At 64.4% G+C, this 56,007-nt stretch carries 56 protein-coding genes (2 of these 56 only partly in view); 32 read left to right on the top strand and 24 right to left on the bottom strand.

Annotated features, from left to right (window positions below):
* The 4 genes in view from NLM32_RS16300 to NLM32_RS16315 are tightly spaced (at most 9 nt apart) and all read left to right on the top strand, a layout consistent with a single transcriptional unit that may run on beyond the window.
* Positions 1–985, top strand: the 3' end of a protein-coding gene (locus NLM32_RS16300; RefSeq protein WP_254129959.1) for an ATP-binding protein. Its footprint begins 1,610 nt before the window's first position; 985 of the gene's 2,595 nt are visible here — the last part of the coding sequence; its start codon lies off the left edge, out of view; the stop codon is at positions 983–985.
* On the top strand, positions 982–1,371 hold the full coding sequence (locus tag NLM32_RS16305) for a response regulator (protein WP_254129960.1): 390 nt from the start codon (positions 982–984) through the stop codon (positions 1,369–1,371). Before NLM32_RS16300 ends, NLM32_RS16305 begins: the two co-directional genes overlap by 4 nt.
* Positions 1,368–2,618 carry an adenylate/guanylate cyclase domain-containing protein gene (locus NLM32_RS16310; protein ID WP_254129961.1) on the top strand — a complete coding sequence of 417 codons (1,251 nt, stop codon included), beginning with the start codon at positions 1,368–1,370 and terminating at the stop codon, positions 2,616–2,618. The genes NLM32_RS16305 and NLM32_RS16310 overlap by 4 nt, the downstream gene beginning before the upstream one ends.
* Positions 2,619–2,627: 9 nt before the next feature.
* Positions 2,628–3,374, top strand: a complete 747-nt coding sequence (locus NLM32_RS16315) for a hypothetical protein (protein WP_254129962.1) — start codon at positions 2,628–2,630, stop codon at positions 3,372–3,374.
* Here the strand turns inward: NLM32_RS16315 and NLM32_RS16320 are convergent.
* From NLM32_RS16320 to NLM32_RS16375, 12 genes are all read right to left on the bottom strand, one after another.
* Positions 3,371–4,255, bottom strand: a complete 885-nt coding sequence (locus tag NLM32_RS16320) for an ABC transporter permease (RefSeq protein ID WP_254129963.1) — start codon at positions 4,253–4,255, stop codon at positions 3,371–3,373. The genes NLM32_RS16315 and NLM32_RS16320 overlap by 4 nt on opposite strands.
* Positions 4,256–4,258: 3 nt before the next feature.
* Complete coding sequence (locus NLM32_RS16325) at positions 4,259–5,200, bottom strand: ABC transporter permease (protein ID WP_254129964.1); 942 nt, start codon at positions 5,198–5,200, stop codon at positions 4,259–4,261.
* A gap of 10 nt (positions 5,201–5,210) precedes the next feature.
* On the bottom strand, positions 5,211–6,719 hold the full coding sequence (locus tag NLM32_RS16330; protein WP_254129965.1) for an ABC transporter substrate-binding protein: 1,509 nt from the start codon (positions 6,717–6,719) through the stop codon (positions 5,211–5,213).
* A 22-nt stretch (positions 6,720–6,741) separates the two neighbouring features.
* Positions 6,742–7,848: an ABC transporter ATP-binding protein gene (locus tag NLM32_RS16335; protein ID WP_254129966.1), complete on the bottom strand. Its 1,107-nt coding sequence runs from the start codon at positions 7,846–7,848 to the stop codon at positions 6,742–6,744.
* Complete coding sequence (locus NLM32_RS16340) at positions 7,848–8,837, bottom strand: ABC transporter ATP-binding protein (protein WP_254129967.1); 990 nt, start codon at positions 8,835–8,837, stop codon at positions 7,848–7,850. The genes NLM32_RS16335 and NLM32_RS16340 overlap by 1 nt, the downstream gene beginning before the upstream one ends.
* Positions 8,834–9,544, bottom strand: coding sequence for a DUF1028 domain-containing protein (locus NLM32_RS16345; RefSeq protein WP_254129968.1), 711 nt, complete (start codon positions 9,542–9,544; stop codon positions 8,834–8,836). Before NLM32_RS16345 ends, NLM32_RS16340 begins: the two co-directional genes overlap by 4 nt.
* A 9-nt stretch (positions 9,545–9,553) precedes the next feature.
* The gene (locus tag NLM32_RS16350) at positions 9,554–11,359 is read right to left on the bottom strand and encodes a gamma-glutamyltransferase family protein (protein ID WP_254129969.1); all 1,806 of its coding nucleotides are present in this window, start codon (positions 11,357–11,359) and stop codon (positions 9,554–9,556) included.
* Between the two features lie 82 nt (positions 11,360–11,441).
* On the bottom strand, positions 11,442–12,431 hold the full coding sequence (locus NLM32_RS16355; RefSeq protein WP_254129970.1) for an ABC transporter ATP-binding protein: 990 nt from the start codon (positions 12,429–12,431) through the stop codon (positions 11,442–11,444).
* The gene (locus NLM32_RS16360) at positions 12,428–13,414 is read right to left on the bottom strand and encodes an ABC transporter ATP-binding protein (RefSeq protein ID WP_254129971.1); all 987 of its coding nucleotides are present in this window, start codon (positions 13,412–13,414) and stop codon (positions 12,428–12,430) included. Before NLM32_RS16360 ends, NLM32_RS16355 begins: the two co-directional genes overlap by 4 nt.
* 13 nt (positions 13,415–13,427) lie before the next feature.
* Entirely contained in the window at positions 13,428–14,387 is a 960-nt protein-coding gene (locus NLM32_RS16365; RefSeq protein WP_254129972.1) for an ABC transporter permease, read from the bottom strand.
* A gap of 1 nt (position 14,388) precedes the next feature.
* Positions 14,389–15,369, bottom strand: coding sequence for an ABC transporter permease (locus NLM32_RS16370; protein WP_212297955.1), 981 nt, complete (start codon positions 15,367–15,369; stop codon positions 14,389–14,391).
* Between the two features lie 101 nt (positions 15,370–15,470).
* Entirely contained in the window at positions 15,471–17,069 is a 1,599-nt protein-coding gene (locus NLM32_RS16375; RefSeq protein WP_254129973.1) for an ABC transporter substrate-binding protein, read from the bottom strand.
* Between the two features lie 376 nt (positions 17,070–17,445).
* Here NLM32_RS16375 and NLM32_RS16380 point away from each other — a divergent pair, with 376 nt between their 5' ends.
* The 6 genes from NLM32_RS16380 to NLM32_RS16405 all read left to right on the top strand — a co-directional run bounded on the left by NLM32_RS16380 (position 17,446) and on the right by NLM32_RS16405 (position 25,186).
* Entirely contained in the window at positions 17,446–17,703 is a 258-nt protein-coding gene (locus NLM32_RS16380) for a DUF6489 family protein (RefSeq protein ID WP_254129974.1), read from the top strand.
* Positions 17,703–18,503, top strand: coding sequence for a triacylglycerol lipase (locus NLM32_RS16385; RefSeq protein ID WP_254129975.1), 801 nt, complete (start codon positions 17,703–17,705; stop codon positions 18,501–18,503). The genes NLM32_RS16380 and NLM32_RS16385 overlap by 1 nt, the downstream gene beginning before the upstream one ends.
* Before the next feature lie 47 nt (positions 18,504–18,550).
* Positions 18,551–20,101 (top strand): wax ester/triacylglycerol synthase family O-acyltransferase, encoded by a 1,551-nt coding sequence (locus tag NLM32_RS16390; protein WP_254129976.1) that lies wholly within the window; start codon positions 18,551–18,553, stop codon positions 20,099–20,101.
* A 22-nt stretch (positions 20,102–20,123) separates the two neighbouring features.
* Positions 20,124–21,119, top strand: coding sequence for an alpha/beta fold hydrolase (locus NLM32_RS16395; RefSeq protein WP_254129977.1), 996 nt, complete (start codon positions 20,124–20,126; stop codon positions 21,117–21,119).
* A gap of 31 nt (positions 21,120–21,150) precedes the next feature.
* Positions 21,151–24,387 (top strand): bifunctional cytochrome P450/NADPH--P450 reductase, encoded by a 3,237-nt coding sequence (locus tag NLM32_RS16400; protein ID WP_254129978.1) that lies wholly within the window; start codon positions 21,151–21,153, stop codon positions 24,385–24,387.
* A 124-nt stretch (positions 24,388–24,511) separates the two neighbouring features.
* Positions 24,512–25,186, top strand: coding sequence for a spermidine synthase (locus tag NLM32_RS16405; RefSeq protein WP_254129979.1), 675 nt, complete (start codon positions 24,512–24,514; stop codon positions 25,184–25,186).
* Here NLM32_RS16405 and NLM32_RS16410 read toward each other — a convergent pair.
* Together NLM32_RS16410 and NLM32_RS16415 are read right to left on the bottom strand one after the other, a co-directional pair.
* Positions 25,183–25,647 carry a nuclear transport factor 2 family protein gene (locus tag NLM32_RS16410; protein WP_254129980.1) on the bottom strand — a complete coding sequence of 155 codons (465 nt, stop codon included), beginning with the start codon at positions 25,645–25,647 and terminating at the stop codon, positions 25,183–25,185. The two genes, NLM32_RS16405 and NLM32_RS16410, sit on opposite strands and share 4 nt — an antisense overlap.
* A gap of 127 nt (positions 25,648–25,774) precedes the next feature.
* Positions 25,775–26,689: an alpha/beta fold hydrolase gene (locus NLM32_RS16415; protein ID WP_254129981.1), complete on the bottom strand. Its 915-nt coding sequence runs from the start codon at positions 26,687–26,689 to the stop codon at positions 25,775–25,777.
* Between the two features lie 178 nt (positions 26,690–26,867).
* Between NLM32_RS16415 and NLM32_RS16420 the strand changes: the two genes are divergently transcribed.
* From NLM32_RS16420 to NLM32_RS16500, 17 genes are all read left to right on the top strand, one after another.
* Positions 26,868–27,248 carry a hypothetical protein gene (locus tag NLM32_RS16420; protein WP_254129982.1) on the top strand — a complete coding sequence of 127 codons (381 nt, stop codon included), beginning with the start codon at positions 26,868–26,870 and terminating at the stop codon, positions 27,246–27,248.
* Positions 27,245–28,327 carry an alpha/beta fold hydrolase gene (locus NLM32_RS16425; RefSeq protein WP_254129983.1) on the top strand — a complete coding sequence of 361 codons (1,083 nt, stop codon included), beginning with the start codon at positions 27,245–27,247 and terminating at the stop codon, positions 28,325–28,327. Before NLM32_RS16420 ends, NLM32_RS16425 begins: the two co-directional genes overlap by 4 nt.
* Complete coding sequence (locus NLM32_RS16430; RefSeq protein WP_254129984.1) at positions 28,324–28,917, top strand: GNAT family N-acetyltransferase; 594 nt, start codon at positions 28,324–28,326, stop codon at positions 28,915–28,917. The genes NLM32_RS16425 and NLM32_RS16430 overlap by 4 nt, the downstream gene beginning before the upstream one ends.
* A 244-nt stretch (positions 28,918–29,161) precedes the next feature.
* Positions 29,162–29,617: a phasin gene (locus tag NLM32_RS16435; RefSeq protein WP_254129985.1), complete on the top strand. Its 456-nt coding sequence runs from the start codon at positions 29,162–29,164 to the stop codon at positions 29,615–29,617.
* A gap of 167 nt (positions 29,618–29,784) precedes the next feature.
* The gene (locus NLM32_RS16440; protein ID WP_254129986.1) at positions 29,785–31,071 is read left to right on the top strand and encodes a DUF445 domain-containing protein; all 1,287 of its coding nucleotides are present in this window, start codon (positions 29,785–29,787) and stop codon (positions 31,069–31,071) included.
* Positions 31,072–31,273: 202 nt separating this feature from the next.
* Positions 31,274–32,044 carry a triacylglycerol lipase gene (locus NLM32_RS16445; RefSeq protein WP_254129987.1) on the top strand — a complete coding sequence of 257 codons (771 nt, stop codon included), beginning with the start codon at positions 31,274–31,276 and terminating at the stop codon, positions 32,042–32,044.
* A 43-nt stretch (positions 32,045–32,087) separates the two neighbouring features.
* Positions 32,088–32,492 carry a DUF4259 domain-containing protein gene (locus NLM32_RS16450; protein WP_254129988.1) on the top strand — a complete coding sequence of 135 codons (405 nt, stop codon included), beginning with the start codon at positions 32,088–32,090 and terminating at the stop codon, positions 32,490–32,492.
* Between the two features lie 80 nt (positions 32,493–32,572).
* The gene (paaX, locus tag NLM32_RS16455) at positions 32,573–33,439 is read left to right on the top strand and encodes a phenylacetic acid degradation operon negative regulatory protein PaaX (RefSeq protein ID WP_254129989.1); all 867 of its coding nucleotides are present in this window, start codon (positions 32,573–32,575) and stop codon (positions 33,437–33,439) included.
* Positions 33,440–33,515: 76 nt separating this feature from the next.
* Positions 33,516–34,508: a 1,2-phenylacetyl-CoA epoxidase subunit PaaA gene (paaA, locus tag NLM32_RS16460; protein WP_254129990.1), complete on the top strand. Its 993-nt coding sequence runs from the start codon at positions 33,516–33,518 to the stop codon at positions 34,506–34,508.
* Between the two features lie 10 nt (positions 34,509–34,518).
* Positions 34,519–34,806 carry a 1,2-phenylacetyl-CoA epoxidase subunit PaaB gene (gene paaB / locus NLM32_RS16465; RefSeq protein ID WP_008136594.1) on the top strand — a complete coding sequence of 96 codons (288 nt, stop codon included), beginning with the start codon at positions 34,519–34,521 and terminating at the stop codon, positions 34,804–34,806.
* Positions 34,806–35,582, top strand: coding sequence for a 1,2-phenylacetyl-CoA epoxidase subunit PaaC (paaC, locus tag NLM32_RS16470; RefSeq protein ID WP_254129991.1), 777 nt, complete (start codon positions 34,806–34,808; stop codon positions 35,580–35,582). Before paaB ends, paaC begins: the two co-directional genes overlap by 1 nt.
* Positions 35,576–36,079, top strand: coding sequence for a 1,2-phenylacetyl-CoA epoxidase subunit PaaD (gene paaD / locus NLM32_RS16475; protein ID WP_254129992.1), 504 nt, complete (start codon positions 35,576–35,578; stop codon positions 36,077–36,079). Before paaC ends, paaD begins: the two co-directional genes overlap by 7 nt.
* Positions 36,080–36,081: 2 nt before the next feature.
* Positions 36,082–37,164 carry a 1,2-phenylacetyl-CoA epoxidase subunit PaaE gene (paaE, locus tag NLM32_RS16480; protein ID WP_254129993.1) on the top strand — a complete coding sequence of 361 codons (1,083 nt, stop codon included), beginning with the start codon at positions 36,082–36,084 and terminating at the stop codon, positions 37,162–37,164.
* 55 nt (positions 37,165–37,219) lie between these two features.
* Positions 37,220–37,669 carry a hydroxyphenylacetyl-CoA thioesterase PaaI gene (gene paaI / locus NLM32_RS16485; protein ID WP_254129994.1) on the top strand — a complete coding sequence of 150 codons (450 nt, stop codon included), beginning with the start codon at positions 37,220–37,222 and terminating at the stop codon, positions 37,667–37,669.
* 32 nt (positions 37,670–37,701) lie between these two features.
* A complete protein-coding gene (gene paaK / locus NLM32_RS16490) occupies positions 37,702–39,033 on the top strand; it encodes a phenylacetate--CoA ligase PaaK (RefSeq protein ID WP_254129995.1) in 1,332 nt (443 codons plus the stop codon).
* A 177-nt stretch (positions 39,034–39,210) separates the two neighbouring features.
* Positions 39,211–40,215: a zinc-binding alcohol dehydrogenase family protein gene (locus NLM32_RS16495; RefSeq protein WP_254135324.1), complete on the top strand. Its 1,005-nt coding sequence runs from the start codon at positions 39,211–39,213 to the stop codon at positions 40,213–40,215.
* 2 nt (positions 40,216–40,217) lie between these two features.
* The gene (locus NLM32_RS16500; RefSeq protein WP_254129996.1) at positions 40,218–41,276 is read left to right on the top strand and encodes a YeeE/YedE family protein; all 1,059 of its coding nucleotides are present in this window, start codon (positions 40,218–40,220) and stop codon (positions 41,274–41,276) included.
* Here the strand turns inward: NLM32_RS16500 and NLM32_RS16505 are convergent.
* Positions 41,255–42,172 (bottom strand): DMT family transporter, encoded by a 918-nt coding sequence (locus tag NLM32_RS16505; protein ID WP_254129997.1) that lies wholly within the window; start codon positions 42,170–42,172, stop codon positions 41,255–41,257. The genes NLM32_RS16500 and NLM32_RS16505 overlap by 22 nt on opposite strands.
* A 100-nt stretch (positions 42,173–42,272) precedes the next feature.
* Here NLM32_RS16505 and NLM32_RS16510 point away from each other — a divergent pair, with 100 nt between their 5' ends.
* Positions 42,273–43,703 carry a PLP-dependent aminotransferase family protein gene (locus tag NLM32_RS16510; protein ID WP_254135325.1) on the top strand — a complete coding sequence of 477 codons (1,431 nt, stop codon included), beginning with the start codon at positions 42,273–42,275 and terminating at the stop codon, positions 43,701–43,703.
* A gap of 4 nt (positions 43,704–43,707) precedes the next feature.
* Here NLM32_RS16510 and NLM32_RS16515 read toward each other — a convergent pair whose 3' ends face one another.
* The 5 genes from NLM32_RS16515 to NLM32_RS16535 all read right to left on the bottom strand — a co-directional run bounded on the left by NLM32_RS16515 (position 43,708) and on the right by NLM32_RS16535 (position 48,493).
* Positions 43,708–44,931, bottom strand: a complete 1,224-nt coding sequence (locus NLM32_RS16515) for a bifunctional alpha/beta hydrolase/OsmC family protein (RefSeq protein ID WP_254129998.1) — start codon at positions 44,929–44,931, stop codon at positions 43,708–43,710.
* A gap of 26 nt (positions 44,932–44,957) precedes the next feature.
* Entirely contained in the window at positions 44,958–45,617 is a 660-nt protein-coding gene (locus NLM32_RS16520; RefSeq protein ID WP_254129999.1) for a sulfite oxidase-like oxidoreductase, read from the bottom strand.
* 18 nt (positions 45,618–45,635) lie between these two features.
* Positions 45,636–46,958 carry an MFS transporter gene (locus tag NLM32_RS16525; protein WP_254130000.1) on the bottom strand — a complete coding sequence of 441 codons (1,323 nt, stop codon included), beginning with the start codon at positions 46,956–46,958 and terminating at the stop codon, positions 45,636–45,638.
* Between the two features lie 33 nt (positions 46,959–46,991).
* On the bottom strand, positions 46,992–48,212 hold the full coding sequence (locus NLM32_RS16530; protein ID WP_254130001.1) for a cytochrome P450: 1,221 nt from the start codon (positions 48,210–48,212) through the stop codon (positions 46,992–46,994).
* A gap of 71 nt (positions 48,213–48,283) precedes the next feature.
* A complete protein-coding gene (locus NLM32_RS16535) occupies positions 48,284–48,493 on the bottom strand; it encodes a ferredoxin (RefSeq protein ID WP_254130002.1) in 210 nt (69 codons plus the stop codon).
* 155 nt (positions 48,494–48,648) lie between these two features.
* On the opposite strand from NLM32_RS16535, the gene NLM32_RS16540 reads away from it, so the two are divergent.
* Positions 48,649–49,296, top strand: coding sequence for a TetR/AcrR family transcriptional regulator (locus NLM32_RS16540; RefSeq protein WP_254130003.1), 648 nt, complete (start codon positions 48,649–48,651; stop codon positions 49,294–49,296).
* Here NLM32_RS16540 and NLM32_RS16545 read toward each other — a convergent pair.
* From NLM32_RS16545 to NLM32_RS16560, 4 genes are all read right to left on the bottom strand, one after another.
* A complete protein-coding gene (locus NLM32_RS16545) occupies positions 49,293–49,931 on the bottom strand; it encodes an aspartate/glutamate racemase family protein (RefSeq protein ID WP_254130004.1) in 639 nt (212 codons plus the stop codon). The two genes, NLM32_RS16540 and NLM32_RS16545, sit on opposite strands and share 4 nt — an antisense overlap.
* 238 nt (positions 49,932–50,169) lie before the next feature.
* A complete protein-coding gene (locus tag NLM32_RS16550) occupies positions 50,170–51,183 on the bottom strand; it encodes an amino acid ABC transporter substrate-binding protein (RefSeq protein ID WP_254130005.1) in 1,014 nt (337 codons plus the stop codon).
* Between the two features lie 12 nt (positions 51,184–51,195).
* Positions 51,196–52,545 (bottom strand): aspartate aminotransferase family protein, encoded by a 1,350-nt coding sequence (locus NLM32_RS16555; protein ID WP_254130006.1) that lies wholly within the window; start codon positions 52,543–52,545, stop codon positions 51,196–51,198.
* A gap of 3 nt (positions 52,546–52,548) precedes the next feature.
* The gene (locus NLM32_RS16560; RefSeq protein ID WP_254130007.1) at positions 52,549–53,421 is read right to left on the bottom strand and encodes a MurR/RpiR family transcriptional regulator; all 873 of its coding nucleotides are present in this window, start codon (positions 53,419–53,421) and stop codon (positions 52,549–52,551) included.
* 87 nt (positions 53,422–53,508) lie between these two features.
* On the opposite strand from NLM32_RS16560, the gene NLM32_RS16565 reads away from it, so the two are divergent.
* From NLM32_RS16565 to NLM32_RS16575, 3 genes are all read left to right on the top strand, one after another.
* Entirely contained in the window at positions 53,509–54,696 is a 1,188-nt protein-coding gene (locus NLM32_RS16565) for an amino acid ABC transporter permease (protein ID WP_254130008.1), read from the top strand.
* A gap of 2 nt (positions 54,697–54,698) precedes the next feature.
* On the top strand, positions 54,699–55,808 hold the full coding sequence (locus tag NLM32_RS16570) for an amino acid ABC transporter permease (RefSeq protein ID WP_254130009.1): 1,110 nt from the start codon (positions 54,699–54,701) through the stop codon (positions 55,806–55,808).
* Positions 55,809–55,928: 120 nt separating this feature from the next.
* On the top strand, positions 55,929–56,007 hold the 5' portion of the coding sequence (locus NLM32_RS16575) for a hypothetical protein (protein ID WP_254130010.1). The gene runs 134 nt beyond the window's last position; only the first 79 of its 213 coding nucleotides appear in the window; the start codon lies at positions 55,929–55,931; its stop codon lies beyond the right edge, outside the window.

Raw genomic sequence — 56,007 nt, forward strand, 5'->3', positions numbered from 1 at the left:
GGTCTATCGCAAGGAAGTCCGTCCGTTCACCGACAAGCAGATCTCCGTCGTCGAGAATTTCACGAAGCAAGCCGTCATCGCCATCGAGAATGCGCGGCTGCTGAACGAGTTGCGCAAGCGCACGATGGAGCTCTCGCAATCCCTCGATGAGTTGCGCGCAGCTCAAGGCCGGCTGATCCAGACCGAGAAGCTCGCGTCGCTCGGCCAGCTCACGGCCGGCATCGCCCACGAGATCAAGAACCCGCTCAACTTCGTCAACAATTTCTCGTCGATCTCGACCGAGCTGATCGACGAGCTCAACGAGGTCCTGCAAACGGCGTCGCTCGACGGCAAAACAAAGGACGAGGTGGACGAGCTGACCGGCATGCTGCGGGGAAATCTCGAGAAAGTGGTGCAGCACGGCAAGCGCGCCGATTCCATCGTCAGGAATATGCTGCTGCACTCGCGGGAGGGCTCCGGCGAGCATCGCCTCGCCGACATCAATACGATCGTGGAGGAGAGCCTCAATCTCGCCTATCACGGCGCGCGCGCCGAACGGCCGTCGTTCAACGTGACGCTCCAGCGTGACCTCGATCCGACCGCCGGGATGGTTGACGTCTATCCGCAGGAAATCACCCGCGTCTTCCTCAATCTGATCTCGAACGGCTTCTATGCCGCGACCAAGCGCAAGGAAAGCAGTGCCGATGGATTCGAGCCGACGCTGAGCGCCGCGACGAAGAATCTCGGCGGCAAGGTCGAGATCCGGATCCGCGACAACGGCACGGGCATTCCGCAGGACGTGAAGGAGAAAATGTTCAATCCCTTCTTCACCACCAAGCCGGCCGGTGAGGGCACCGGGCTTGGTCTGTCCATGAGCCATGACATCGTCGTGAAACAGCACGGCGGCACGATCGACGTGACCACCGAGCCCGGTGTATTCACCGAATTCATCATCACCCTGCCACGCGTCATGTCGGCAGGCAGTACTTCCGGAGGCAAGACGTGAACGTTTACATCCTGGTCGTCGATGACGAGCCCGATGTCGAGGCGCTGTTCCGGCAGCAATTCCGGCGCGACCTGCGCGCCGGCCGTTTCCAGATGGAATTCGCGCCCTCGGCGCCCGATGCGCTGAAGCTCGCGGCCGAGGTTCGCGACCCCTCGTTGATCCTGATCCTGTCCGATATCAACATGCCCGGCATGAGCGGGCTCGACATGCTGCCCAAAGTGCGCGCCGAGCATCCGAATGTTCCGGTCATCATGATCACGGCGTACGGCGATGCCGAGACGCGCCGCAAGGCGATCGAGCGCGGCGCCACCGGGCTCCTCACCAAGCCGATCGATTTTGCGTTGCTGCGGCAGCAGATCGACACAAGGCTCGAGCAGGCGGCATGACTCCGACCATCCTCTTCGTCGACGACGAGCCCGACCTCGAGGCGCTGATCCTGCAAAAATTCCGCAGGAAGATTCGCGACGGGCTTGTCGCCATCATGTTCGCGCGCGACGGCCTGGAGGCGCTGGAGTCGCTCGAGCAGAATCCCCAAGTCGATATGGTGGTCTCCGACATCAACATGCCCCGGATGGACGGGCTGTCGCTGCTGCAGAAGCTGCAGGAAGCCGAGGAGAAGAAGTCGACCATCATCGTGTCGGCCTACGGCGACATGAGCAACATCCGCACCGCCATGAACCGTGGCGCGTTCGATTTCCTGACCAAGCCGATCGACTTCGCCGACCTCGAGACCACGATCGACAAGACCCTGCGTCACATCGAGATGTTGCGCGAGGTGAGGCGCCGCCAGGCGGAGGCCGAGCGGGCTCATGCCGCATTGTCGCGCCATTTCTCGCCGGATCTTGCCAAGCGTCTGGCGGCCGGCGGCGAGGGTGAGGGGATCGCGGTGCAGTGGCGCGATGTCGCGACCATTTTCACCGATATCACCGGCTTCACCTCGCTGGTCGAGACCGCGCCGCCCGAGACGTTGGGCGCGCTCCTCAACGAGTATGTCGGCGGGATGACCGAGGTGGTCTTCTCGCATGACGGGACGGTCGCAAAAATCATCGGCGACGCGATCCAGGTGCTGTTCAATGCGCCCGGCGATCAGCCGGACTACGCGACGCGTGCCGTTGCCTGCGCCCATGATCTCGATGCCTGGGCGCAGGATTTTTGCGCACGGCAGGGCGCAAAGGGCGTGAACTTCGGCACCACCCGCATCGGCATTCACGCCGGCTCCGCGCTGGTCGGCAATTTCGGCGGCAATCGCTTCTTCGATTACACCGCGTATGGGGACACGATCAACATTGCGGCGCGGCTGGAAGCCGCGAACAAGCAGCTTGGTACCCGCATCTGTGTCAGCTCCAGTGTCGCAGAGGCCGCCGAGAATTTTCAGGGGCGTCCCGTCGGCGATCTGATGCTGCGCGGGCGCAGCGAGCCGCTGCGCGCGTTTGAGCCACTGCAGCGTGAAAGGTTCGAGGCGCCCGGGACGGCCCAGTATTCCGAGGCCTTTGCCAGGATGGAAGCCGGTGACGCCACGGCCATGCCGGCCTTTGCCGCGCTGGTCGGCGCGCACGCCGATGATCCGCTCGCCGGATTTCACCTGAGGCGCCTGCTCAACGGCGGCAAGGGCGTCCGCATTCAATTGGATTAGGAGTCCGTCATGATTCGTGAATTCTCCGCCGGCAACTATCGGTTCATTCCCTCCGTGTTCCAGTATTCGGCTGGTGCGGCCGCCGACGATGGCTATGAGATCGAGCGCGTCCGGTTCGATCGCCTCGTGCCCCTGGCCGAGGGGTTTGCGCTTGCGGCAAAGTTCATTCAGGAGGCGGGGCGGCCGTTGACGGCCTTCTGTGCCTGCGAGCTGCGCTCGCCGGCTGCCTTCAGCGAGGAGGGGTTTCGCGCGTTCAACCTGCATTACGTCAAGACGCTCTCGGAGTGGGGCATCTTCGACGGCACCACCAATCCGGTGGCGCGCAGCAACGTCTGTCCGGAACTCGATCCTCCAGCCGAGCCGTCGTTCTACGCGTTCTCCTTCACGCGCCCGACAAACTCCAAAGCGCCGTCCTTCGTCATTGCCGGCGGCGCCGAGGCGCGCGAGGGCAGCGGCACCTATGTCGAGCGCACGGTCCGCTACCGCGACCTCAGTCCGGAGGGTTTGCGCGAGAAGGTCCGGTTCACCACGACGTCCCAGATGGAGAACCGGATGACGGCGTTCGGATTCGGCTGGAAGGACACCACCGGCGTGCAGGCCTATTCCGTGCACGACTTCCATCACGCGCTGGTCGACGAACTGGTTCGGCGTGGCGCGTTGCGCTCGGGCCTCACCTGGCATTTCGCGCGGCCGCCGGTGGTCGATCTCGAATACGAGATGGATTGCCGCCGCGTGATGCGCGAGAGCGTCATTTAGCGCTGGCGCGGATCGAGCGCGTCGCGCAGGCCGTCGCCGAGCAGGTTCAACGACAGCACCACGAGGAAGATCGCCAGCCCCGGCCAGATCGCCATCCAGGGCGCCTGGGTCAGGAAGCGTTGCGCTGCGTTGAGCATGCTGCCCCAGGACGGCGCCGGCGGCTGCTGGCCGAGGCCGAGGAACGACAGCGCGGCTTCTGCGATGATCGCGGCCGCGATCGAGAGCGTCGCCTGAACCAGCAGTGCGGGCAGGATGTTCGGCAGGATGTGCGAGACGGCGATGCGCCAGGACGGGTTGCCGAGTGCACGCGCCGCTTCGACATAGTCCTCGGCCTTGACGCTCAGCACCTGGCCGCGGGTCAGGCGGACAAAGATGGGCGTCGCCGAGATGCCGATCGCGATCATGGCGTTGCCAAGGCTCGGACCGAGGAACGCCGCCAGCGCAATCGCCAGGATCAGGAACGGGCAGGCCAGCATCGCGTCGGTGATCCGGCTGATCAGCGCATCGAGGAAGCCACCGCGATAGCCGGCGACGAGGCCAAGCGGCACGCCGATGCCGAGCGCGATCGCGACCGAGATCAGGCCGGCCAGCAGCGAGGCGCGCGCGCCGTAGACGACGCGGCTCAGGATATCGCGGCCGAGCTCGTCGGTGCCGAACCAGTGCGCCATCGTGGGCGGCTTGCGCACCAGGCTCCAGCTCGTCGCGATTGGATCGTAGGGCACGATCAGAGGCGCCAGCAACGCGAGCAGGATGAAGATGACGAGGACCACGAGGCCCGCGACCGCCGCCTTGCGCTTGAACAGGCGGCGCCGTGCGCGGCGTGCCGGGCTGTCCAACTCGTCGGCTTGCGCAAGGGGGCCGGACAGGGCGGCGTCGGTCATGGCCTAGCCCCTCAGCCGCGGATTGACGAGGATATAGGCGACATCGGCAACCAGATTGAGCGTGATGTAGACCGTGGCGGTCACCAGCACCACGCCCTGCACAACGGCATAGTCGCGGTTGAACACCGCGTCCACGATCAGCTTGCCGAAGCCGGGAATGGAGAAGATCTGTTCGGTCAGCACGGCGCCGGACAGCAGCGTGCCGAGCTCGAGCGCGCCGAGCGTGATGATCGGTGTCAGCGCGTTGCGCATGGCATGTTTCAGGATCACGGAGCGCTCGGAGAGACCCTTCGCGCGCGCTGTACGGACGTAATCGCTTTCCAGCACCTGGAGCATGGCGCTGCGGGTATGGCGCATCAGGACCGCGGCAATCGCGTTGCCGAGCACGAAGGCGGGCATGATGGTGGCAGCCAGGCTCGCGCGCCAGTTCTCGGTCAGCGGCACATAGCCCGAGGCCGGCAGCCAGCCGAGCTCGATCGAGAACAGGAAGATCAGCATGATGCCGAGCCAGAAGTTCGGCGTCGAGATGCCCCACAGCGCGAAGAAATTGGCGCCGTAATCCCAGGCCGTTCCCTTCTTCACGGCGGCGACGATCCCGGCGGGAATGCCGATCAGGAAGGCGATGATGATCGCCATCGAGCCGAGCTGCAGCGTCACCGGCAGCTTTTGCGCAATCAGCTCGCGCACCGGCATCTTGTTGCGCAGGGATTCGCCGAAATCGCCTGATAGCACGCCCTTCATCCAGTAGGCGTACTGCACGGGGACCGGCTGATCGAGCCGGTATTGGTGGCGGATCTGCTCGATCACGGCCGGATCGCGCTCTTCGCCCGCCATCACCAGTGCGGGATCGCCCGGCAGCAATTGCTGCAGCGAGAAGATCAGCACCGACACGAAGAACAATGTCGGTACGATCTGCGCAAGCCGGCGGGCGAGGAAGTTCAGCATCGCTGCCGCGTCACTTCAGCTTGAGGCCGACGACGCGCACGAGGCCGTCGGGCATCTGCTTGTAACCCTCGAGCTTGGTGGTGTGCGCAATGATGATGCGGCGGTGATAGAGGTAGAGGATCGGCTCCTCGTCCTGGGCCAGCTTGGCCAGCACTTCATAGCTCGCCTTGCGCTTATCGAGGTCGGTCACGAGCCGTGCGTCTTCCAGTGCCTTGTCGGCCTGCGGATTGTTCCAGTCGCCGTAGTTCTGCGGCGCTCCGCTGTGCAGGAAGACGAAGGTGTTGCCGTCAGGATCGACGCGGCCGCTCCAGGCGAGCATGAAGGCCTGGTAATCGCCGGATTCGGCCTGCTTGAGCCCGGTTGCGAATTCGGTGACGCGGATCTTCATGTCGAAGCCGGCTTCCGCGGCCATCGACTGGATGACCTGCGCCGGTGTCTCCGTCTCCGCGCCCTTCGGCACCAGGAAGTCGACGCTGACCGGCGGCGTCACGCCGGCTTCCTTCAAGAGCGCCTTGGCCTTCTCCAAATTGCGGGGGCGGACCGGCAAGCCCTTTTGGTAATAGGGATGATCGGGATTGACCCATTGATTGCCGACCTGGAACTCGCCGTTGAACACGACCTGGTTGATCGCCTCGCGATCGATGGCAAGATCGAGGGCCTGCCGTACCTTGGCGGACTGGCTCAGCGGTCCCTTGGCCTTGTCCTTGCCGATGTTGAGCGTGATGCCCTGATAGCCGAGCTCGATGGCGGTGGCGACCTTCAGCCGTGAATCGGCGCGCACCTCCTTGAGGTCGGTGGCGAGCACGCGCTCGATCAGATCGAGGCCGCCGGATTTCAAATTCGCAAGCCGCACGGTGGCGTCGACGATGGGCTGGAACACGATCTTGTCGATGAAGACGTTGTCCTTGTTCCAGTAGTCCGCGAACTTCTCGAACACGATGCGGTCCTGCTGCACGCGCTCGACGAATTTGTAGGGGCCGGCGCAGACCGGGTGCAGGCCGAACTTGTCACCGGCTGCCTTTGCCGCCTTCGGCGACATCATCATGCCGGCGCGATCCGTGAGCTGGGCTAGCAGCGGCGAGAACGGCGATTTCAGCACCAGCTTGACGGTGAGGGGATCGACGACATCGATGTGGTCGACCGAGGCAAGCTCCGGCTTGCGGAACGAGCCGGGGAGGGTCAGATGGCGCTCCAGCGAGAATTTGGCGGCCTCCGCGTCGAACGGCTCGCCGTCGTGGAATTTCACGCCGGGACGCAGCTTGATGACGAGCGCCTTGCCGTCGTCGGCGGTCTCGCTCGACAGCGCGAGCTGGGGCACAATGTTGAGCTTCTCGTCGATGTCGAACAGCTTGTCGCAGAATGCCGCGAACACGATGCGGCCGACATAGGTGCGCGCCATCGAGGGATCGAGGATATCCGGGTCCTCGGCAAGGCCGATGCGCAACGTGGTCTGCGCCTGGGCGGCACCAAGCGACAGCAGGAACGCAGCCGCGGTTGCGGCCAAGCGAAACATCTTCATCGGACAGTCCCCATTGCTTCGGCTACGGCGTTGTAGGCCTTGCACTCTGTATACCAACCCCGACCGGGCTTGCGCCTTCCGTCTTTCGGCTGAAGGCTGCGACTAATTTTGCCAGTTCCGGCGTGAAGCCGCCCGCGGTGGGCAGGATGCTGTCGGCCGGAGGTAACTCGCTGGCGCGATGGCAGGCGGTGGCGTGGCCTGCCTCGTCGGCCACCAGCGCCGGCGCTTCGGTACGGCAGCGGTCGATCACGAAGGGGCAGCGGGTGTGGAAGCGACAGCCGGCCGGCGGATTGAGCGCGCTCGGGATCTCGCCTTGCAGCACGACCTTGGCCCGCCTCGCGCGAGGTTGCGGCAGCGGGATCGCGGACAACAGGGCGCGGCTGTACGGATGGCGTGGCTCGGCGAACAACGCGTCCGCATCGGCCTCTTCGACGATGCCGCCGAGATTCATCACCGCGACGCGGTCGGCGATGTGCTTGACCACCGCGAGATCATGCGAAACGAAGATATAGGCCAGACCAAGCCGGTCCTGCAGCTCGCGCAGCAGATTCAAGATCTGCGAGCGGATCGAGACGTCGAGCGCCGAGACCGGCTCGTCGCAGATGATCAGCTTCGGCTCGACCGCGAGCGCGCGGGCGATCGCGATGCGCTGGCGTTGGCCGCCGGAGAATTCGTGCGGATAGCGCCGGGCCAGCCGCGGCTCCAGCCCGACCAGCCGCAAGATTTCCGCGACGCGCTCGCGCCGCTGCTCCGGCGGCACGAGATCGTGCAGCGCGAGCGGCTCAGTCAGGATCTGGCCGACCGTCATGCGCGGGTTGAGCGAGGCGTAGGGGTCCTGAAAGATGATCTGCGCTTCGCGGCGGAATTTGCGGAGCGCATCGGCATCGAGCGAGAGCAGGTCGCGACCGTCGAACCTCACGCTGCCCGCATCGGGCTCGATCAGCCGCAGCACCAGGCGGCTGACGGTGGATTTGCCGCAACCGGATTCACCGACCAAAGCGAGGGTCTTGCCGGCTTCGAGCGTGAAGCTGACCCCATCGACCGCTTTGACATGGGCCAGCGCCCGGCCGAACAGCGACCGCTGGGCGACGAAATGCTTGACCAGGCCGTTGACCTCGAGGAGCGCCATCACGACACCAACAGTTCGAGCGGTGCACGGATGCAGCGCGAGAGATGGCCGGGGCTGACTTCCACCAGCGGCGGCGGCGCCCTCGTGCAGGCGTCCAGCACGAACGGGCAACGCGCGGCAAAACGGCAGCCCGCGGGTGGCTGTGCCATGTTCGGCACCATGCCTTCGATCGTGGCAAGCTGTTCGGCGCGATGGTCCAGACGCGGGATGGAGCCGAGCAGTCCGACCGTGTAGGGATGCTGCGGCGCGGAGAACAATTCGTCGACCGGCGCGCGCTCGACGATCTCGCCGGCATACATCACCGCGACTTCATCGCAGACTTCGGCGACGACGCCGAGATCGTGGGTGATCAAGATGATCGCGGCGCCGCTCGCAGCCTTCAGCTCGCGCATCAGTTCCAGGATCTGGGCCTGCAGGGTGACGTCGAGTGCGGTGGTCGGCTCGTCGGCGATCAGGAGCTGCGGATCGCAGGCGAGCGCCATCGCGATCATGACGCGCTGGCGCATGCCGCCGGAGAGCTTGTGCGGATATTCGTCGATCCGACGCTCGGGCGAGGGGATGTGCACGCGGCGCAACAGCTCGATCGCGCGGTCTCGCGCGCCGCGGCGCGAACCGCCGCGATGGCGCAAGATGGTCTCGATGATCTGGTCGCCGATGGTGAAGCTCGGGTTGAGCGAGGTCATCGGTTCCTGGAAAATCATCGCGAGCCGGTTGCCGCGCAGGTCGCGCAGCGTCTGGTCCGGGGTCTTCAGCAGATCGAAACCGTCGAAGCGGATCGCGCCCGATATCTCCGTCGTCTGTTTCGGCAGCAGGCCCATGATCGCCAGTGAGGTCACGCTCTTGCCGCAGCCGGATTCACCGACGAGGCCGAGCGTTGCACCATTGGCGACGCTGAGATCGACGCTGTCGACCGCGTGGGTGACGCGGCCGTCGTCACCGTGAAAGCGGATGCGCAGGTCCCTGATCTCGATGAGAGGGCTTGCGCTCATGTCTGTCTTGCCCGTGCCGCGGCGATGCTGGCGTCGATGACGCGGCGATCGGTATTGCCGGCCGGGTTCCGCCGGGTCGGCATGGACGGGCGGAAGTGGACCCAGAGTTCGTGGCTGACCCGTTCGAGCCGCTCGAGCTCGCCGAGCGGGTCGGGATGATCGTCGGCGCGGATGTCGAGCGCCGGCCATTCCTCCTCGCCGTGGATCAGCAGTGCTGCGGACTGCTTGCCGCGCTTGTCGCCGCCGGCGGCTTCGCCGGCGCGCATCGCCGCGAGCAGCCGGCGTGGGAACGGCAGGCTGTCATTGGCGATGTAGGTCTTCGCCGTCTCGGCAAGCACGTCGGCGCCGGCGAGCATGTTGCCCGCGATCGAAAAGCCGCTTCCTGCGATGTGCCCGCACCAGTCGACGCAATCGCGCCCGGTATGCGCGTCGATCGCGCCACTTGCATCCATGATGTGGATCTGGCGGCTCTCGCGGCCGTCGTCGGTCGCGAGCAGGGCGGCGAGCACGTCATGGGCGTTGAGACCCTCGCGCAACAGCTTGACGCCGTCGATCCCGTAATAGGGATTGACGAAAGCTTGGGTTGCAATGGCGCCAAGGCCCGCCGCGATGTAGGGCACGCGTGCCCCGACGGCGAAGAAGCGGGTCGCGACCGCAATGCCGAACTGGCCGGTGGCAGAATCGCGCGCAATGATCGACCAGGTCATGTGCTGCCTTCAGCGTCCCGCGGCGTAGCCCTGCATGCCGCGCGGATTGGCGGCAGCGCGTCGACGTACACCGACGCGCGAGGCTGCGGTGAGCCGGCCCTCGGACCAGTCGGGACCGACCTCGACGATATGCCCACGCTCGCGCAGGTTCTCGATCGTCGCCTTGGGCACGCGGTTTTCGACCACGAGCACACCGGGACGCGCGGTGCGCGGCCAGAACGAGATCGGGAAATGCTCGGAGTGCCAGGCGGGCGCGTCGATCGCCTCCTGGAGATTGAGGTTGCAATGGACGTGGCGCAGGAAGAACTGCGTGATCCACTGATCCTGCTGGTCACCGCCGGGCGAACCCCAGGCGAGGTAAGGCTCGCCGTCGCGCAGCGCCATGGTCGGCGACAGCGTCGTGCGCGGCCGCTTGCCCGGCGCGAGCGAGCCGGGATGGTTTTCTTCCAGCCAGAACATCTGGGCGCGACTGCCGAGGCAGAAGCCGAGCTCCGGAATGATCGGCGAGGATTGCAGCCAGCCGCCCGATGGTGTCGATGACACCATGTTGCCGGCCTTGTCGATGATGTCGAAATGCACGGTGTCGCCGCGCACCTCGCCGAAGCGTCCTACCGTGGGCTCGCCGGCGCCGAGCGCACCGACCGCCTCGCGCTGTCCCTCGGCGCGGCGCAGCTTGACCACGCCGCCGAAGCCTTCGACCGTGCCGGGGACGAAATCGAGCGACGCCTTGTCTGTGACGAGCTTGCGGCGTTGGTCGTTGTAGGCATCCGACAGCAACGTTGCGATCGGGATCTCGCTGAACTTGGGATCGCCGTAGAACTTTTCGCGGTCCGCGAAGGCGAGTTTTGCGCATTCGATCTGGAGATGGATGAACTCCGGCCCGGTCGGATCGAGGCCGTCGAGCGCAAAGCCCTTCAACAGCGCGAGCTGTTGTAGCGTTACCGGACCCTGGCTCCAGACGCCGGCCTTGCAGACGGTGTAACGGCCGTAATCGTAGGTGAGGGGGGCCTCGATCGTCGGCTGCCAGCGTGCCATGTCGTCGGCGGAGAGCACGCCGCGATGCGGCGAGCCGCTGACGTCCATCACCTCCTGCGTCCGGCAGAACTTGTCGATGGCTTCCGCGACGAAGCCCTGAGACCAGGCCTTGCGCGCGCGCTCGATCTCGGCGTCGCGGCCACCGCCGCCGCTTTCGGCTTCGTTCAAGATCCGGGTGTAGGTCGCGGCGAGCGTCTTGTTGGTGAAGAGCGTGCCGGGCCTCGGTACCTCGCCGTTCGGCAGGTAGACAGCGGCCGAGGTCGGCCAGTGCTTGCGGAACAATTGCTCGACGGTCTGGATCGTGGCGCAGGCGCGCTCGACCAGCGGATAGCCGTCGCGGGCGTAGGAGATCGCAGGCTCCAGCACATCGCGCACGCGCATCGTGCCGTAGTCGCGGAGCAGCATCATCCAGGATTCGAAGGTGCCGGGAACGCAGGCCGCGAGCAGTCCGGTGCCGGGGACCATGTCGAGGCCCTCGCTCTTGTAATGCGCGATCGTGGCGCGCGCCGGCGCCGGGCCCTGGCCGCAGATCACCTCGGTGCGGCCGCGCTTTACGTCATGGACGATAACAGGCACGTCGCCGCCGGGGCCGTTCAGATGCGGCTCGACGACCTGCAGCGTGAACGCGGCGGCGACACCGGCGTCGAAGGCATTGCCGCCCTTTTCGAGAATAGCCATGCCGACAGCGGTTGCGATCCAGTGCGTGGTCGCGACGACACCGAACGTGCCTTCGATTTCTGGGCGCGTCGTGAACGGATCGGGGTTGACGTTGCTGGCCATGGGCTACCTCATTTGCGGCGCGCGCAATTGATCACATCCGACGCTGGGATGCCAAATGCACAGGCCGCATGGCACGCGCGCGTTATGCCGGGACCGGCGCGGTGTTGACCGCGTGACAGGCGACACCGTCGATCAGTTCCGGGGCCTCCTTGCGGCAGAGGTCGTACGCCAGCGGACAGCGCGGATTGAAGGCACAGCCGGACGGCGGATTGATCGGGTTCGGAATCTCGCCCTTCACCGGAATCCGCTGCCGACCGGACATCGCGAGATCAGGCACGGCGCCCAGCAGCATTTTGGTGTAGGGCATGCGGGGCCGGGCGAACAGCTCGCGCCCCTCCGCGATCTCGACGATCCGGCCGAGATACATCACGCCGACCCGGCTCGCCATGTGGCGGACCACGGCGAGGTTATGGCTGATGAACAGATAGGTCAGGCCGAATTTGTCCTGCAGGTCGCGCATCAGGTTCAGGATTTGCGCCTGCACCGACACGTCGAGCGCCGAGGTCGGCTCGTCGCAGACGATGAATTCGGCGTCGGAGGCGAGCGCCCGCGCGATTGCGATGCGCTGGCGCTGACCGCCGGAGAACTCATGCGGAAATTTCAGGCGGTCGTCGGGATGCAGGCCGACGAGGCTGAGCAGCTCGCCGACGCGCGCCTGGATGTCGCGTTCGCCCTGGATCAGGTCGAAGGCGCGGATCGGCTCGGAGATGATGGCATCGACGCGGAAGTGCGGGTTCAGGCTCGCATACGGATCCTGAAAGATCATCTGGATGCGACGGCGCAGCTTTCGGCGTGCCTGCGCTTGCCGCGGATTGGTCATCGAGACGCCGTCGATCAGCACGTCGCCCGCGCTCGGCGGCAACAGGCCGACCACCATCCGCGCCACCGTGGTCTTGCCCGAGCCGGATTCGCCGACCAGCGCAAAGGTCTCGCCCTTCTTGATGTCGAAGGTGACGTGATCGACCGCCTTGAGATATTCGAGATGTCCGCCTTCGAGCAAGCGGTTGAGCCAGGGCTTCGAGACGTCGAAGACGCGGCGGAGGTTCGTGGCCTGGACGAAGGGGGCGCTCATGCCGCAGTCTCCGCCGGCGCGTTGTCATAGAGATGGCAGGCAACGGACTGCGTGCCGCGCGACAGCGGCTCCGGCCGCTCCACGCGGCAGCGATCGAAGACGGATGCGCAGCGCGGGTTGAACGAGCAGCCGCGCGGGATCGCCGACAGGCGCGGCATCGAGCCGGGAATCTGCACCAGACGTTTGTCGTCGCCGGCAAGCGTCGGGATCGCGCCCATTAGACCCTTGGCATAGGGATGCAGCGGATTCCTCACGACGTCCTGCACCGGGCCGATCTCGGCGACGCGACCGGCATACATCACCGCGACGCGGTCCGAGGTCTCGGCGATCACGCCCATGTCGTGGGTCACCAGCATCACGGCGGTGCCGTGGTCGCGGCCGAGCCGCTTGATCAACGAGATGATCTGCGCCTGCACGGAGACGTCAAGCGCGGTGGTCGGCTCGTCCGCGATGATCAGCTCCGGCTCGGCGCAGATCGCCAGCGCAATCACCACGCGCTGGCGCATGCCGCCGGAGAATTCATGAGGGTAGCCGTCGATGCGCTTTTCCGGGGCGGGAATGCCGACCTCGGCGAGGAGGTCGATGGCACGGCGGCGGGCCGCCTGTTCGGACAGATTGAGGTGGGTCCGGATCGTTTCCACGATCTGGTCGCCGACCTTGTACAGCGGATTGAGCGAGGTGAGCGGATCCTGGAAGATCATGCCGATGCGCTTTCCCCTGATACGGCGCATCTCCTCCGGCGGCATATTGTCGATGCGGAGGCCCGCGAGGTGGATCTCGCCACCGGCGATGCGGCCGGGCGGATCGATCAGGCCGATCACCGAAAGCCCGGTGACGGATTTGCCGGCGCCGGATTCGCCGACCACGCCAAGCACTTCGCCCTTGGCGATGTCGAAGGAAACACCGTCGATCGCGCGCAGCGTGCCGCGGCGGGAGGCGAACTCGACCTGGAGATTACGGACGGAGAGAACGGGTTCGGTCATGAACGCTGCATACTCATCGGAGTTTCGGGTTGAGCGCGTCGCGCAGCCAGTCGCCAAGCAGGTTGATCGACAGGATCAGGGCCGCGAGCGCGATTCCCGGGAAGGCGACGATCCACCATTCGCCTGCGAACAGATATCCGTTGCCGATGCGGATCAGCGTACCGAGCGACGGCATGGTCTCGGGCATGCCCGAGCCGAGGAAGGACAGCGTCGCCTCGGTGATGATGGCGAGCGCGAGGTTGATGGTGGCGATCACGAGGATCGGTCCCGTGGTGTTCGGCAGCACGTGGCGCAGCATGATCACGGGGGCGGGCAGGCCGATCAATTGCGCGGCTGCGACATAATCCTTGTTCTTCTCGACCAGCACCGAGCCACGCACCGTGCGGGCGTACTGCACCCAAAAGCTCAGCCCGATCGCGAACACCAGGACCGCCAGCATGCTCATCTCGTCGAGCTTGTTGCCGAAGACCGACTTGGCGATGCCGTTGATCAGGAGCGCGATCAGGATGGCCGGAAAGGAAAGCTGCACGTCGGCGATGCGCATGATCAGCCCATCGACGGCGCCGCCGAAATAGCCGGCCGTCAGCCCGAGCAGGATGCCGATTGCGCCGGAGAGGACCACGCCGAGCACGCCGACGAGCAGCGAGATGCGCAGGCCGTAGAGGATCGCGGACAGCACGTCGCGGCCCTGCTCGTCGGTGCCGAGCAGGAACGGGCTCTGGCCGTCGGCGGTCCAGAGCGGCGAGATGCGCGAATTCATCAGCTGGAGCTGCGCCGGGTCGAACGGGTTTTGGACCGATAGCACCGAGGCGAAGATCGCGACCAGGAAGAACAGCAGCGTCACCCCCGCGGCGATCATGGTGATCCTGGAGCGGCGGAACGAATAGAACAGGTCGCTGTCGAGCGCGCGCCGGAACCAGCCGGGTGCGGCGGCGCGCTTCTCGGTGCTGTGTGGAACGACGGCTTCGCTCATGTCAGTGCGCCCGGCTGACCGTCGAGCGCAGCCGCGGATCGACGATGGTGTAGAGGATATCAACCACGAGATTGATGGTGACGAAGATCAGCGACACCATCATCAGATAGGCCGCCATGATCGGAATATCGACGTTCTGAACGGCCTGCACGAACAGGAGTCCCATGCCCGGCCACTGGAACACGGTCTCGGTGATGATTGCGAAAGCAATGACCGAGCCAAATTGCAGACCCGCCACGGTGATGACGGGAACCAGCGTGTTGCGCAGCGCGTGGCCGAAATGGATCGCCCGCGTGGTCAGCCCGCGGGCACGGGCGAATCGGATGTAGTCGGTCCGCATGACCTCGAGCATCTCCGCGCGGACCAGTCGCATGATCAGGGTCATCTGGAATAGGCCAAGCGTGATCGAGGGCATGATCAGCGCTTTGAGGCCTGACAGGGTCAGGAGCCCCGTCGTCCACCAGCCGATATGCACGACGTCGCCCCGCCCGAACGAGGGCAGCCAGCCGAGCGTTACCGAGAACAGGTAGATCATGAGAATGCCGATCAGGAAGGTCGGCAGCGAGATGCCGATCAAGGAGACGGCCTGGAATATGTGCGTGAGCCAGCTGTCACGGCGCAGCGCCGAATAGACGCCCATCAGGATGCCACAGATCATCGCGAAGATGGTGGCGCAGATCGCAAGCTCCAGCGTCGCGGGCATCCGCTCCATCAGCAGATTGGTGACAGGCAGACGGAACTGGTAGGAGACGCCGAACTTGAACTGCGCGGCGTTGCCGATATAGCGGCCGAACTGCACGATCACGGGATCGTCGAGGCCGAGCGATTTGCGGATCGCGGCGCGTTCGGCGCCGGACGTGTCCATCCCGACCATCTGGTTCACGGGATCGCCGGCGAAGCGAAACATCGAGAACGAGATGATTCCGACGGCAATCATGACACCGATGGCCTGGATGGCTCGGCGCAGTGTGAAAGCGAGCATCTGTTCCTTTCACATTTTTTCAGCAGCACGCATCATCGCGTTAGCCCGAAACAGCAAGTCCCGGAAGCCAGAGCTTCCGGGACTTCACAACTTGTCGATACCTACTCGTCCTGCTTGGTCGCCCAGTAGAGCATGACCATGTTGTCAGCACGCTGGGTCAGCTTCACCTTTTTCGACACGCCCCAGGCGAGCGCCTGCTGGTGCAGCGGGATATAGGCCCAGTCCTTCATCGAGAGCTCGAACGCCTGCTTGATCAGCTGATCGCGCTTGGCGGTATCGGATTCCACGAGAACCTTGTCGGCGAGCTCGTCGAACTGCTTGTTGCAATAGCCGGCAAGATTGGCTTCGCCGCGGTTGGGATCCTTGGGATCATCCCGGCAGCCCATGATGTCGTGCAGGACGTTCTGGGAGTCGACCGTATCCGGGGTCCAGCCCAGCATGTACAGCGAGGTCTTGTAGCCGCCGGGCTTCAGCACCTTGGCGAAATACTGGGCCTTGGGTTGTGCCAGCAGATCCACCTTGATGTTGATGCGGGCGAGCATGCCGACGATGGCCTGGCAGATCGCTGCGTCATTGACGTAGCGGTCGTTCGGGCAGTCCATCGTCACTTCGAAACCGTCGGCATAGCCGGCGTCGGCCAAGAGCTTCTTGGCGGCATCGGGGTCGAACTTCGGCCGGATCAAGTCCTTCGCGGAAAAGATCTCTGGTGCGACCATCAATGCGGACGGCGTGGACAGCCCGCGCATGACGCGATTCTTGATCAGGTCGACATCGATCGCACGATAGACCGCTTCGCGGACGCGAACGTCCTTGAATGGGTTCTTGCCCTTGACGTTGGAGTAAAGCAGCTCGTCGCGGGCCTGATCCATGCCAACGAAGATGGTGCGGAGCTCGGGTCCCGTCAGGGCGGTGGCGTTGGGGCTCGCTTTGACGCGCTCGATGTCCTGGACCGGAACCGGTTCGATCACGTCGACCTCGCCCGAGAGTAGGGCCGCGACACGCGTCGCCGGGTTTGCAATCGGCGTGAACACAATCTCCTTCAGATTATGCTCCGGCTTGCCCCACCAGTTCGGGTTGACCTTGAAGACGGTCTTCACGCCCGGCTGATGGCTTTCAATGGTGAAGGGTCCGGTGCCGTTTTCATGGAGCGAGGCATAGCTCGGGGTCGTCGCAGCTGCGGGCGTCGGTGCCACCGCATCGTTCGCCTCCGCCCATTTTTTGTCCATGATGTACCAGGTCGCCCACAGTGCCGTCAGGATGGGATTGGGCGAGGTCAGGACGAAATCGACGGTGTAATCGTCGACCTTGATGGCCTTGGCGTCGGCGGGAACGCGGCTCTGGAAATTTGAGCCCTTCGCTCGCACGCGCTCGGCCGAGAACACCACGTCATCGGCGGTGAACGGGTCACCGTTGTGGAATTTCACGCCCTTGCGCAGGTGAAAGCGCCAGCGCGTCGGCTCCGGCGTCTCCCAGCTTTCGGCGAGCGCCGGGACGATCTTCAGGTCCTTGCCGCGGGCAACCAAGCCCTCATAGACGTGGCCGAGATGCGCACTGGTGGTCGATTCATTCAGGGTGTAGGGGTCGAGCGACTTAAGCTCACCCTGGTTGGCGTAGCGCAGCGTCTGGCTCGACGCCGGCGACACCGCCAATGCGAGCACACCGGCGAGCGTCGCCGCAAACAAACTTCGTCCGACTGACATTCTTGACCCTCTCCACTCGCCCGCACCGTAATTTTTGATTGTTCGGCGGGGCTGATCGATCCATGTTGCCCAGAGTTCTCGACCCGTGCAAGCGCCATTCCAGCAAGGAACGCGCCAAGTTGCACCGCTGTGCAGCAATGCTGACCGGCAATTTATGGGGCGAAAGGCGCACGGGCGACATTGGACTTTCGGCCGGTGAGGCCGCGAAAATGAGGGTGGAAACGGCCCGCCGGCGCCCATTCGCGCCGACAATTTGATTGACCATATCCGCCGATTGCGGAAGCCCGTGTCCGGCCCCAGGTCTCAGGTCGCTTGCGTCGCACACCATGTCGCGGCGATACTGTGTGACGCCGCTCGAATCTCATCCGGAGGGGACATGAAAGTTAATATCGAAATCGACTGCACCCCCCTTGAGGCCCGCCAGTTCTTCGGATTGCCGGACGTGATGCCGATGCAGACCGCTGTGATGGACAAGCTGCAGCAGCAGATGATGTCCAACATCGAAAAGGTCTCGCCGGAATCGCTGATCCAGAGCTGGTTCACCTTCGATCCCAAGATCGCGGAACGGTTTCAGGATATGTTCGTGACCATGGCCGGTCTCGGTAGCCCGCGCAGCAGCGACAAGAAGAAATAATGCCGGCCACGCGCGACGAGGCGCCAGGCAAGGGCCGGCTCCGTCCGCCGGCCATTGGCCTGTTGCTCGCAGAGGCGCGGAGCCTGTTCGAATTCAACGCCAGCGTCCTGCTGTCGCCACTGCTGATGCGCGCGCCCAGGGGCGACGGCCATCCCGTGCTGGCGCTGCCGGGCTTTCTCGCCAGCGATCTGTCGATGGCGCCGATGCGGCGTTATCTCGGCGAACTCGGCTATGAGCCGCATGCCTGGCGAATGGGGCGCAATCTCGGCGGGCTGGCGCGAATGCGAGAAGCCCTGCGCATGCGCCTCACCGAAATCCACGCTGCAAGCGGACGGAAGGTCAGCCTGGTCGGATGGAGCCTCGGCGGCGTTTATGCGCGCGATCTCGCGCTCCACGCGCCCGACATGGTCCGCTCCGTCATCACGCTCGGCAGCCCCTTCGCCAACGATGTGCGGGCCACCAATGCGACGGCGCTCTACGAGGCGCTGTCCGGCGAGCGGGTCGAGGATCTCGCCGAGCTGCGCGATGCGATCGCCGGCGATCTTCCGGTGCCGGCGACGTCGATCTATTCGCGCACGGACGGCGTCGTGAATTGGCGGACTTGCCTGCTACACCCCTCCGATCGGGCCGAGAATATCGAGGTGCATCTGGCAAGCCATATCGGGCTCGGGGTGAACCCGGCCGCGCTATGGGCCGTGGCGGATCGCCTTGCGCAACCCGAGGGGGAGTTCTGGCCATTTGACCGGGCCGGTCCGTTTGCCATTGCATATGCCCCGCCGGAGCGGGCAGTATCGGCCTGACGAGAAGCGCCAGTAAAGGCGCCCGTCGAATACAAGCGGAGGGAACTATGGCTGACGGTAAGAAGCTGTCGTCGCTGGACGCGTCATTTCTGTATCTGGAAACGCCGGAAATGCCGATGCATGTCGGCAGCATGGCGATCTTTCGCCTGCCTGACGATTACAAGGGCGACTTCTTCGAAGATTTCAAGGCGATGATCGTCTCGCGGTTGCACATCGCGCCGATCCTCAAGGCACGCCTGGAGAAGGCGCCGCTCGACATCGATCATCCGACCTGGGTCGAGGACGATCAGTTCGACATCGACCGTCATATCTTCCGCGCCAGCCTGCCGGCGCCGCGCGATCGCGCCACGCTCGAGCGCATCGTCGGCTGGATGCATGCCAAGCTCCTGAACCGTGCTCGCCCGCTCTGGGAGTTCTACGTGTTCGAAGGCATGAAGGACAACGAAGTCGGGCTCTATTCCAAGATGCACCATGCCGCGATCGACGGTGGTGCCGGTGCGGCACTGACCAACATGATCTACGACATCTCGCCGATCCCGCGGAAGGTCGATCCGCCCGTGGGCGGCGCAAAGCCGGGCCAGGAACCGCGCGACATCGCGGCGAACCTGCTCGATTCCTATCAGCAGCTCTTCACCCAGCCGCTCGATGCCTCGGCGGCGGCGAAGAACCTGCAACTGCCCCGCACCGGCAAGAGCGACATCGGTTCGATCCTGTTCGACAACGCGATGTACCAGATCGAGAGCGCGGTGCGTTTTGCCGGCAATATCCCGACCATGGTCAAGAGCGTTTCCGACGTGCTCGGCAAGATTTCCGATCCGAAGTCGCGCGAGAGCCTCGCCAGCATGGTGTCGCCGCCGACCATGCTCAACAAGTCGATTTCGTCGGAGCGCAGCTTTGCCGGCGTATCGATCTCGCTGTCCCGCTCCAAGGCGCTGGCCAAGCAGGCCGGCGGCAAGCTCAACGACGTGGTGCTGGCGCTCGCCTCCGGCGTGGTCCGCCGCTATCTGCAGCAATACGGTACGCTACCGGCAAAATCGCTCACCGCCGCCGTGCCGATTTCGCTGCGCGAGGAGGGCAACACCGAGGCCAACAACCAGGTGTTCGGGATGATTTGCTCGATCGCGACCAACATCGATGATCCCAAGGCGCGGCTGGAGGCCATCATCGCGCAATCGACGAAATCCAAGGAGATGTCGCATCCGCTGCGGGCGCTGATGCCGCAGGTGTCCAACATCTCGATGCTGGGCGCGCCGATCATCGTCCAGATCATGGCGCTGCTCTACAGCCGCTCCGACCTCTCGGACGTGCTGCCGCCGGCGGCGAACATCACGGTGTCAAACGTGCCGGGGCCGCGCCAGACGCTCTATGCCGCAGGTGCCGAGCTGCTGCACATCTTCCCGGTGTCGATCTCGACACATGGGCAGGCGCTCAACATCACTGTGCAGAGCTACCGCGACCAGCTCGATTTCGGCTTCATCGTCGGCGCCAACATCATTCCGCACGTGCAGGTGATGTGCGACATGCTGCCGGAGGAGTTTGCCGCGCTGGAAGCGGCCTATGCGCCACCGGCGGCCGACGTCAAGGGCGCGGCCGAATAGGAAGTTTGCCAGGATTTTTGCAATGATCGAAATGCCGCCGCTCAAGTTCGCGCAGACGAACGGAATCCGCATGGGCTATTACGAGGCGGGCCCCGTCACCGACAAGCCGCCGGTGGTGCTATGCCATGGCTGGCCCGAACTGGCCTTCTCGTGGCGCCATCAGATCAAGGCGCTGAGCGAGGCCGGCATTCGCGTGATCGCGCCGGACCAGCGCGGCTATGGCGCCACCGACCGGCCCGAGCCGGTCGAGGCCTATGACATGGAGCATTTGACCGGCGATCTCGTCAGCCTGCTCGATCATCTCGAGATCGAGAAGGCGATCTTCGTCGGCCATGATTGGGGCGGCTTCGTCGTCTGGCAAATGCCGTTACGGCATCCCGCGCGTGTTGCTGGCGTCGTCGGTGTCAACACACCGCATTGGGACCGCGCGCCGATCGACCCGATCGCACTGTTCCGGCAGCGCTTCGGCGACCAGATGTACATTGTCCAGTTCCAGGATCCCGCGCGCGAGCCGGACAGGATCTTCGGCAGCCGCGTCGAGCAGACCTTTGACGCCTTCATGCGCAAGCCACTGACGCGACCGCCGGCGAAATCAGACGAGGAGCCGGTCGCGGGCGTCGGTGCCTCGTCGAAGACCAATCTGGCGTTTCCGCAGATGATCGCGGCCTACGACGCCAAGGTCGATCCGCGTACGCCGATCCTGTCGGCCGACGAGAGACAAGTGTTCGTCGACACCTTCACGAAGACCGGCTTCACCGGCGGCATCAACTGGTATCGCAACTTCACCCGCAATTGGGAGCGGTCGCAGGGGCTCGATCACCACATCAGCGTGCCGTCGCTGATGATCATGGCCGAGAACGACGCGGTGCTGCCGCCGTCGGCGGCCGACGGCATGGAGAAGCTGGTGGCGGATCTCGAGAAGCATCTGGTGAGGGACAGCGGCCATTGGACGCAGCAGGAGAAGCCGGAAGAGGTCAGCGCCAAGCTGATCGAATGGCGTAGAAGGCGGTTTGGCTAGCTCGTCATTGCGAGCGGGGGGAAGCGTAGCAATGTCATCGAAGAACCGTCTGGACCCGATTCCGCATCCGCCGACCAAGCCGGTGGTCGGCAACATGCTCTCGCTGGACTCGGCCGCGCCGGTGCAGCACCTGACGCGGCTTGCCAAGGAGCTCGGCCCGATCTTCTGGCTCGACATGATGGGCTCGCCGATCGTCGTCGTCTCCGGCCACGATCTCGTCGACGAACTTTCCGACGAGAAGCGCTTCGACAAGACCGTGCGCGGCGCGCTGCGGCGCGTGCGCGCGGTCGGCGGCGATGGCCTGTTCACGGCGGATACCAAGGAGCCGAACTGGAGCAAGGCGCACAACATCCTGCTGCAGCCGTTCGGCAACCGCGCCATGCAGTCGTATCACCCGAGCATGGTCGATATCGCCGAGCAGCTCGTGCACAAATGGGAGCGGCTCAACGCCGACGACGAGATCGACGTCGTCCACGATATGACCGCGCTGACGCTGGATACGATCGGGCTGTGCGGTTTCGACTATCGCTTCAACTCGTTCTACCGGCGCGATTACCATCCCTTCGTCGAGTCGCTGGTGCGCTCGCTCGAAACCATCATGATGACGCGCGGCCTGCCGTTCGAGCAGCTCTGGATGCAGAAGCGCCGGAAGACGCTGGGCGAAGACGTCGACTTCATGAACAAGATGGTCGACGAGATCATCGCCGAGCGCCGCAAGAGCGCGGAAGGGATCGACGACAAGAAGGACATGCTGGCCGCGATGATGACCGGCGTCGACCGCTCGACCGGCGAGCAGCTCGACGACGTCAACATCCGCTACCAGATCAACACCTTCCTGATCGCGGGCCACGAAACCACCAGCGGCCTGCTGTCCTATACGCTCTACGCGCTGCTCAAGCATCCGGACATTCTCAAGAAGGCCTATGACGAGGTCGACCGCGTCTTCGGGCCCAATGTCGATGCCAAGCCGACCTACCAGCAGGTGACGCAGCTCACCTACATCACGCAGATCCTGAAAGAGGCGCTGCGGTTGTGGCCGCCGGCGCCGGCCTATGGCATCTCGCCGTTGAAGGACGAGACCCTCGGTGGCGGCAAGTACAAGCTCAGGAAGGGCACATTCACCACGATCCTGGTGACGGCGCTGCATCGCGATCCCGCGGTCTGGGGGCCCAATCCCGATGCGTTCGATCCAGAAAACTTCAGCAAGGAAGCCGAGGCCAAGCGGCCGATCAACGCCTGGAAGCCGTTCGGCAACGGCCAGCGCGCCTGCATCGGTCGCGGCTTCGCCATGCACGAGGCCGCGCTCGCGCTCGGCATGGTGCTGCAGCGTTTCAGGCTGATCGACCATCAGCGCTACCAGATGCATCTGAAGGAAACGCTGACGATGAAGCCCGAGGGCTTCAAGATCAAGGTGCGTCCGCGCGCGGATCGCGAGCGCGGCGCCTATGGCGGGCCGGTCGCGGCAGCGGCTTCGGCGCCGCGGGCGCCCCGTCAGCCGACCACGCGGCCCGGTCACAATACGCCGATGCTGGTGCTGTACGGCTCCAATCTCGGCACCGCGGAAGAACTCGCGACGCGCATGGCCGATCTCGCGGAGATCAACGGCTTTGCCGTGCATCTCGGTCCGCTCGACGACTACGTCGGCAAGCTGCCGCAACAGGGCGGCGTGCTGATCATCTGCGCCTCCTACAATGGCGCGCCGCCCGACAATGCGACGCAGTTCGTCAAATGGCTCGGCGACGATCTGCCGAAGGATGCCTTTGCCAAGGTCCGCTACGCCGTGTTCGGCTGCGGCAACAGCGACTGGGCCGCGACCTATCAATCGGTGCCGCGGTTCATCGACGAGCAATTGTCGAAGCATGGCGCACGTGCGGTCTATCCGCGCGGCGAGGGCGACGCGCGCAGCGATCTCGACGGCCAGTTCCAGAAGTGGTTCCCGGCCGCCGCTCAGGTCGCGACCAAGGAATTCGGGATCGACTGGAATTTCACCCGCACCGCGGAGGACGATCCGCTCTACGCGATCGAGCCGGTCGCGGTGACCGCCGTCAACACTATCGTCGCCCAGGGCGGCGCGGTGGCGATGAAGGTGCTGGTCAATGACGAGCTGCAGAACAAGGCTGGCGCCAATCCGTCGGAGCGCTCGACGCGTCATATCGAGGTGCGGCTGCCGGCCAACGTCACCTACCGCGTCGGCGATCATCTGAGCGTTGTCCCGCGCAACGATCCGACCCTGGTGGATTCGGTTGCCCGCCGCTTCGGCTTCCTGCCGGCCGACCAGATCAGGCTTCAGGTCGCCGAGGGCCGCCGCGCGCAATTGCCGGTCGGCGATGCCGTGTCGGTCGGTCGCCTGCTCAGCGAGTTCGTCGAGCTGCAGCAAGTGGCGACACGCAAGCAGATCCAGATCATGGCCGAGCACACCCGTTGCCCCGTCACCAAGCCGAAGTTGCTGACCTTCGTCGGCGAAGAGGCCGAGCCGCTCGAGCGTTACCGCAGCGAAATTCTGGCGAAGCGCAAATCGGTGTTCGACCTGCTGCTCGAATATCCCGCCTGTGAATTGCAGTTTCACGTCTACCTGGAAATGCTCTCGCTGCTGGCGCCGCGCTACTACTCGATCTCGTCCTCGCCATCGGTCGATCCAGCGCGCTGCAGCGTCACGGTCGGCGTGGTCGAAGGGCCGGCGGCGTCGGGGCGTGGCACCTACAAGGGCATTTGCTCAAACTATCTCGCCAACCGCCGCGCGGGCGATACGGTCTACGCGACCGTGCGCGAGACCAAGGCCGGCTTCCGGCTTCCGGATGATCCATCCGTGCCAATCATCATGATCGGCCCCGGCACGGGACTGGCACCGTTCCGCGGTTTCCTTCAAGAGCGTGCCGCGCGCAAAGCCAAAGGCGCCGCGCTCGGTCCTGCCATGCTGTTCTTCGGCTGCCGCCACCCCGATCAGGACTTTCTCTATGTGGATGAGCTGAAGGCGCTCGCTGCAAGCGGGATCACCGAGCTGTTCACCGCGTTCTCGCGTGCGGACGGACCGAAGACCTATGTGCAGCACGTCCTTGCTGCGCAGAAGGACAAGGTCTGGCCACTGATCGAGCAAGGCGCGATCATCTATGTCTGCGGCGACGGCAGCAAAATGGAGCCCGACGTGAAGGCGGCGCTGGTCGCGATCCATCGCGAGAAGAGCGGTAGCGATGCGGCTGCCAGTGCGCGTTGGATCGAGGAGATGGGCGCGAAGAACCGTTATGTGCTGGACGTCTGGGCCGGCGGATAGCTCGGGTCGTAGGGTGGGTTAGCGAAGCGTAACCCACCGTCCTTCGGCCAATGCAGAACGAAGTAGGTGGGTTACGCCTTCGGCTAACCCACCCTACGAATTGCGATCGTGCTAAAGCACTCCCATGATTCCCTGGGAAAAGATCGACACCGCCAAAATCCCCGGCTCCGACGAGGAGCTCCGCCTGATGCGGCGGGGCAAGGAGTTTTCGATCAAGCTCGGCACCAACGAGCTGATGAACAACCGCCTGTCGGGTTCCGAGGCCGCGCTCGCAACGCTTGCGGCGAAACAGCTCGAGACGGTGGCAAAGCCCGTCGTTCTCATCGGCGGCCTCGGCATGGGTTTTACGCTGCGCGCGGCGCTCACTGTGCTCGGAGGCAAGGCGAAAATCGTGGTCTCCGAGCTCGTGCCGGCGGTTGTCGCCTGGGCGCGGGGGCCGATGGCGGAAGTGTTCGGCGACAGTCTCGACGATGCCAGGGTGAGCATCCGCGAGATCGACGTCGGCGAAATCATCCGGGCGAAGAGCGCGGCCTTCGACGCCATTCTGCTTGACGTCGACAACGGGCCGGAAGGTCTGACCCGAAAGGGCAATGACGCGCTCTACAGTGCAAGCGGTTTGGCGGCGGCGAGGACGGCGCTACGGCCGGGTGGCGTGCTTGCGGTCTGGTCGTCGGGGCCCAACCCCGCCTTCACCAAGCGCCTCGGGCGTGCCGGCTTCGATGTCAATGAAGTCGCTGTCCGCGCCACCGGCCGGGGCGGTGGCGCGCGTCATGTGATCTGGATTGCGAAGAAGAACTAGAACATCGTGTTGTTGTTCGCCGGATTGTCCGGGATCGGCTGAACGACGTCCCAATGTTCGACGATCTTGCCGTTCTCCAGCTTGAAGATGTCGACGATCGCGTTGCCTTTGGTGCCGGGTTCGCGAACCGCGTTGACATGAAGGATGACGTAGTCGCCATCGACGAATGAGCGCTTGATCTCGCTGTGCGAGTTCGGGAACTTTTCACGCAAGAAGCCGATGAACTTTCGGAAGCCCTCCGGTCCATCGGCAGCGTTCGGATTGTGCTGGACGTAACGGTCGCCAACATAGGCGAGCGCTGCGTCGACGTCCTTCTGATTGAGACCTTTCTCGTAGAAGGCCAGCACGGCTTTGCGATTGGCCTCTTCCTGCGCGCTGCCGGCCATCGCGGCGGCGCTGGTGAGGGACAGCATGAGAGCCGAAGCGGCGACCATTGCCGCGGACCGAACGGTGAGATGCATGTGAGCTCCAAGAGGCCGCGGCCCCTGTCTTGCGATTGAGGGAGGCTTCTATAGCCCTCGTGCCGTCTGACGTTAAGAGAGTAACCGTCAGCTCACATGGTCACCGCAAGGAGACCGGTGGTGTGGTTTACGCCGCTTTCGCCGCCGCACCATGCGCATGTTTGTCGATGGCGTCGATGATCTCGGGCCAGAACCGCATCGGCAGCGCATGACCCATACCCTCGATCATCAACAGCTTCGCACCCGGAATTGACTCGGCCGTGTCCTTGCCGCCCTCGGGACGGACCAGCGGATCGACGGTGCCGTGGATCACGAGCGTCGGCGTCTTGACGCCGTGCAGTCTCTCCTTGCGGCTGCCAGAGGCGAGCACGGCGCGGAGCTGCCGGCCGACGCCGGCCGGATTGAGACCGCGCGCGAAGACCCGTTCGGCCCGGCCGGGATCGAGCGCTTCCTCCTCCGGAAAGGATCCGGCGCGCAAGACCTTCCAGGTCTCGCCGAAGCGGGTGATGAACTCTTCCTTGCTGCGCGGCGGCGGCGCCATCAGCATGGCGGAGGCCTCCCGTGTCGGCGGCGGCACGCGCGGATTGCCGGTGGTCGACATGATCGAGGTCAGCGAGCGCACGCGCTGTGGAAACGACAGCGTCACCTCCTGTGCGATCATGCCGCCCATGGACGCTCCGACCAGATGCGCCGACCTGATGCCCAGCGCGTCCATCAGGCCGACCGTGTCCTTGGCCATGTCGATCAGCTTGTAGGTTGCGGCCACGGGAATCCGGAGGAAGCGAAGCTTGAGCAGCTCGAGCGGCGTCAGCCGCTTGCCGCCGGTGAGATGGCTCGACTTGCCGATGTCGCGGTTGTCGAACCGGATCACGCGAAAGCCGCGCGCGGCGAGCTGCTCACAGAACGCATCGTCCCAATGGATCATCTGCGCGCCGAGCCCCATGATCAGCAGCAGCGGCTCGGCGTTGTCGTTGCCGAAAATCTCGTAGCAGATGTCGATGCCGTTGGCGCGGAGGGTCTGGGGCGGCTGATGGGCGTTCACAGGCGTGTTCCCTTAACTTTGACCAATTTGGCTTTTGATCAATGCTGTATCGCACGGTTTCCCGCGGCAAAGAAGCCGTGTGCGCGGCACCCGCCGCTTGCCGGTTGACCGGCACCCCGCAACGGTGTGGTATGGCGGGAAAAGAAGGGCACAAGCCCTCCACATCGGGAGGATGCTGATGACCGACAAGATCACCGATCCGGTCGCCTTGTGGCAGAAGATGGTCGGCGACATGGAGAAGGGCTTCAACTCCTTCGCCACCAAGGCGATGGAGACGCCCGAATTCTCGCAGGCGATGAATCGTGCCGGCGGCGCTGCTGCAGGTGCTCAGAAGCAGTTCGGCGATCTCATGGAGAAGTACCTGCTCTCCATGAACCTGCCGAGCCGCGAGCAGATGACCGGCATCGCCGAGCGGTTGCAGTCGATCGAGGGGCAGCTCGGCGAGATCAGGTCGATGCTGAGCCAGATGTCGGCTCATTCAAGTGGATCGTCGATCGATGCCGCACCGCGGCCGCCGCGCACAAAACGTCCGCCATCCGAAGGCGGAGAGCAAAAATGAACGCGCCGACGGGACTTGATTTCGCAGCAATCCCGGAGCGCATCCAGTCCGAGGTGCAGCGCGCGATCCAGCGCAGCATCAAGGGCGTCGAATATTTTTCGACCTCCGGTCCGACGCTCGGATCGACGCCGAAGGACGTGCTGCACTCGCGCGGTACGATGAGCCTCTACCACTATCGGTCGATGTCGGACGAGATCTACCGCGTGCCGGTGCTGGTGGTCATGGCGACCACCAACCGCGGCTACATCCTCGATCTCGTGCCGGGCCAGAGTTTTATCGAGTTCCTGCTCAAGCGCGGCTACGACGTCTACATGCTCGACTGGAGCGCGCCGCGGCCGGAGGAGAAGAGCCTGCGGATGGAGGACTATGTCCTCGACTTCATCCCGGATTGCGTCCGTCGCGTGCAGGCCGATTCCGGCGAGCAGGATGTCTCCGTCATCGGCTATTGCTTCGGCGGCGTGTTGTCACTGCTCTACGGCTCGATCTTCCCGGACGGGCCGATGAAGAACTTGATCTGCTTCACCACGCCGATCGACTTCCGCGAGATGAAGCTGTTCTCGAATTTCTCAGACCGCCGCTATTTCGATGTCGACCGTCTTGTCGACAGTGTCGGCAATGTGCCGCCTGAGATGATCCTGTCGTCATTCGAGATGCTGCGCCCGGCCTCGCGCGCAGTGAGCCAGATCCAGCTCTGGGAAAACATCTGGAATGATGAGTTCGTGAAATCGTACCGGATGTTCGACCGCTGGGCGACCGACACGCTGCCGCTCGCGGGCGAATATTTCCGCACCATCACCAAGGACCTGATGTGGGACAACAAGCTGTTCAACGACACCATGTCGGTTGGTGGCCGCGCGGCGAAGCTCGAGAACATCAGGGTGCCGATGCTGCACGCGGTCGCCGAGCACGATCACATCGTCCCTTATGAGGCCGCAAAGCATCTGATCGCGAAGATCGGCTCCGCGGACAAGGAAGAGGTGATGCTGAAGGGCGGTCACGTCTCGCTGGTTGCCGGCGCCAACGCGGTGAAGCGGCTGTGGCCGAAACTGGATTCCTGGCTGGGAAAGAGATCGACATGAGTGAGCAGCGTGCCTATCCGCGTCGCGTCAAGACGGACGCCGGCGATATCGAGATCCGTCTGATGTCGCCTGCGGACGAAGCCGCGGTGCTCGCCTTCGGCAAGGGCCTGCCGACGCATGACCTGCTGTTCCTGCCGCGCAACATCAGTGAGCCGAAAGTGCTGTCCGCCTGGGTCAAGGAGATCGAGCGTGGCGCGATCCAGAGCCTGCTCGCGGTGAAGGACGGCAAGGTCGTCGGTTGCGGCACGCTGGTGCGCGATCCCCACTCCTGGTCGCCCCATGTCGGCGAGATCCGCATGGTGGTGTCGCAGGACGTGCGCGGGAAGGGGGTGGGGAAGGCGCTGTCGCAGGAGACCTTTGCGCTTGCGCTCGGGGCCGGCCTGGAAAAGCTCTCGGTCCAGATGACGGTCGACCAGCAGGCGGCGATCGCGCTGTTCGAGAGCCTCGGCTTCAAGGCCGAGGCGCTGCTGCGGGACCATGTCCGGGATGTCGCCGGCAAGACCCATGACATCGTCGTGCTCGGCCACAACATCGCGCAGGTCCAGGCCCAGATGGAGGCCTATGGGCTGCCAGGCGCCGTCCAGCACTAGAAGCGCCGTCCGGCACTGGGTCATCATCCGGCGACCAAAAACCGGAAAACAACCCCATGCACAGTAGGGGTTGGCTACGAAGGCATCAGAATGCCTCCCGTTAAGGCTGTTCACGGTTTCGTGATATCGCAGTGCAATAAGAATATTGCATCGCACAATTAACTATGCCATATAAGCCGTGCCCCGGGCCAAAACCGGACGGGGTGAGCCCATAGCTCAGCCCAATGAGGATGGAGAGACCCCAATGACCACCGAAACCAACACCGCTTTCGAAGGCTTCAAGGACGCGTTCAAGAACATCCAGAACCTGGAAGTTCCCGAAGCGGCCCGTGAGTTCGTCAAGAAGACTGCCAACACTGCCAAGGACCGTGCTGCCGAGGCTTTCGCTGGCTCCGAGCGCGTGACCGCCGCCGTCGAGAACGCGGTGACCGAGTCCGTCGCCGAGGCCGGCAAGATCAGCCGCAACATCCAGCAGGCGATCTATGACGACGCCCAGGCGTTCTTCGCCGGCATCGACCAGCTCGCGTCCGCCAAGTCGTTCAGCGAAGCCGTCGAGATCCAGTCGAGCCTGTTCCGCGCCCGCGGCGAAGCCTTCGTTTCGCGCGCCAAGGCGACCACCGACTATCTCGGCAAGCTCGCCGCCAACGGTGCGAAGTCCGCTCAGGACAACTTTGCCAAGGTCTACACCAAGACCGCCTGATCCGGCGCCTTGAGACAAACTGAATTTGAGGCCCGCTTCGGCGGGCCTTTTGTTTTTGCGCTGCTGTCATCGCGAGGTTCGAAGCGACGAAGCAATCCAGAGGCTTTCTGCGGAAAGAGCCAGGATTGCTTCGCTTCGCTCGCAATGACGAGTAGGGTGATGCAGTGATGAATCCACCCGCCAGCTTCTCCTTCGATACTCCCGGCGATGCCGAACGCGCGGCCGAATTGCGCCGCGTCAAGATGCTGGCGACGCTGGTGCTGGCCTCGACACTTCTGCTGTTCATCGTCGCGAAGTGGTTGTTGTCCGTGCACCCCGTGTTCGGCTTCATCGCCGCCTTCGCGGAGGCTGCGACCATCGGCGGGCTCGCCGACTGGTATGCCGTGGTCGCGCTGTTCAAGCGGCCGCTGGGCCTGCCGATCCCGCATACCGCGATCATCCAAAGTAACCAGGCGCGCATCGCCGACAAGCTCGGCGAGTTCATCCAGGTCCACTTCCTCGAGGCCGGCCCGGTCGAAGCCAAGTTGAATGAAATCGACTTTGGCTCCTTCGTTGCCGACTGGCTGCGCGACCGTAAGCGCAGCGACGATCTTGCGCGCTTCGCGTTGCGCCTTCTGCCGGAAGCCGTCTCCGCAACGGAAAGCTCCGGCCTGATGACCTTCATCATCCGGCGCATGTCCTCGCAACTCCAGGCCATCGATCTCGCGCCGCTCGTCGCCGGCACGCTGCGCGGCTTCGTTGCGGAGGGGCGGCACCAGATCCTGTTCGACGATCTCCTGCGCGTGATGCACGAGACGCTGAACCAGAAAGAGACGATGGCGATGATCCGCGAGAAGGTACGCGCGGAGTTGCCGACCCTGCTCAAGCTCTACCGCGCCGACAAGTTTCTGGTGACCAAGATCGTGTCGTCGGCGACCGCCTTCTTCAATGAAGTGCGCAGCGATCCCAAGCATCCGTTCCGCGGCGAGTTCGACCGCATGGTGCTGGGCTTCGTCGACCGGCTCGGCACTGACCAGGCCTATGTCGATCGCATCGACGGATTGAAGCGCGATCTGCTGGCGCGTCCCGAGCTTGCCGATCTGGCCCGCACCGTCTGGACCAACACGCGCTCCTTCATCGAGCGCAGTGCGTCCGGCGAAACGCAGGTGCTCCAGCATCATCTCGCCGGGATGTTCGTTTCGGCCGGCGATGCGCTCGCCGGCGATGCCGAACTGCGTGGCGAGATCAACAAGGGCCTGGTGACGGTGCTGCGCAGCTTCGTCGCCGACCAGAAGAGCGGGGTCTCGACCTTCATCTCCGATCAGGTCAAGGCATGGGACATGGCGCAGCTGATTTCGCTGATCGAAATCAACATCGGGCGCGACCTGCAATACATCCGCTTCAACGGCTCGCTGATCGGCGGGCTCGCTGGTCTTGTGCTCTACTCCGTAGAATTCCTGCTCCGATTGTTGTGACTTTTGCGTCACGCCCGTTAGCATTAACGCGCAGGCCTATTGTGGCGTCGTGCTGCAGCGGGTTGAATGTCGGGAACCGGCCGCCTAGCTGATTCATGTTGCGCTGCGGAACGTTCAAGAAGCCGGCGTATTGGAATCCATGCCCATTGCCGGCATCGCGGCCGGCGGGCTCTTCAGGAATTCTTGCCCAAGGGATCCATTGATGACCGCTATTGCCCAGACGCTGCGTCCGCCGTCCCGTACTCTGATGTTTCTGGAAGGGCGCGCGATCCACGAGTTCGGTGCATTCCTCGGCGCGCTGCCGCTCTTGAGCCTCGCACCGCGCGGCGATGGGCATCCGGTGCTGGTGCTGCCGGGCCTGGTGGCCTCCGACGTCTCCACGCGTGCACTGCGCTCGTTTCTGACCAGCAAGGGCTATGCGGTGAGCGGCTGGCGTCAGGGCCGCAATTACGGCCTGCGCGAGGGCGTGCAGCACGCGATGGTCGATCTGGTCGAGGAGCTCAGCGACAAGCACGGCCGCAAGATCAGCCTCGTCGGCTGGAGCCTGGGCGGCCTCTATGCGCGCCAGCTTGCCAAGATGATGCCCGAGCGCGTGCGTCAGGTGATCACGCTCGGCAGCCCCTTTGCCGGCGATCCCCGGTCGACCAATGCATGGCAGGTCTATGAGTGGGTAAGCGGGCAGAAGTCTGATCGGGTCGATCCTCAGTTCGGCGGCGAGCTTGCCGTGCCGCCGCCGGTGCCGACCACCGCCATCTTCAGCCGCACCGATGGCGTCTGCGCCTGGCAAGGCTGCATGGAGAAGGCGGGCGCGCAGACCGAGAGTATCGAGGTCGAGAGCAGCCATTGCGGCATGGGCCATCATCCCGCCGTCGTCTATGCCGTCGCCGACCGTCTCGCGCAGAAGGAAGGCCAGTGGCGGCCGTTCGATCGCAGCGGCTGGCGCAGCCTCGTGTATCCCGATCCGCACAGGTAGAAAGCGCATGCGCGGCTGCTTATCCTGGTAGAGGACAGTCACCTTGGGTGCTTGGGGAACTGGCGTTTTTGATAACGATGGCGCCTGCGATTTCGCATTCACTGTTGCTGAGGGCGGTGGCATCGACACCTTGACCGAAGCAATCGATCGTGTGGCATCGATTGGAAATGGTTACCTTGAAGCTCCGGACGCTGAGGATTGCCTTGCTGCCGCCGACATCATTGCGAGATTGAGGGGGAGTCCCGGGGAGCAGACGGCGTATACAGCCAAGATAGATTCGTGGATCGCCAACTCGAAGGCCACGATTTCGGATGAGTTGGCAGAGAATGCCAAACGGTCAGTCGCCCGAATTCTCGTCGAACCTTCCGAGCTCCTCGAACTCTGGGGTGAGTCTCGAGATTTCGACGATTGGAAGCGTCGCGTAGAGGAAGTGATCCTACGCCTCTAGACTGCCTGCCGTGCTGCCAAGGAAGCGACATCCCATTGATTGGATTGTTCGCCCCACGCAAATCGCGCTATGCGTGAAGCATGGCGCATCCGCTCTCTCGCATTATCGACCAGCTCAAGCGTGAGCCGTCACGCACGGGCTCCATCGTCATCACCATGTTCGGCGATGCCGTCGTGCCGCGCGGTGGTTCGGTGTGGCTTGGCACGCTGCTGGCGTTCTTCGAGGGCCTCGATATCGACGGCAGCGTGGTGCGCACCGCTATGTCGCGGCTCGCTGCCGATGGCTGGCTGACCCGCGAAAAGGTCGGTCGCAACAGCTTTTATCGTCTGGCCGAGAAGGGCCGCGAGACGTTCGAGGCCGCGACGCGCCACATCTACGATCCGCCGCCGTCGGACTGGACCGGTCGCTTCGAGCTGCTGCTGATCGGCAATGGCTGGGATCGCGATGCCTCGCGCGAGGCGCTGCGCAATGCCGGCTTCGGCAGCCCTCTGCCTGGCGTCTGGGTCGCTCCGTCGGGCGTTCCGGTGCCGGAGGAGGCTGCGGGCGCCATCCGGCTCGAAGTCTCGGCTGAGGATGACAGCGGGCGCCGCCTGCTCAGCGCGAGCTGGCCGCTGGAGCGCACTGCGGATGCCTATCTGAAGTTCATGAAGACGTTCGAGCCGCTGCGCGCCGCGATCGCGCGCGGCACGGTGCTATCGGAGGCCGATGCCTTCACCGCGCGCATCCTGCTGATCCACTATTACCGCCGCGTCGTTCTGCGCGATCCGCTGCTGCCGGAGAGTCTTCTGCCGGCGGATTGGCCGGGCAGAGCTGCCCGCGAGCTCTGCGGCGAGATCTATCGCGCGCTGCTGGCGCCGTCCGAACAATGGCTTGATAGCCATGGAACCAACGAGAAGGGGGCGCTTCCGCCGGCGAGAAAGCTTCTGGAGAGGAGGTTCGAGGCCTGATTTATATGTTACAGAAATATCTTGCATGAAGTAATTTTTGTTATATATTGCCTCCCAATAAAACGGGAGGATGCGCATGTATACCCAGGCGCTGAACACGGCCGAGACCGACGATCGCGGTCTTGAGGACGCGGCCAAGGCCGCGCAGTTCCAGGCTCGCATCGATGCCGAAGAGCGCATCGAGCCGAACGACTGGATGCCGACCGCCTATCGCAAGACGCTCACCCGCCAGATCTCTCAGCACGCTCATTCCGAAATCGTCGGCATGCTGCCCGAAGGCAACTGGATCACGCGCGCGCCGACGCTGCGCCGCAAGGCGGCGCTGCTCGCCAAGGTGCAGGACGAATGCGGCCACGGGCTCTATCTCTATGCGGCTGCCGAGACGCTCGGCACCTCGCGCGAGGAGCTGGTCGACGCCATGCTGGCCGGCAAGGCCAAATATTCCTCGATCTTCAACTATCCGACGCTGACCTGGGCCGACATCGGCACCATCGGCTGGCTGGTCGACGGCGCCGCCATCATGAACCAGATTCCGCTGTGCCGCTGCTCCTACGGTCCCTATGCGCGCGCCATGATCCGCGTCTGCAAGGAGGAATCGTTTCACCAGCGCCAGGGCTACGAGATCATGCTGACGTTGTGCCGCGGCTCGGACGAGCAGAAGGCGATGGCGCAGGACGCACTGGACCGCTGGTGGTGGCCGGTCTTGATGATGTTCGGCCCGCCGGACGCGACGAGCCAGCACAGCGACACCTCGACGAAGTGGAAGATCAAGCGCTTCTCCAATGACGAGCTGCGCCAGAAGTTCGTCGATGCCACGGTGCCGCAGGCGCAATATCTCGGCCTCACCATTCCCGATCCCGGAATGACGCAGGATGCGGAGGGGCACTGGCGCTATAGCGAGATCGACTGGACCGAGTTCAAGCAGGTGCTCGCCGGCAATGGCCCCTGCAATCGCGACCGCATGGCCGCGCGCCGCAAGTCGCACGCCGAAGGCGCCTGGGTGCGCGAGGCCGCTGCGGCCTATGCAGCCAAGCGCGCGCAGCGCCAGACCGCGCAAGCTGCGGAATAAGGAGATCGATATGGCCACGCCGAATACGCCGCTGTGGGAAGTCTTCATTCGCAGCCGCAACGGGCTCGCGCACAAGCATGTCGGCTCGCTGCATGCGAGCGATGCCACCATGGCGCTGCAAGCCGCACGCGACATCTACACCCGCCGCGGCGAGGGCCTGTCGATCTGGGTCGTGCCGTCGACCGCGATCACCGCGAGCGACCCCGCCGAGAAGGGCATGATGTTCGAGCCGGCGGAATCGAAGATCTACCGGCACCCGACGTTTTATGAGGTGCCGGAAGAAGTAGGGCACATGTGATGCCCGCCGCCAACATCCAGGTCACCGAAACGCCGCTGGTGCTCTACGCCCTGCGCCGTGCCGACGACGCCCTGATCCTCGGCCACCGGCTGTCGGAATGGTGCGGGCACGCGCCGATGATGGAAGAGGACATGGCGCTCTCCAACATCGCGCTCGACCTCATCGGGCAGGCCCGCGAGCTCTACGGCTACGCCGCCAAGACCGAAGGCAGGGATAACGACGAGGACAAGCTCGCCTATTTGCGCGACGTCAGGCAGTACCGAAATCTGCTGCTGGTCGAGCAGCCGAACGGCGATTTCGCCCAGACACTGGTGCGGCAGTTCTTTTATTCGGCCTTCGCCGATCTCTACTGGCGCGCCATGATGAATTCGCGCGACGAGACGCTCGCGGCGATCGCCGCCAAGTCGGAGAAGGAGAGCGCTTATCATCTGCGTCATGCCTCGGAATGGATCATCCGGCTCGGTGATGGCACGGAAGAAAGCCACGTCCGCGCGCAAGCCGCGATCGATCACTTCTGGGCCTTCACGGGCGAAATGTTTGCCGTCGATGAAGGTGAGCGTGCCCTGATCCATGCCGGCATTGCCGTGGATCCCGGCACCTTGCGTGGCCGATGCCTGACGACACTGTCCGATGTCGTTGGTGAAGCAACGCTTCACTTGCCCCACAATGACTGGATGCAGCAGGGTGGCCGTGCAGGCCGCCACAGCGAGCATCTCGGTCATCTCCTGTCCGAGCTGCAATCGATGCAACGCACTTTCCCGGGGCAGACATGGTGACGGCCCTGGAGCACGACAGCGAGTTGCACCAGCGCGCCTGGGACGCCGCGGGCAGCGTTGTCGACCCCGAAATTCCGGTGCTGACCATCGCCGATCTCGGCGTGCTCCGCGATGTCGTTCTCGACGGCGATCACGTCGAGGTCGCGATCACGCCGACTTATTCGGGCTGTCCGGCCATGAACATGATCGCGCTCGAAATCGAGATCGCGCTGGAACGCGCGGGCTTCCGCGAGCCCAAAGTGCGCACCGTGCTGTCGCCGGCCTGGACCACCGACTGGATGAGCGAAGAGGGACGCCGGAAGCTGCACGCCTACGGCATCGCGCCGCCGCAATCGTCAAACTCGCGTCGCGCGCTGTTCGGCGAGCAGGCCATCACGTGCCCGCAATGCGATTCGAGGGAGACCGAGCTGCTGTCCGAATTCGGCTCGACCTCCTGCAAGGCGCTTTGGCGCTGCAAGTCCTGCCGTGAACCCTTCGACTATTTTAAGTGTCATTGACCATGTCAGCAGCCGCACCGCGCTTCCATCGCCTGGCCGTCAACGATCTCCGCCGCGAGTCGTCGGACGCCGTTTCGATGACGTTCGCCATCCCGCGCGAACTTGCCGACGACTATGCCTTCAGCCCCGGCCAGTATCTCACGTTGCGCACCACGCTCGACGGTGAGGAGGTGCGCCGCTCATATTCGATCTGCTCGGGCCCCGACGACGGCGAAATCCGCATCGCCGTGAAGAAAGTCGACGGCGGCGCGTTCTCGAGCTGGGCGGCAGACGAGTTGAAACATGGCGACGAGCTCGACGTCATGACGCCGACGGGCCGTTTTGGCGTCGTCTCTCCGGCCGAAGCCGGGCGCATCCATGTCGGCTTTGCCGCAGGCTCCGGCATTACGCCGATCCTGTCGATCGTCAAAGGCGTGCTGGCGCGTGAACCGGACAGCCGCTTCTTCCTGTTCTACGGCAACCGCGCGACTGACAACATCATGTTCCTCGAGGCGCTCGAGGAGCTGAAAGACCGCTTCATCGACCGCCTCTCGATCTTCCATGTCATCTCCGGCGAGGAGCAGGACATCCCGATCCTGCATGGCCGGCTCGATGGGGACAAGGTGAGGGTGCTGTTGCGCTCGCTGGTGCCGGCCGAAAGCGTCGATCACGTCTTCGTCTGCGGGCCATCAGGCATGAGCGACGAGATCGAGGCGACTTGCCGCGACCTCGGCATTGCTGACGATCGCATCCACGTCGAACGCTTCGTGTCCGAGTTCGGCGGCAAGCCGCGACCGAAGAAGGCCGTCGCCGCCGATGCGCCGCCGAAAGCGATCGCCTCCCTGATCATCGATGGCAAGCGGCGGGATGTGCCGGTTGCCGAGGACGAGGCGATCCTCGATGCTGCGTTGCGCGCCGGCGTCGATCTTCCCTTCGCCTGCAAGGGCGGCATGTGCTCGACCTGCCGCGCCAAACTGGTCGAGGGCGAGGCGCCGATGGACCTCAATTATTCGCTGGAGCCGTGGGAGCTGAAGGCCGGCTTTGTGCTCACCTGCCAGGCCAAGCCATCGTCGGAGCGGGTCGTGGTCGATTACGACCACGTTTGACAGTGTTGGCCAACCAGCAGAACATCATGAGCAAGCAATTGGCCGGGAGAAGCGCGTGAACGTCAAAGCCGCCCTGTCGCCTGAAGATGTTGCCCGCGCCTGCGCCGATGCGATGTGGGCGGAGGACGATGCCTCCAAGGGCCTCGGCATGGAAATCGTCGAGGTCGGCCCGGGCTATGCGACGCTCGCCATGACGGTGCGGCCGGACATGGTCAACGGCCAGCGCATCGCACATGGCGGCTTCATCTTCACGCTCGCCGATTCCGCGTTCGCTTTTGCCTGCAACTCCCACAACGATCGTGTGGTCGCCGCACAAGGCCAGATCACGTTCATCAAGCCCGGCAAGCTCGGCGACCGCCTCGTTGCGAAGGCACGCGAGGTCACCCGAAGCGGCCGCTCCGGCATCTACGACGTGCGCGTTACCGCGGGCGACACTGTCATCGCAGAATTCCGCGGGCATTCGCGTGTCATTCCCGGCACGTGGCTGCCGGCGCAAGACCAATAAGCAGAAGAACACATCAATGTGGGGAGACGAAGATGGCTTCGACGAAGCCCAGGGAAGGCGGCCACGTCTATAGGGCTGAGCTGGATGCGCAGGAGCGCGCGTCGCGCGACGAGATCATGGCGTTGCAGAAGCAGCGCCTGGCCTGGTCGCTGAAGCACGCCTACGACAACGTCGCGCATTATCGCAACGCCTTTGACAAGGCCGGCGTGCATCCGTCCGACTTTCGCGAGCTTTCCGATCTCGCAAAGTTTCCGTTCACGGTGAAGACGGATCTCCGCGACAACTACCCTTTCAACATGTTTGCCGTGCCCCGCGAAAAACTGGTGCGCGTGCATGCGTCCTCCGGCACGACGGGCAAACCGATCGTGGTCGGCTACACCCGAGCCGACATCGAGACCTGGTCGGAGGTGATGGCGCGCTCGATCCGCGCGGCCGGCGGTCGCACCGGCATGATCATCCATAACGCCTATGGCTATGGTCTCTTTACCGGCGGGCTCGGCGTGCATTACGGCGCCGAGAAGCTCGGCTGCACCGTGGTGCCGATCTCCGGCGGCATGACCGAGCGGCAGGTGCAGCTCATCAACGATTTCCGCCCTGATATCATCACGGTGACGCCGAGCTACATGCTGGCGATCCTCGACGAGTTCAAGCGGCAGAAGCTCGACCCGCGCCAGTGCTCGCTCAAGGTCGGCATCTTCGGCGCCGAGCCCTGGACCAACGCCATGCGCGGCGAGATCGAGGACGCCTTCGACATGGATGCGACCGACATCTATGGCTTGTCCGAAGTGATCGGCCCGGGCGTCGCGCAGGAGTGCATCGAGACCAAGGATGGCCTGCACATCTGGGAAGACCATTTCTATCCCGAGGTGATTGATCCCCAGACCGGCGCGGTGCTGCCGGACGGCGAGAAGGGCGAACTGGTGTTCACCTCGCTCACCAAGGAAGCCTTTCCGGTGATCCGCTATCGCACCCGCGATCTGACGCGGCTGCTGCCGGGCACGGCGCGACCGGGCATGCGGCGCATGGAGAAGGTGACGGGCCGCTCGGACGACATGATCATCCTGCGGGGTGTCAACCTGTTCCCGACCCAGATCGAGGAGGTGCTGCTGGCCACCGACTGGTGCGGCGGGCACTTCATCCTCGAACTGACCCGCGAAGGCCGCATGGACGAGCTGACCATCATCGCCGAGGCACGCCCCGAAAGCTGGGATGGCAGAGGCCTCGTCGACCACGCCGAGCGAATCTCGACCCACATCAAGAACACGATCGGCATCAGCTCGAAGGTGCAGGTGGTCGCGCCCGCGACGCTGGAGCGCTCGCTCGGAAAGGCCAAACGGCTCTACGACAAGCGGCCGAAGGATTAAGTCTCCACCCTCATGGTGAGGAGGCGCGGTGCGCCGTCTCGAACCATGCAGGCCCGGCTGCTGCGGGGCCTGCATCCTTCGAGACGCCTGCTTCGCAGGCGCCTCAGATGAGGGGAGGCGGTTGACTTGACCGCCCCCAAAGGCGACAAGGCCCGCGAGAAATCGCGGGTCTTTTCCATGTCGCCAGCCGATACAAAAACCGTCGAGGCGCGCTGTGTCCGCCTCAATGCCAAGGCCGAAAACGCCGCTGCGATTTCGCCGGGCGTCGAGCGTCATACGCTCACGCGCGGCCCGAACGATCTCCTGATCGAGGTCAAGGCCGCCGCCGTCAATCCTTCCGACGTCAAGGCTGCCACGGGGCTGATGCCCTATGCCGTGTTCCCGCGGACGCCAGGTCGTGACTACGCCGGCGTGGTGATTGACGGGCCGGCCGGCACGATGGGGCGCGAAGTGTTCGGCTCCTCCGGCGATCTCGGCATCCGCCGCGACGGCACCCATGCGAGCCATCTCGTCGTCGAAGCTGACGCCGTGGTGGAGAAGCCGAAGACGGTGTCATGGGAGGAAGCTGCCGGCATCGGCGTGCCCTTCGTCACCGCGATGGAAGGCTTTCGTCGCGCCGGCATTCCGAAGCCCGGCGAGACGGTGATGGTGTTCGGCGTCAACGGCAAGGTCGGGCAATCAGCGGTGCAGATCGCGACCTGGCAAGGCGCGCGTGTGATCGGTGTGGTACGCAAGGCGGAAGCCTATGAAGGCCATAGCAACGCGCCGATCGAGGTGATCGACGCCTCCGCAATCGATGTCGCCACACGCGTGCGCGAACTGACCGGCGGCAAGGGCGCCGACATTGTCTTCAATACGGTCGGCGATCCCTACTTCCAGGCCGCGCACAAGTCGCTCGCGCTTCGTGGCCGCCAGATCCTGATCGCCGCGATCGACCGCATCGTGCAGTTCAACATCCTCGAATTCTATCGGGGCCAGCACACCTATGTCGGCATCGACACGCTGGGCCTGTCGTCGATCGCGACGGGCGGCGTGCTGCGCGATCTCGGTCCGGGCTTTGCGAGCGGTCACCTCAAACCGTTCCCGATCAAGGCGAATGCGGTCTATCCGCTCGAACGCGCCAGGGAGGCCTACGTCGCGGTCGCCGGCTCCTCGCGGGATCGCGTGATCCTGAAGCCGTAATCATGGAGTCATCCACCCAACTCGTCATCCTCGCCGGCCTCGTCATCGGCCTCATCTATGGCTCCGTCGGCCTGCTCAGCGGCTTCTGCCTGATGAGCAGCATGCGCGGGTGGCTGGCGGAGGGGGACGGGCGGCTGGTTCGGAGTTATGCGTTGGCAATTGCCGTTGCGGTCGCCGCGAGCCAATTCCTCGCCGGCAAAGGCATGGTCGATCTCGGCAAATCGATCTACCTGCAGGCAACCTTCTCGGCGCCGGTGCTGTTTCTCGGCGGCCTCCTGTTCGGCTACGGCATGGTGCTCTCGAACGGCTGCGGCTCGCGCGCACTGGTGCTGCTCGGGCGCGGCAATCTTCGCTCCTTCGTCGTCGTGATCGTGCTCGCCATTGCGGCGCAGATGACGCTGAAGGGTTTGATTGCGCCGGCACGTATTGCGCTGGTTCAGGCTTCCCAAGCGACGTTCAGCGCCAATTCGCTGCCCACACTGCTCGCGATGCTTGGTCTCAGCGAAGCCGTTGGGCGCGCGCTGGCCGCTGCCGCGATCATCATTGCGTTGATCCTGTTTGCTTTCGCCCATCCGGCGTTTCGCCGTTCGCCGGGCCAGATTGCGGCGGGCGTCATCGTCGGCCTTCTCGTCGCCGGCGGCTGGTACGCCACCGGCTATCTCGGCGCCGATGATTTCAATCCGGTCCCGGTGACGTCGCTCACTTTCATCGCGCCGATCGCCGACAGCCTGCAATACGCGATGCTGTCGACCGGCCTGACGCTCAACTTCGGCATCGCAACGGTGGCCGGTGTCTTCTCCGGCAGTCTGGTGACGGCGCTCGCGACGGGCCGCTTCCATCTCGAAGGCTATTCATCGCCACGCCATATGCTGCGCTCGGCCGGTGGTGCCGCGCTGATGGGGATCGGCGGCGTGATGGCATTCGGCTGCTCGATCGGGCAGGGGCTCACCGGCGTCTCGACGCTCGCAATAGGCTCGTTCATTGCGGTCGCCGGCATCCTGCTCGGGGCAAGTGCAGGCCTGCGCGGTGCGCTGCGCGTTCAGCCGCTCGCGGTGGCCTGACGGCGCAGCAGCCGGTCGCCCAGCGTGGCCAGGCCAATGCCGGTCACGATCAGCGCGGCTGCAATGACAAGGCTCATCTCGATCGGCTCACCCAGCAATATTGCCGCGCTGGCGATACCGACGAGCGGCGTCCCGGTGGTGCCGAGCGCCGTGGTCAGGGCCGAAATGCTCTTGTTGACCATCGACATCGCCCAGTAGGCCAGCGCTGTTCCGATCAGGCCGGAATACAGGAATAGCAACACAAGCTTCCAGGACCATTCCGCGTGCGGCACGCCGTCGGTGACCAACGCCGAGCCGGTCAGGATGATCGTTGCCACCAGCACCTGCCAGATCAGAAGCTGGAGCGGGGACGCGATCCAGCGATGCGCGCGGATATAGATGATGTTCGCGGCCCAGGAGATCGCGGCCAGGATCACCATGCCTGCGCCGAGCACGACGTTGGCGTTGGTCCAGTCGATCGACGTCGGGTTCAGGATCACGGCTAGCCCGATCAGTCCGAGTAGGGCACCGACGAGCTTCGGTGCGGTCAGGGTCTCTTTTCCCAGCAAGGGTGCCGCGATCGCCACCCAGAGCGGCGTGGTGTAACCGAGCACGATGGCCTTGCTCGCAGGCAGAAAGCGTACGCCGGCCGCAACCAGGACCGAGAAGATCGTCATGTGCAGCAGCGCCACACTCAGGACCACGGGAATGTCGCGCCGCTCCGGGATCACCAGATTGTTGCTGAGGCCAAGGATCACGAACAAGCCGGCGAGCGCGATCCAGCTCCGGATCGCCGACGTCCAGAGGGGCGGAAGGAATTGCACGAGCTGCTTGGTGATCGACCAGTTCACGCCCCAGGCCAGCACGACGATCAGGAACAGGCCGATGGCCGTGCGCGGGGCGAGGGACGAGTTCATCGCAGAATCCTTGAAGCTGTGCGGTCTGCGGGATAGCATCCCGTCTGGCACCTGAAAAAGTGCCAGATCTGAAAGGAATAAGGTGCCAGTTTCCGAAAGCATGATCGCCGGTCTGATCGACCTAGATCGGGCCGACGATGACGGGCTGGTGGCTCAGCTCACCGGCCAGCTCCGAAGCCTGATCGCAACCGGCCGGCTCGCCAAAGGCCGCGCGTTGCCGTCGAGCCGCCGGCTTGCGAGCGATCTCGGCGTCTCCCGTAACACCGTCACCTATGCGTTCGAGCAGCTCGCCGCCGAAGGTTATCTCGAGGCGTCGCACGGCCGTCGTCCTGTGGTGACGGTCGACGGCGGGGAACGCATCGAAGGGTCGGCCGCGACTGCATCCGGCATTCGCTCCGCCAAGCCGCAGCTCTCGCCCTGGGCATCGAAGCTCAGGCAGACGGATTGGCCGATGTCTTATCAGGCGCCGCTCAAGCCGTTGCGTCCGGGACATGGGGATGCGCGGGAGTTTCCGAACGAGGTCTGGGCGCGCTGCCTGCGCCGCAGCGCTGTGCGCGCGGGCAAGCGTGAGCTCGGACCGGTCAACCGAACGCGCCTGCGCGAGGCGCTGGCGCACTATCTGGCGACCAGCAGAGGCGTTCGCGCGACCGCAGACCAGATCCTGATCCTGCCGAGTGCGCAGGCCGCGCTGACCCTGATCGCGGCCGTTCTGATCACGCCGGGTGACGAGGTCTGGGTCGAAGATCCCGGTTATCCCGGCGCCGCAGCCGCCTTCCTTGCGTCAGGGGCGCATGTCACCGGCATGAGACTGGACGAGCAGGGCATGCAGCGGATGCCGGGGACAGCCGCGCCAAAACTCATCTTCATGACGCCATCGCATCAGCATCCGACCGGGCGGTTGATGTCTCTTGCACGCCGCACGGAATTCCTTGGCATGAGCCGGCCCGGCAAGACCTGGATCGTCGAGGACGATTACGATGGCGAATTCCACTATGACAGTCGGCCGGTGCCGGCCCTGCAGGGCCTCGATGCGCACGGTCGCGTGTTCTATGTCGGCACGTTCTCGAAGGCGATGACGTCGGATATCCGGCTCGGCTATCTCGTCGTCCCTCCAGCGCTGGTCGGCACTCTGGAGATTGCGCAGCGGCACATCGGCCTGATCGCGTCCAGCCACATCCAGGAGGCGCTGGCCGAATTCATCGCGGACGGGCATTTCCTCGCGCATCTCCGCCGGATGCGCCGGCTCTATCACGCGCGGCGCGATCACCTCGTCGCGGGACTGGAGCGTCATCTCGGCGAGGCCCTCTCGGTTGAGGCGCCCTCGGGCGGCATCCAGCTCGTCGCCCGCCTCAAGCGTGGCCGTGCCGATCAGGCGGCGGTGCAACGCTTGGTCGACGCAGGCGTTGAAACGCGGGCGCTATCGAGCCTGGCGCTGGCCAAGCCGCGCGATCATGGCTTGCTGCTCGGCTTCGCGGCCTGGCGCGAGAGCGAGATCAGCGCGGCGTTGCGGGCAATGGTGTCGTGCTTCTAGCGCGCTAACCCACCGCCTTGGTCACGATGCGGATCTCCGACGTCAACGTCCGGTGCACGGGGCACTTGTCGGCGATCTCCATCAGTTTCTTGCGCTGCTCGGCATCGAGCGCGCCGTCGATCGCGATGTCGCGCTCGATCTGGTCGAGCATGCCGTCCTGTGTTTCGCACTCCGCGCAGTCCTTGGCGTAAATCTTCGAATGCTTCAGCGTGACGGTGACCCGGTCGAGCGGCAGCGATTTGCGGTCGGCATAGAGGCGCATGGTCATGGAGGTGCAGGCGCCGAGGCCGGCGAGCAGGAAGTCATAGGGGCCGGGACCGGCATCCTCGCCGCCGGCGGCGATAGGCTCGTCCGCCACAAGATGATGCGGGCCGACCGTGATGAGCTGGTTGAACTTGCTCTTGCGGGTCTCCTGCACCACCACCACCCGCGGCTGGTCCGCGGCATCCGTCGTCTTTGCAGGAGTTGCCGCGTCGATGTAGCGACTCGCCCAGGCCGCAATCACGTCGGCTGCGTAGAGCGCGTCGGCCGGCTTGGTGAGCAGATGATCGGCATGGTCGAGCGAGACGAAGCTCTTGGGGTGCTTCGCCGCCACGAAAATCTTCGTTGCATTGTCGATGCCGACGGTGTCGTCGACAGGTGATTGCATGATGAGCAGCGCCTTGTGCAGGCCGGTGATATCAGTCATCAGCTCGTGCTCGGCGATGTCGTCGAGGAATTCGCGTTTGATCCGGAACGGTCGCCCTGCGAGCGAGACTTCGACCTCACCCTGTGCGCGGATGTTTTCAATATGCTCTTTGAAAAGTCCGGTAACGTGGGCCGGATCCGATGGCGCGGCGATGGTTACGACAGCCTTTGCCTCGGGAACCTTTCCGGCCGCCGCCAGGATCGCTGCGCCGCCCAGGCTGTGCCCGATCAGGAGCGTTGGCGCCTTCCGTTTCGTGCGGAGATGATCGGCCGCATGCACGAGATCGGCGACGTTGGAGGAGAAGGTCGAATTGGCAAACTCGCCTTCACTGGAGCCGAGCCCGGTGAAATCGAATCGCAGCACGGCGATGCCCTTGGCAGCTAGCGCAACCGAGATGCGCTTGGCCGCGAGCGTGTCCTTGCCGCAGGTGAAGCAATGCGCGAACAGCGCGTATGCGGCCGGCTCGCCATCCGGCAGCTCCAGCGCGGCCGCGAGCTGATGGCCGCCTTCGCCGGTGAATTGGAAGCGTTCCGTCGGCATGGGCTCCCCCTTGTCTTTGCTTGACCTTAGTCGGCCGAATAGCGCTGCTCGGCCCAGGGATCGCCGCGGTTATGGTAACCGCGCACTTCCCAGAAGCCGGGTGCATCCTCAGTGACGAATTCGATGGCCTGAAGCCACTTTGCGCTCTTCCAGAAATAGAGATGCGGCACGACAAGCCGCACCGGGCCGCCATGCTCGTCGGACAGCGGCTGGCCGGACCAGCTATGGGCGAGCAGCGCGTCCTCGGCGGCGAAGTCTTCGAGCGCGAGGTTGGTGGTGTAGCCGTCATAGGAATGCAGCACCACGAAGCGCGCATCGTCGCGCGGCTGGCAGGCTGCCAGCAGCTCGCGTGTCGCGAGCCCTTCCCATTCATTGTCGTAACGCGACCATGTCGTCACGCAATGGATGTCGGACGTAAATTGCGCCTGCTTCTGCGCGGCGAACTCGGCATAGGTCCAGAATATCGGAGTCTCGATCGCGCCATAGACATCGAGCCGCCAGCGCTCGCGCGAAACCGGCGGCAACACGCCGAGATCGAGCACCGGCCAATCTTTCGTCAGATGCTGGCCGGGCGGTAGCCGCTGGTCCTCAGGCCGTGTGACTTTGCCCGTGAGAAAGCGACCCTCGCGCGCCCATTTCGCCTTGGTGCGCGTCAGCTTGCTGTCGGGTGGCGTCTCGTCGACCATGATCTGCTCGTAAATCGGCTACTCGTGACGATGCATCGCGGAGGCATGCTTGGTGTCACGCATGGTGGAATAGATGATCAGCGACAGGAAGATGACGCCCGCGAGATAATAGTAGAACCACTCTTCGTGTCCGATGCTCTTGAAATAGAGCGCGATCGCCGGCGCCGTGCCGCCGAAGATCGAGACAGTGATCGCGTAGGGCAGGCCGACACCGAGCGCGCGGACATTGGTCGGGAACAGCTCGGCTTTCACCACGGCGTTGATCGAGGTGTAGCCGGCGACGAACAGCCAGGCGGCGCAGATCAGGATGAAGGCCATGAAGGGTGACTTGGTCTCCTTCAGCGTCATCAGAAGGGGGACGGTCGCGAGCGAGCCGGCGACGCCGAAGAAGATCAACAGCGGCTTACGGCCGATCTTGTCGGAGATTGCGCCATAGATCGGCTGAAGGATGGTCGCGAAGATCAGCGAGCCGAAGATCACGAAGGTGGTCTGATCCTCGGTCAACCCGACCGAGAGTTTCACGAAGGTCTGCATGTAGGTTGTGAAGGTGTAGAACGCCGCGGTGCCGCCGGCGGTGAGGCCGACCACGAGGAGCAGTTCGCGCGGATAGCGCAGCAGATTGGCGATCGAGCCGGTCGGCTTGACCACCTTCTTGGCTTCCTCGAACGCCTCGGTCTCCTGCAGATAGCGCCGCATCACGGCGGCGAAGATCGCGAGCGCGGCGCCGATGGCGAACGGGATACGCCAGCCCCAGGCCTTGAGCTCGTCGGGGGTTAGGAAGACCTTCTGGAGGAGCAACAGGACGATGATCGCGGTGAGCTGGCCGCCGATCAGGGTCACGTACTGGAAGCTCGAATAGAAGCCGCGATGCTTGGGGTCGGCGACTTCGCTGAGGTAGGTGGCGCTGGCGCCGTACTCGCCGCCGAGGCTCAGACCCTCGATCACGCGGGCCAGCGCCAGGATCACCGGTGCGGCAAAGCCGATCGTCGCATAGGTCGGCGTCAGCGCGATGATCAGCGAGCCGAAGCACATGAAGACGACCGACAGCGTCAGCGAGATGCGTCGGCCGAAATGGTCGGCGATGTAGCCGAACAACCAGCCGCCCAGGGGACGCATTAGGAAGGTCGCCGCGAACACCACGGCGACATTCAACTGCTGGACGACGGGATCGCTGCCCGGGAAGAACGCCGGAGCGAAATAGAGCGCGAACGCCGTATAGGCGTAGAAATCGTACCATTCGACGAGGTTGCCGATCGAGCCGATCAGGATCGCCTTGATCCGGCGCTCGGCGTCGGCGATGTCGATGTGGTCGGAGGCCGGTTTGATTGCTTGCTCTGTCACGTCCGGCCTCCCAGAAATCCTTTGTCTGGGAGCCTACATCGCCTTTCCAAGCAAAAATGGCAACTGGCGGGGGCCCCTGACCGTGCCCTGCGACCAGGTCACGGTGCCTGCCGGGTCGAGCCGGAAGTCAGGAATCCGCTTCAGCCATTCCTCCAGCGCCACCTGCATCTCCATCCGCGCCAGATTGGAACCGACGCAGCGGTGGATGCCGAGGCCGAAGGCGGCGTGGCGGTTCTCCCGCCGGTCGATCACGACCTTGTCAGCATCCGGAAACATCTTCGGGTCGCGATTGGCGGCCGGGAAGGACAGCAGCACCATGTTGCCCGCTTTGACCGGGCAGCCCGAGACGGTGGTCTCCTTGACCACCTCGCGCGCCATGGTCACCGGCGAATAGGCCCGCAGCAGCTCCTCCACGGCGATCGGGATCAACCCAGGCTCGGCGATCAAGCGCTCGCGGTCGGCCGGCGTCCGGGCGAGATGCCAGAGCGAGGAGCCGATCGCGCTCCAGGTCGTGTCGATGCCGGCAATCAGGAGCAGCCGCAGCGAGCCCAGCACGTGCGACTCCTCCAGCGGCTGGCCTTCCTTGTCCTTGGCATTCATCAAATATGAGATCAGGTCGTCAGTCGGCTTCGACCTCCGCTCCTCGATATGCGTCCTGAAATAGGCGCTCATCTCCTGCACGGCCTGGAGCAGCTTGTTCTCGTCCTTGATCCCAAGCTCCAGGATCATATGGATCCAGTTGATGAAGAGATCGCTGTCGCTCTCGGGAATGCCGAGCATGTGCGCGATGGCCTGAACCGGGATGTATTTGCTGTATTGCGCTGCGGCATCGACCTTGCCGTCGGCGATGAACCCGTCGATCAGCTCGTTGCAGATCGCGCGCATCCGCGGCTCGAGCTTCTTCATCGCATCCGGGGTGAAGGGCGGCAGCAGCAATTGCTTGGCCGGCTTGTGCACGGGCGGGTCGGAGGTGATCGGCGGTGCCGCATTCCTGGCGACCTCGGGTCGGACGTCGCGGACGATGATGCGGCGCGACGAAAAATGCTCGGTGTCGTTGGCGATTTCGCGCACGGCCTCATAGGTCGTCGGCATATAGCAGCCGAGGAAGCGCTCGGTGTGCACGACCGGGCTCGCGGCGCGCAGCTCTTCCCAGATCGGGAAGGGATCATCCGTCCATTGCGGATCGGTGTGGTCGAAATCGTTGACCCAGTCGGTCACGGGCGGATGGGCTGTGGGCTCGCTCACGTCGGACATGACAAAAAATCCCTCGAATGTTTCTTGGGGCTCGTGTTCGCTGAAGGCACGGGGAACGCGGGCAGGCCGCGCTACTCCTCGATCACATCGATCGCGATTTCCGGGCAGTTGGATTTGGCAAGCCAGGCCTTGTCTTCGAGGCCCGGTGGAACCGTGCCGTCTCCGGCCGCATGGGCATTGCCGTATTCGTCGAGCTCGAACAGCTCCGGCGCCAACGCCTTGCAACGCGCGTGGCCCTGGCATTTGTCGGGATCGACGTGAACTCTCAGTCGTTCTGCCATTGCGGCTCCCTCGGTCGTATGCGCGTGGCCCGAAGGCCGGCGCGTTCCTCTTGTCAATGTTGTCTGCGACATTTGCCGCTTATTCTAAGTTATATGCTATTACATTCGCGACAAGCTTCCCCTGTCAAGCGCAAACTTATAGGCTCCGCCGTAACATGCGTTCACAACTCGCTCGCAAGCCCGAGAATACCTACCACCATGGCGATCTCCGCGACGCCTTGATCAAGGCTGCGTTACGCGAGGCGGAGCAGGGCGGGGCGGAAGCGATCAGCATCAAGGCGCTGGCCAAGCAGCTCGGTGTGTCGCAACCGGCGCCGTACCGTCATTTTGCTGACCGCGAGGCATTGCTCGCCGCCGTGACGGCGGAGGCGTTCCGGCAGCTCAGCACGCTTCTTCGGGAGGCGATGGCGAAGCCGTCGAAGCAATCAAAGCTGTCGCGGCTGGCGCAGGCGACGCTCGATTTCGGCCTGCGCCGCAACGGCATCTATCGGTTGATGTTTGCCTCGCGCACGGTGTCCTGCGCAGCCAAGGACAGCGAGCTGCACGAGGCCACCCGCGAGACGTTTGCGCTGGTCATCGAAGCACTGGAAGCGCCTGCGGTCGGCTATTTGCGCGAGCGGCAGGCCCTCAAGATCTGGGCCGCGCTGCACGGCGTGGTGATGCTGGCCGAGCAGGGTCTGTTCACCGGCGAGGCGGCCCACGCCACGCGCGAGGAACTGGTCGAGGATTTCGTGAACGAGACCAAGGCTGCGCTCGCCGTCGCGATCAAGGACGCGCAGCGTCGCAAGAAGGCCGGCGCTTAACCTTTCGCTTTCAGCAGCTTCATCAGCTTTTCGACCGCGCTGTCCGGCGTCGTCACGACGGGGCGGCCGGTCGCTTCCGCGACGAGCGGCGCGGTTGCCGCGATGCTGAATTGCGCCAGCGCGATGACGTCGCAATCGCGAAGGTCCTTTGACGCCTCGACGATCAGCCGGTCATGCGTGGCGCGGTCGCCGCGGTCGAGTGCGGCCAGCGCACCGTCGGCAAGTTTTGGCACGATGTGGGCGGAGGCCGGAAATTCCGGCGGCATCGAAACCAGCGTCGGCGGAAAGGTCGAGAGCAGGCCGATCTTCTTGCCCATCGTCACGGCCCGTTCGATCATGGCTTCGTTCGGCTTCAGCACCGGCATCGGCGCATGCGCCCGCGCGACGGCCTCGATGCAGGGGCCGAAGGCCGAGCAGGTGAACAGGATCGCATTCGCGCCGGTCGCGGCCGCATAGTCGCCGAGCGCAAGAAAGCGCTTGGTCATGGCATCGGTGAGCTTGCCGTCGCGCGCGAGATCCGCCGACAGGCTGTCGTCGAGCAGGTTCATCAGCCGGGCCTCCGGCCACGCCTGCGCGAACGCCGCCTCGATCGGGGCGATGGAGTGCTTGAGGGCGTGGATCAGGGCGATGCGCATGGGATGTCTCTTCTCCCTCGCCCCGCTTGCGGGGAGAGGGCATAGGCGGCCTGCAGCCGCCGTTGGTGAACAAGAACGCCGATGCGACGCATCGGCTACGGTGAGGGGGAGTCTCCGCGAGGACGGTGAGGGTTGGATGCGCGGAGGCTGCCCCTCACCCGGATTGCTGCCGGACGATGCTTCGCATCGCCGGGGCAATCCGACCTCTCCCCGCAAGCGGGGAGAGGTGAAGCATCGTTTACTTGAACGGCACGGCGTACATCAAGCCGCCCTTGCTCCAGAGGCCGTTGAGGCCGCGCTCGAGTTTGAGCGGGCTCGCCTTGCCGACATTGCGCTCGTAGATCTCGCCGTAATTGCCGGTGGCCTTGAGCGCCGTGACCAGCCATTTGTTGTCGAGACCGAGCCGCGAGCCGAGATCGCCGGAGGCGCCGAGCAGGCGCTGGATCGCGGGCGTCTGCGACTTCGTCATTTCGTCGACATTGGCCTGGGTGACGCCAAGCTCCTCGGCTTCGATCAGGCCGTAATGCAGCCAGGTGATGATGTCGCTCCAGACCTCGTCGCCATTGCGGGTGAAGGGTCCGAGCGGCTCCTTGCTGATGGTCGTTGGCAGCACGACGTAATCGGCCGGGTTCGGTGCGGCGGTCGTCACGGCGCCGGCGAGCGCGGAGGCGTCCTGGGTCATGGCATCGCAGCGGCCGCCGAAGAATGTCTGGTACATGGTGTCGACGCGGTCGAATACCAGCGGCTTCCAGTCGATGCCGTTGGCGCGGCCGTAATCGCCCAGCGTGACCTCATGGGTCGTGCCCTGCGCGACGCAAACGGTAGCGCCCTTGAGGTCCTTCAGCTCCTTCACGCCGAGGTCCTTCTTCACGACGAAGCCCTGGCCGTCGTAGAAGTTGATCGGTCCCTGCCGCAGGCCCAGCGTGACGCCGCGCAGATAAGTCTGCGTGGAGTTGCGGTAGAGCACGTCGATCTCACCCGATTGCAGCGCAGTGAAACGGTTCTGCGCGGTCAACGAGACGTAACGCACCTTGTTGGGGTCGCCGAGCACGCCGGCCGCGAGTGCACGGCAATAATCGACATCGAGGCCCTTGTAATTGCCCTGCGAGTCCGGCGCGGAGAAGCCGGCAAAGCCCGCGCTGACGCCGCACACCAGCGTGCCGCGGCTTTTCACGGTGTCGAGCGTCGCCGCCGACGCCGCAATCGTCGATGCCGCGAGCACGCCCGCTGCGATAACCACGTTCCTCATCATGATACTCTCCCCTCAGTGATTGACACTACGCAACACGTTGTCGACGGCTGTGCCGAGCTTGTCGACGATCTGGTCGATCTCGTCTGCCGAAGCGATATAGGGCGGCGCCAGCAGCACATGGTCGCCACGGACGCCGTCCACGGTGCCGCCGCCCGGATAGCAGCCGAGCCCGTTGGCGAAGGCTTCCGTCTTGATTTTCTGGTTGAGCTTGAGCGCCGGGTCGAACGAGGTGCGGCTGGCACGATCTGCGACGAGCTCGATTGCCCAGAACAGCCCGCGGCCCCTGATATCTCCGACATGGCGGTGATTGCCGAAGCGCTCGGTCAGCCGATGCTCGAGCTGCTTGCCGCGCTGCTTGATCTGCTCGAGCAGATTGTCCTCCCGGATCACGTCCTGCACCGCGAGCGCGGCCGCGCAGGCGAGGGGGTGGGCGAGATAGGTGTGACCGTGCTGGAACGCGCCCGAGCCCGAGCGAATGGTGTCGATGATCTTGCCGCTCGCAAGCATGGCGCCGATCGGCTGGTAACCGCCGCCAAGCCCCTTTGCGATCGCCTGGATATCGGGGGCGACGCCTTCCTGTTGCCATGCATGCGTCGTGCCGGTGCGGCCCATGCCGCACATGACCTCATCGAGGATGAGAAGCGCGCCGTGCCGGTCGCAGATCTCTCGCACGGCCTTGAAGTAGCCGTCCGGTGCCGTCACCGCACCGGCGGTGGCGCCAACGACCGGCTCGGCGAGGAACGCCGCGACGGTGTTGGGGCCGAGCCGCTGAAACTCGGCTTCGAGCTCCGCAGCGAGGCGCGCCACGAATTGCGCGTCGGACTCGCCGTCGTGCTTCTCATGATAGGCAAACGCCGGCGTCACGTGGCTGAATGCGGCCGAGAGCAGCGGTGCGTAGGGCGCGCGGCGCCAGGCATTACCACCGGCCGCGAGCGCACCGAGCGTGTTGCCGTGATAGCTCTGCCGCCGTGCGATGAAATGCTGCCGCTGCGGCTCACCGCGCTCGATGAAATATTGCCGTGCGAGCTTGATGCTGGCTTCGATCGCCTCCGATCCGCCGCTGACGAAATAGGCGTAGGCGAGACCGCCGGGCTCGTGGCCAACCAGCGTTTCGGCAAGCTGCTCGGCCGGATCGGAGGAGAAGAAGGCGGTGTGGGCGTAAGCGAGCGTCGAAGCCTGCTTCGCCATCGCCGCGATCACGCGCGGATGCTGATGACCGAGACAGGAGACGGCCGCGCCGCCGGAGGCGTCGATGACGCGGCGGCCGTCCTCGGCAAACAGATAGACGCCTTCGCCGCCGATCGCCTTGGGCGGAGTCTCACGCAACGAGCGGTGCAGCACGCGGCTGGTTCGGGTGCTCATGGATCAACCTTTCTCTGAAACGTAGGTGGAAGCCGTGGCGAGCCGTGCCTCGGTGTCCTGGAGCCGCTTCTTGGCGGCGCTGCCGCCCAGTGAGAACGTCACTGCGGCGAGCGACTGCGCGATCGCGAGCGCGCCGGTGAGGCTCGGAAAGAAACCGGGCGAGGAGGCCGCTTCGAACAGCAGAACGTGGTCGGCCCCCTCGGCCATCGGCGCGGCCACGCTGTCGGCGATCGCGATCAGCGTTGCGCCGGCGCGATAGGCGGCTTGCGCGACCCGGACGCTGGCGTTGGTGTAGGGCATGAAGCCGATGACGATCACGGCCTCGCCGGGGCGGAAGGCGCCGAGATCGAGATCGTCAGGGCCGGAGCTGCCGACGATCTGCACCTGTTCGGGCCGGAATAGCCGGAGCTCGTAGTTGAGCAATTCCGCGACGCTGCGGCAGCTGCGATAGCCGGTGATCCAGATCCGCTTTGCATCGTGCAGCGTGCGGGCCGCATCCGCGATCGCGTGGGCGGAGATACGTGGCAGACCCGCAGCTTCGGCTTCGAGCTTGTCGGTGATGAGCGTGACGTCCGCGTTCGGGCCGTGGCGGCGGCCTTTGGCGCGCGCCGAAAAGGGCGAGATCTGCGACGGCCGCCGTGCCTCGGTGAGCGCCGCGCGCAATGCGTCCCAGCCGGAATAGCCGATCGCCTTGGCAAGGCGCGTGAATGCGGCGGGATCGGCACCGGCCTCGGCCGCGAGGTCGCGCATCGAACGGGTGGTGGCATCGTAATCGTTGGCCGCGACAAAACGCCCGACCTCCTGCAAGCGCAGGGGGAGCGATGGCAACGCAATGCGCAGTTCGCTCAGGGGCGAGGATTTTGCGGGCTCGGCCATGAAACATTTGTTGCACGGTTCTTGGATTGGTGCAACAGTTGACGCGCGCCGCCGGAAATCGCTGTTTTCAGGAAGGATTTTTGTGCCGTGACCTCAGATGACCCCAGGCCGCCGCCGCGCCGCAGCTTTTTCGGCGCGCTCGGGCCGAACGAACTGAAGGGCCTGTTCTGGCAGGTGCTGGTGGTCGGCATCGCGGTCGCCGTCATCGTCTTCCTCTGGTCCAACACGGTCACCAACCTCTCGGCGCGCCGCATCACCACCGGCTTTGCATTTCTCGGCCGCGAAGCGGGCATGCCGATTGCCGACAGCCTGCTCGCCTACAGTCCGAGGGACAGCTACCTCTGGGCCTTCGTTGTCGGCGTCGCCAACACCCTGCGTGTCGCTGTGATCGGCATCGTGCTTGCGACCATTCTGGGGACGCTGATCGGGATCTCGCGGTTGTCGGCGAACTGGCTGCTGTCGCGGCTTGCCGCCGTCTATGTCGAGGTCCTGCGCGACATTCCGCTGCTGCTTCAGCTATTGTTCTGGTACGTGCTGATGCAGGCGTTGCCGGCGGCGCGCGCCGCGTGGCGGCCGGTCGACGGCGTTTTCCTGTCCAATCGCGGACTGATCCTGCCGGCGATCCCGGTGGGCTCGCCGCAGCTCTGGGTGCTCGGCACGGCCGCGCTCGGGCTCGCCGCGTTCTTTCTGATCAGGCGATGGCTGATCGCGCAACAGATGCGGGACGGCAAGCCGCGGCCGGCCTGGCCGTTTGCGGTTGGCCTCGTCGTCGCTCTGCCGACGGCGGTATCGGTGGCGCTCCGCGTGTCCTGGACGATCGAATGGCCCCAGCTGCGCGGCTTCAACTTCGTCGGCGGGTTGACGCTCGCGCCGGAATATTTCGCGCTGCTGATCGCGCTTGTGACTTACACCTCGGCTTTCATCGCCGAGATCGTACGCAGCGGCATCCAGTCGGTGCCGCGCGGGCAGTGGGATGCTGCCAGCGCGCTCGGTCTGCGCCGCAGCTTCATGCTACGGCAGATCATCCTGCCGCAGGCGCTGCGCGTGATCGTGCCGCCGATGACGAGCCAGTATCTCAACCTGACCAAGAACTCTTCGCTCGCGGTCGCGATCGGCTATCAGGACGTGGTCTCGATCGCCAACACCACGCTGAACCAGACCGGGCAGGCGATCGAGGCGATCTCGCTGATCATGGCGGTGTTCCTCACCATCAGCCTCGGCATCAGCTTCTTCATGAACTGGTACAATGCGCGCATTGCGCTGGCGGAGCGCTGAGCATGACGGCGATCACCGACATGCCCGACCTGCCGCGCGCCGCCCGCCGTCCGCAAATCGGCAATCCGGTGCTGCGCTGGCTACGCACCAATCTGTTCTCGTCGATCCCCAACGGCATCATGACGGTCGTTCTGCTGGCGGTGCTGACGAAAGGCGTGGTCAGCTTCGTGCAGTGGGGCATTGCGAACGCGGTCTGGCTCACGTCGGCCAACGATTCCAGCGCCTGCAAGGCCGTGCGCGGCCTCGGCGCCTGCTGGGCCATCATTCCCGAGAAGTACCGCTTCATCCTGTTCGGCACCTATCCGTTCGACGAGCAATGGCGGCCGGCGCTGTCCGTCGTGCTGTTCATTGCGCTGTTCTTTCTCTCGACGCGCCGCGCGCTATGGCGGCGGGAATTGGCTTACCTCTGGATCGGCGCGCTGGCGCTGATCAGCGTCCTGATGTGGGGCGGCGTGTTCGGGCTGTCCTTCGTCTCGCAGGACCGCTGGGGCGGGCTGCCGGTGACGCTGATCCTGGCGACGTTCGGATTGGCGTTCGGCTTCCCGCTCGGCATTCTGGTCGCGCTCGGCCGGCGCTCAAAGCTGCCGGCGATCCGCTCGCTGAGCGTGCTCTATGTCGAACTGATCCGCGGTGTGCCGCTGGTCAGCCTGCTGTTCATGGCGAGCGTGATGTTTCCGCTGTTCATGCCGGCTGGATTCAACATCGACAAGCTGTTGCGTGCGCAGATCGCGATCATTCTCTTCGCGGGCGCCTATCTTGCCGAGGTCATCCGTGGTGGCCTCCAGGCCGTGCCGCGCGGGCAATATGAGGCCGCTGACGCGCTGGGGCTGTCCTACTGGCGCAAGCACCGGCTGGTCGTCCTGCCGCAGGCGATCCGCCACGTCATCCCGCCGCTGGTCAACACCTTCATCGCCTTTTTCAAGGATACCAGCCTGGTGCTGATCATCGGCATCTTCGACCTGCTCACCACGGCCAAGACCGCGATCATCGATCCGGCCTGGCAACAGTTTTCGGTCGAGGTCTACATCTTTGTCGCCGCGATCTATTTCGTGTTCTGCTTCGCGATGTCGCGCTATAGCCGCGGCCTGGAGGCCCAATCCGCCTCGAGGTAAACCGGGAGCACGATGCTTATGCCGCGCCTATAGCAGGAGCCCAAATCCAGACTGGGAATCCTACGTGGCGAACTCCACCTTTAATTTGCTGGTGGGCTTCAACACGAGGCACGTCAAATCATGATGAAATCTGTTCTCGCCGCGTCGGCCATTCTGGTCGCGCTCTGCTCCGCTGCCGCTGCCCGCGACGTGGTGCATC

It is taken from the genome of Bradyrhizobium sp. CCGUVB14, from assembly GCF_024199935.1.
Classification (GTDB): domain Bacteria; phylum Pseudomonadota; class Alphaproteobacteria; order Rhizobiales; family Xanthobacteraceae; genus Bradyrhizobium.

Bases quoted from the DNA above. Each gene is read 5' to 3' on its own strand.
- NLM32_RS16355 (WP_254129970.1), bottom strand. From the start codon at position 12,431: ATGAGCGCCCCCTTCGTCCAGGCCACGAACCTCCGCCGCGTCTTCGAC.
- NLM32_RS16545 (WP_254130004.1), bottom strand. From the start codon at position 49,931: ATGCGCATCGCCCTGATCCACGCCCTCAAGCACTCCATCGCCCCGATC.
- NLM32_RS16340 (WP_254129967.1), bottom strand. From the start codon at position 8,837: ATGAGCGCAAGCCCTCTCATCGAGATCAGGGACCTGCGCATCCGCTTT.
- NLM32_RS16395 (WP_254129977.1), top strand. From the start codon at position 20,124: ATGATCGAAATGCCGCCGCTCAAGTTCGCGCAGACGAACGGAATCCGC.
- NLM32_RS16375 (WP_254129973.1), bottom strand. From the start codon at position 17,069: ATGTCAGTCGGACGAAGTTTGTTTGCGGCGACGCTCGCCGGTGTGCTC.
- NLM32_RS16570 (WP_254130009.1), top strand. From the start codon at position 54,699: ATGACGGCGATCACCGACATGCCCGACCTGCCGCGCGCCGCCCGCCGT.
- NLM32_RS16420 (WP_254129982.1), top strand. From the start codon at position 26,868: ATGACCGACAAGATCACCGATCCGGTCGCCTTGTGGCAGAAGATGGTC.
- NLM32_RS16335 (WP_254129966.1), bottom strand. From the start codon at position 7,848: ATGGCGCTCCTCGAGGTCAACGGCCTGGTCAAGCATTTCGTCGCCCAG.
- NLM32_RS16360 (WP_254129971.1), bottom strand. From the start codon at position 13,414: ATGACCGAACCCGTTCTCTCCGTCCGTAATCTCCAGGTCGAGTTCGCC.
- paaA (WP_254129990.1), top strand. From the start codon at position 33,516: ATGTATACCCAGGCGCTGAACACGGCCGAGACCGACGATCGCGGTCTT.
- paaX (WP_254129989.1), top strand. From the start codon at position 32,573: ATGGCGCATCCGCTCTCTCGCATTATCGACCAGCTCAAGCGTGAGCCG.
- NLM32_RS16325 (WP_254129964.1), bottom strand. From the start codon at position 5,200: ATGCTGAACTTCCTCGCCCGCCGGCTTGCGCAGATCGTACCGACATTG.
- NLM32_RS16400 (WP_254129978.1), top strand. From the start codon at position 21,151: ATGTCATCGAAGAACCGTCTGGACCCGATTCCGCATCCGCCGACCAAG.
- NLM32_RS16435 (WP_254129985.1), top strand. From the start codon at position 29,162: ATGACCACCGAAACCAACACCGCTTTCGAAGGCTTCAAGGACGCGTTC.
- NLM32_RS16390 (WP_254129976.1), top strand. From the start codon at position 18,551: ATGGCTGACGGTAAGAAGCTGTCGTCGCTGGACGCGTCATTTCTGTAT.
- NLM32_RS16540 (WP_254130003.1), top strand. From the start codon at position 48,649: ATGCGTTCACAACTCGCTCGCAAGCCCGAGAATACCTACCACCATGGC.
- NLM32_RS16510 (WP_254135325.1), top strand. From the start codon at position 42,273: ATGATCGCCGGTCTGATCGACCTAGATCGGGCCGACGATGACGGGCTG.
- NLM32_RS16370 (WP_212297955.1), bottom strand. From the start codon at position 15,369: ATGCTCGCTTTCACACTGCGCCGAGCCATCCAGGCCATCGGTGTCATG.
- NLM32_RS16405 (WP_254129979.1), top strand. From the start codon at position 24,512: ATGATTCCCTGGGAAAAGATCGACACCGCCAAAATCCCCGGCTCCGAC.
- NLM32_RS16350 (WP_254129969.1), bottom strand. From the start codon at position 11,359: ATGGCCAGCAACGTCAACCCCGATCCGTTCACGACGCGCCCAGAAATC.
- paaB (WP_008136594.1), top strand. From the start codon at position 34,519: ATGGCCACGCCGAATACGCCGCTGTGGGAAGTCTTCATTCGCAGCCGC.
- NLM32_RS16530 (WP_254130001.1), bottom strand. From the start codon at position 48,212: ATGTCCGACGTGAGCGAGCCCACAGCCCATCCGCCCGTGACCGACTGG.
- NLM32_RS16380 (WP_254129974.1), top strand. From the start codon at position 17,446: ATGAAAGTTAATATCGAAATCGACTGCACCCCCCTTGAGGCCCGCCAG.
- NLM32_RS16365 (WP_254129972.1), bottom strand. From the start codon at position 14,387: ATGAGCGAAGCCGTCGTTCCACACAGCACCGAGAAGCGCGCCGCCGCA.
- NLM32_RS16495 (WP_254135324.1), top strand. From the start codon at position 39,211: ATGTCGCCAGCCGATACAAAAACCGTCGAGGCGCGCTGTGTCCGCCTC.
- NLM32_RS16500 (WP_254129996.1), top strand. From the start codon at position 40,218: ATGGAGTCATCCACCCAACTCGTCATCCTCGCCGGCCTCGTCATCGGC.
- NLM32_RS16385 (WP_254129975.1), top strand. From the start codon at position 17,703: ATGCCGGCCACGCGCGACGAGGCGCCAGGCAAGGGCCGGCTCCGTCCG.
- NLM32_RS16320 (WP_254129963.1), bottom strand. From the start codon at position 4,255: ATGACCGACGCCGCCCTGTCCGGCCCCCTTGCGCAAGCCGACGAGTTG.
- NLM32_RS16515 (WP_254129998.1), bottom strand. From the start codon at position 44,931: ATGCCGACGGAACGCTTCCAATTCACCGGCGAAGGCGGCCATCAGCTC.
- NLM32_RS16315 (WP_254129962.1), top strand. From the start codon at position 2,628: ATGATTCGTGAATTCTCCGCCGGCAACTATCGGTTCATTCCCTCCGTG.
- paaK (WP_254129995.1), top strand. From the start codon at position 37,702: ATGGCTTCGACGAAGCCCAGGGAAGGCGGCCACGTCTATAGGGCTGAG.
- NLM32_RS16430 (WP_254129984.1), top strand. From the start codon at position 28,324: ATGAGTGAGCAGCGTGCCTATCCGCGTCGCGTCAAGACGGACGCCGGC.
- NLM32_RS16535 (WP_254130002.1), bottom strand. From the start codon at position 48,493: ATGGCAGAACGACTGAGAGTTCACGTCGATCCCGACAAATGCCAGGGC.
- paaE (WP_254129993.1), top strand. From the start codon at position 36,082: ATGTCAGCAGCCGCACCGCGCTTCCATCGCCTGGCCGTCAACGATCTC.
- NLM32_RS16445 (WP_254129987.1), top strand. From the start codon at position 31,274: ATGACCGCTATTGCCCAGACGCTGCGTCCGCCGTCCCGTACTCTGATG.
- NLM32_RS16440 (WP_254129986.1), top strand. From the start codon at position 29,785: ATGAATCCACCCGCCAGCTTCTCCTTCGATACTCCCGGCGATGCCGAA.
- NLM32_RS16505 (WP_254129997.1), bottom strand. From the start codon at position 42,172: ATGAACTCGTCCCTCGCCCCGCGCACGGCCATCGGCCTGTTCCTGATC.
- NLM32_RS16345 (WP_254129968.1), bottom strand. From the start codon at position 9,544: ATGACCTGGTCGATCATTGCGCGCGATTCTGCCACCGGCCAGTTCGGC.
- NLM32_RS16560 (WP_254130007.1), bottom strand. From the start codon at position 53,421: ATGGCCGAGCCCGCAAAATCCTCGCCCCTGAGCGAACTGCGCATTGCG.
- NLM32_RS16330 (WP_254129965.1), bottom strand. From the start codon at position 6,719: ATGAAGATGTTTCGCTTGGCCGCAACCGCGGCTGCGTTCCTGCTGTCG.
- NLM32_RS16555 (WP_254130006.1), bottom strand. From the start codon at position 52,545: ATGAGCACCCGAACCAGCCGCGTGCTGCACCGCTCGTTGCGTGAGACT.
- NLM32_RS16310 (WP_254129961.1), top strand. From the start codon at position 1,368: ATGACTCCGACCATCCTCTTCGTCGACGACGAGCCCGACCTCGAGGCG.
- paaC (WP_254129991.1), top strand. From the start codon at position 34,806: ATGCCCGCCGCCAACATCCAGGTCACCGAAACGCCGCTGGTGCTCTAC.
- paaD (WP_254129992.1), top strand. From the start codon at position 35,576: ATGGTGACGGCCCTGGAGCACGACAGCGAGTTGCACCAGCGCGCCTGG.
- NLM32_RS16425 (WP_254129983.1), top strand. From the start codon at position 27,245: ATGAACGCGCCGACGGGACTTGATTTCGCAGCAATCCCGGAGCGCATC.
- NLM32_RS16520 (WP_254129999.1), bottom strand. From the start codon at position 45,617: ATGGTCGACGAGACGCCACCCGACAGCAAGCTGACGCGCACCAAGGCG.
- NLM32_RS16410 (WP_254129980.1), bottom strand. From the start codon at position 25,647: ATGCATCTCACCGTTCGGTCCGCGGCAATGGTCGCCGCTTCGGCTCTC.
- NLM32_RS16550 (WP_254130005.1), bottom strand. From the start codon at position 51,183: ATGATGAGGAACGTGGTTATCGCAGCGGGCGTGCTCGCGGCATCGACG.